The 57,671-nt window shown below is 67.2% G+C and carries 17 protein-coding genes (1 of these 17 running past the window's edge); 12 read left to right on the top strand and 5 right to left on the bottom strand.

Features of this window, described 5'->3' with window-relative positions; genetic code table 11:
* The 6 genes from mftG to ACFQZZ_RS26445 all read left to right on the top strand — a co-directional run.
* On the top strand, positions 1–714 hold the end of the coding sequence (mftG, locus tag ACFQZZ_RS26470; RefSeq protein WP_378686222.1) for a mycofactocin system GMC family oxidoreductase MftG. Its footprint begins 771 nt before the window's first position; the window shows 714 of its 1,485 coding nt (coding positions 772–1,485); its start codon lies off the left edge, out of view; it ends in the stop codon at positions 712–714.
* Positions 715–839: 125 nt separating this feature from the next.
* Positions 840–2,213, top strand: coding sequence for a GAF domain-containing protein (locus tag ACFQZZ_RS26465; RefSeq protein WP_378686220.1), 1,374 nt, complete (start codon positions 840–842; stop codon positions 2,211–2,213).
* A 489-nt stretch (positions 2,214–2,702) separates the two neighbouring features.
* Positions 2,703–20,717, top strand: a complete 18,015-nt coding sequence (locus tag ACFQZZ_RS26460; RefSeq protein WP_378686218.1) for a non-ribosomal peptide synthase/polyketide synthase — start codon at positions 2,703–2,705, stop codon at positions 20,715–20,717.
* Positions 20,717–45,997, top strand: coding sequence for a non-ribosomal peptide synthase/polyketide synthase (locus ACFQZZ_RS26455; protein ID WP_378686216.1), 25,281 nt, complete (start codon positions 20,717–20,719; stop codon positions 45,995–45,997). The genes ACFQZZ_RS26460 and ACFQZZ_RS26455 overlap by 1 nt, the downstream gene beginning before the upstream one ends.
* 47 nt (positions 45,998–46,044) lie before the next feature.
* Positions 46,045–46,263 carry an MbtH family protein gene (locus ACFQZZ_RS26450; RefSeq protein ID WP_378686214.1) on the top strand — a complete coding sequence of 73 codons (219 nt, stop codon included), beginning with the start codon at positions 46,045–46,047 and terminating at the stop codon, positions 46,261–46,263.
* Positions 46,264–46,378: 115 nt separating this feature from the next.
* A complete protein-coding gene (locus ACFQZZ_RS26445) occupies positions 46,379–46,621 on the top strand; it encodes a hypothetical protein (protein WP_378686213.1) in 243 nt (80 codons plus the stop codon).
* A 63-nt stretch (positions 46,622–46,684) separates the two neighbouring features.
* Here the strand turns inward: ACFQZZ_RS26445 and ACFQZZ_RS26440 are convergent, their stop codons facing one another.
* On the bottom strand, positions 46,685–48,031 hold the full coding sequence (locus ACFQZZ_RS26440) for a helix-turn-helix domain-containing protein (protein WP_378686211.1): 1,347 nt from the start codon (positions 48,029–48,031) through the stop codon (positions 46,685–46,687).
* Positions 48,032–48,289: 258 nt separating this feature from the next.
* Between ACFQZZ_RS26440 and ACFQZZ_RS26435 the strand changes: the two genes are divergently transcribed.
* Entirely contained in the window at positions 48,290–48,478 is a 189-nt protein-coding gene (locus ACFQZZ_RS26435; protein ID WP_378686209.1) for a hypothetical protein, read from the top strand.
* A gap of 131 nt (positions 48,479–48,609) precedes the next feature.
* Here ACFQZZ_RS26435 and ACFQZZ_RS26430 read toward each other — a convergent pair whose 3' ends face one another.
* A complete protein-coding gene (locus ACFQZZ_RS26430) occupies positions 48,610–48,783 on the bottom strand; it encodes a carboxymuconolactone decarboxylase family protein (RefSeq protein WP_378687095.1) in 174 nt (57 codons plus the stop codon).
* Between the two features lie 163 nt (positions 48,784–48,946).
* On the opposite strand from ACFQZZ_RS26430, the gene ACFQZZ_RS26425 reads away from it, so the two are divergent.
* Positions 48,947–50,071, top strand: a complete 1,125-nt coding sequence (locus tag ACFQZZ_RS26425) for a serine hydrolase domain-containing protein (protein WP_378686208.1) — start codon at positions 48,947–48,949, stop codon at positions 50,069–50,071.
* A gap of 225 nt (positions 50,072–50,296) precedes the next feature.
* Positions 50,297–52,078, top strand: a complete 1,782-nt coding sequence (locus tag ACFQZZ_RS26420) for an FAD-dependent oxidoreductase (protein WP_378686206.1) — start codon at positions 50,297–50,299, stop codon at positions 52,076–52,078.
* Between the two features lie 364 nt (positions 52,079–52,442).
* Here ACFQZZ_RS26420 and ACFQZZ_RS26415 read toward each other — a convergent pair whose 3' ends face one another.
* Positions 52,443–52,694: a hypothetical protein gene (locus ACFQZZ_RS26415; protein ID WP_378686204.1), complete on the bottom strand. Its 252-nt coding sequence runs from the start codon at positions 52,692–52,694 to the stop codon at positions 52,443–52,445.
* Positions 52,691–53,437 (bottom strand): TauD/TfdA family dioxygenase, encoded by a 747-nt coding sequence (locus ACFQZZ_RS26410; RefSeq protein WP_378686202.1) that lies wholly within the window; start codon positions 53,435–53,437, stop codon positions 52,691–52,693. The genes ACFQZZ_RS26415 and ACFQZZ_RS26410 overlap by 4 nt, the downstream gene beginning before the upstream one ends.
* A 98-nt stretch (positions 53,438–53,535) precedes the next feature.
* Here ACFQZZ_RS26410 and ACFQZZ_RS26405 point away from each other — a divergent pair, with 98 nt between their 5' ends.
* Both ACFQZZ_RS26405 and ACFQZZ_RS26400 read left to right on the top strand, forming a co-directional pair.
* Positions 53,536–53,964, top strand: a complete 429-nt coding sequence (locus tag ACFQZZ_RS26405; RefSeq protein WP_378686201.1) for an NUDIX domain-containing protein — start codon at positions 53,536–53,538, stop codon at positions 53,962–53,964.
* Between the two features lie 250 nt (positions 53,965–54,214).
* Positions 54,215–55,243: an XRE family transcriptional regulator gene (locus ACFQZZ_RS26400; RefSeq protein ID WP_378686199.1), complete on the top strand. Its 1,029-nt coding sequence runs from the start codon at positions 54,215–54,217 to the stop codon at positions 55,241–55,243.
* A gap of 84 nt (positions 55,244–55,327) precedes the next feature.
* On the opposite strand, the gene ACFQZZ_RS26395 is transcribed toward ACFQZZ_RS26400, so the two are convergent.
* Positions 55,328–56,572: a helix-turn-helix domain-containing protein gene (locus ACFQZZ_RS26395; RefSeq protein ID WP_378686197.1), complete on the bottom strand. Its 1,245-nt coding sequence runs from the start codon at positions 56,570–56,572 to the stop codon at positions 55,328–55,330.
* 580 nt (positions 56,573–57,152) lie between these two features.
* On the opposite strand from ACFQZZ_RS26395, the gene ACFQZZ_RS26390 reads away from it, so the two are divergent.
* Positions 57,153–57,362: a hypothetical protein gene (locus ACFQZZ_RS26390; RefSeq protein WP_378686196.1), complete on the top strand. Its 210-nt coding sequence runs from the start codon at positions 57,153–57,155 to the stop codon at positions 57,360–57,362.
* Positions 57,363–57,671: the final 309 nt, after the last annotated feature.

Below are 57,671 nucleotides of genomic sequence, written 5' to 3'. Positions count from 1 at the left end.
ATCGTGCTGTGCGCTGGGGCGATCGAATCGGCGGCACTGCTACTGCGTTCCGGCATCGGCGCCGCAGAACAGCTCCGAGCACTGGATATTCCGGTGCGGCATGCCGCACCGGTCGGAATCGGGTTCAGTGATCATCCCGAGATCGGCGTCGAATACCAGCTCGATTCCACGCTTCGGACGCCGGACACGGTGCCGCTGGAATATGTACTGAGTCTCGACGATATCGAAATCCGACCGTACACCGTCGCGTTCACTCCGGGGGTGCAGCGGCTCGGGGTGGCGTTGATGCGACCGCATGCCGAAGGCGTCTTGCGGCTGCGTTCGACCGATCCTGCCGTAGCGCCGCATATCGACCACCGTTATCTGTCGGCGGAACACGATCGAAACCGTTTGCGGGAGGCTGTTGTCACTGCGACCGAATTATTGCGCCGGATATCGGCGGCGCGAGTATCGAACCCGATGCCGGAATCATCCGGCGCTGCTGCCGATATGTGGCTGCGGGCGAATCTGGCTACCTCGCAACATCTGTCCGGTACCTGCCGGATGGGGCGTGCGGATGACGAGCGCGCGGTGGTGGATGAGCGATGCAGAGTGCACGGAGTAACCGGATTGTCGGTGGTTGATCTATCAATTGTTCCGGTGCCACTGAGTCGCGGTCCGCAGGCTACGACGGTGCTGATCGCCGAACACGCCGCCGATTACCTCAGTCGGTGATGTGAAAGATGAGTAGGTCACATTTGTACGAGGTCTAAACCGGGTGTGACCTGGCGGACAAACAAGAGCATCCGCCCTTCCACCGGAATACGCGCCGGTACAGTTTGGGGCGGAAAGAAAGGCAAATGGTCAGCAATCTTGCAGGTGGGCGGCCCCCACGGCATGGCGTCGAACCCGGCACTCAACTCGGCGCCCTTGAAGCCTATGCCGCACAAGCACACGGATATCTTAGCGCGGGCGGCGAGCAGCTGTCGCAGCTTGCCGGTCTGCTGCGTCCCGCCGTGCTCGAATCTTGGCTGCGCAGTGTGCGCGGCGGTGTCGATCCGATGGACACGTTGGACGGGCGCGGTCTGCGCGGCGCGGATTTGCAGCGTTATCGCGACGCGCATCCGATTGCCGCATTGATGCCATTGATCGACAAGCTACTCGTACAGGACACGGCCCGAACAGGTTTGATCGTCGCGGTTTCCGATCAATTCGGTCGCGTGCTCTCGATTCACGGTAGTCCCGAACATGTCACCGCGGCCGCCGAGATCGGTTTGCGAGCGGGCGACGATTTGAGCGAGCGGCGCATCGGCGCCAATGCGGTCGGTCTGGTGGTGCGCACCGGAAGGGCTGCGTGGATCCATGGCCCTGAGCATTACCTGCACCGCATGCACCAGCTCACCGGTGCGGCGGCGCCCGTGCACGATCCCGACGGCAGGCTGGTCGGGGTGCTGATGATCGCCGGTGGCGTCCGCGTGGCAAAGCCGGAGATTCTGGCCTTGGTCAAGGCGGCGTCGACTGCCGCGGAAATGGATCTGTTGCTCACCGCGATGCGGGCGGGACAGCATGGTTCGGCGCATCGGTCCGGGCATCAGGACGCGGACGATGCCGTCGCCGCAGGCCGGTTGGGTCTCGATGTGCTCGGGCTCGGGCAGCCGCTGCTGACCATCGCGGGCGATCGAGTTCCGTTGTCGCAGCGGCATGCCGAGATTCTGCTGCTGCTGGCCGAACACCAGGAAGGGCTCGGCGCCGACCACCTCGCGCTGCTGCTCGACGATACGGATCTGGACAACGGCACCATCCGCGCCGCCATGTCGCGGCTGCGCGCGGTGGTCGGTCCGACCGTATTCGGTTCGCGCCCATACCGGTTGCGCGTTCATGTCGCAACCGATATCGAAGCGCTGCGGGCCGCGCTCGACTCCGGTGATGTCGATGCCGCATTACGGCTTTACGCGGGGCCCGTGCTGCCGCGCTCGACCGCTCCCGGGATTGTCGACCTCCGCGACGAGCTCCGCGTCCGGCTGCGGACCGCGGTACTCAGTTCTGGCGACACCGCGGTATTGCGTCGGTGGACGGCAGCCGCCGAGGGGCGCGACGATGCCGCGGCGTGGGCCGCCTATCGTTCGACGGTCGATCGAGATTCGCCGCTGTACGCGCAGATCGAGGCCAAGATTCGGGTGCTCGACCGGCGCTTGGGCGCCGATGCAACGCGGATGCAACGTTCCGGCTCATAGTCTGCATATCTGAAAGTGTGACAGCTCACATTCGCGGCCTTAATGTAGTCGCGAACACAGCTCTGTCCAGGGTTTTCGACCCGCCAAACCCTGCTGGACGGTCGTCCAGAAGTTTTTAGGGGAAATAGTTCCTTTTTATTAACGAAGCGCCTAGTGTTCGCAATGCGTGGATCACATCCATGTGATGTAGCTGACATTGCCGCGGTGCTCGCCCGCATCGCGGCGGCGGGGTTGGAGGAACGATCAAAAGCTAGGCGCGACCGTGGCGATCTGCGTTCGCCACGGCGGTGACCCGGAGTCACCGATCTCGTTTTCACGCAATCTGTTCGGACCCCGCGCGAGCGACGCTGCCGCGTCCCGCGCTTCGTCGAATTGCCAAGGTGCAGGCATCCATGCCATGCGTCGGAGCCGAAAGCTCTGATGCAGAGGCTTATTCGCGCTGCCCAAAAGCACTCGGCTAGCTGTTGTTTCGCCAACGAGGAGGCTCTGGTGCACGGTACGGAGTTGGGTGAGTTCGGTGCGGGGCCGGATGAGACCGCCCATACCGGGGCGGTGCCTCCCGCGCCCGTGCCGTTTCCGCTGGCGCCCGCGCAGCTGGGGGTTTGGTATGCACAGCTGATCGATCCCGAGGTGCCGATCAATATCGCGCAGTACGTGGACGTGCGGGGCGAGCTGGATATCGAGATCCTGCAAGAGGAGTCGATCGAGGCGGCCTACGAATGCCAATCGATCCTGGTGCGGCTCGGCGAATCCGATGGTGTGCCCTATCAGTGCGTCGACCCGGAGCTTTCCAAAGACATCAAGGTGATCGACCTGCGCGAGCACGCCGATCCCATTGCCGCCGCACATGAATGGATGCGGTCGGATATGAGCGCACCGGTCGATCTGATCGCCGATCGCCTGGCCGAATGCGCTGTGTTGCGGGTGGCCGACCAGCGGTACTTCTGGTATCTGCGGGCACACCACCTCGTCTTCGACGGATACGGCGCGCTGACCAGTACCAACCGCGTAGCCGAGCGGTACACCGCGCGGGTGCTCGGCACCGAGCTCGCCGCGGCGACGCCGGGCAAGCTGGCTGCGCTGGTCGAGGGTGAGCTCGCTTACCGGGACAGCACGCGATACGCCACCGACCGTGCGCACTGGGCGCAGCGGGTTGCCGGGCTCGACGGCGCGACCAGTCTCGACGGCCGCACCGCGCCGCGCGCCGCGATGAATCTGATCGCAGGTCGGGCGCTGCCCGAGCACTTGGTCGAACAGCTGAATGTCCTGGCATCGAGCCAGGATTCGACCTTCGCGGTGGTCTTGCTCGCGGCCTTCGCCGGGTATCTCGGGCGGCTCACCGATCGGGACGAAGTGGTGCTCAGCCTGCCGGTGACCGCGCGCACGACGGCGGTGATGCGACGTTCGGCGGGGATGCTGTCGAATATCGTGCCGCTGCGGTTGCCGGTCGGCGCGCGGTCGGGCGACCCGGTCACCTGGGGTGAGCTGCTGCGCGCGACCAGGGTCGAGGTCGCGGGCGCGCTGCGCCATCAGCGTTACCGGCACGAGGATATCCGGCGCGACGCCGAGCACGATGGACAGCCCGCGCGCCGCGCGCTGTTCGGTCCGCTGGCCAACATCATGCTGTTCGGCAATGACCTGACCCTCGGCGACACCGTGGCCAGGTATCACGTGCTCTCGACCGGACCGGTGGAGGATCTCAGCTTCAACGTCTACTACGGCGAGCGCGATAGCGTGCACGTGGATTTCGAGGCGAACCCGAATCTGTACGGCGCCGACGAAATCGCGCGCCACCACGCGCGATTCCTGCGTTACCTGGAGCGATTGCTGACCACCTGTCTCGATACGCCGGTGGGCGCGGTGGCCGTCGCGACCGAATTGGAGCTCGAGGTCAGCACCAAGATGTGGAACGCGACAGCCTACGACGTCGACGCGGTACTGCCGGGTCGATCGGCAGGGCGCGCGCCGGTCGCGACGCTCGTTTCCCTGTTCGAGGCACAGGTCGCTCGCACGCCGGACGCAATGGCCGTGCGATACGCCGACGAGTCCGGGCAGACCATGACCTACCGCGAGTTGGCGGCGCGTAGCAACCGCCTGGCACGACAGCTGATCGGGCTCGGGGTCGGGCCCGAGACCTCGGTCGCGCTGAACATCCGGCGCTCGCCCGAACTGCTCGTCGCGATCTATGCCGTGCTCGCGGCGGGGGCGGCCTATATTCCGCTCGACCCCGACCATCCGGCCGAGCGCACCGCGCATATTGTGTCCACTGCTCGCCCGCTCTGTGTGCTGACCACCGAACACGATGGCGCACCGGAGGTTTCCGGTATTCCCGTCGTATATGTCGATCGATCGGATCCGGGCTGTTCCGATGGTCCGGTGTGGGATAGGGAACGCACCGCCGCGCTGCGACCCGAGCAGCCCGCGTATGTGATCTTCACCTCGGGGTCCACCGGGCTGCCGAAGGGCGTGGCTGTCACCCACGCGTCGATCGTCAATCGGCTGGTGTGGATGCAGTCGATGTACCGGCTGAGCGTCGACGATGTCGTGCTGCAGAAGACCCCCGCCACCTTCGATGTGTCGGTGTGGGAGTTCTTCTGGCCCTTGCAAATCGGTGCGACATTGGTGCTCGCACAGCACGACGGGCACCGCGATCCGGCCTACCTGCGCGCTGTCATCGCCGAGTATGGCGTGACAACAGCACATTTCGTGCCGTCGATGCTGGAAGCGTTTCTGGCCCATCAGGAATTCACGACGCGGACCACGCTGCGGATGGTGTTCGCCTCCGGGGAGGCGCTGCCCGCCGTACTGGCCCAGCGGCTGCGCGTGCTCACCGGCGCGCGGCTGCACAACCTGTACGGTCCGACCGAGGCTGCCGTCGATGTCACCTTCCACGAGGTGACCGACGCCGATACCGTCTCGGTACCGATCGGTGCGCCGGTGTTCAACACCCGGCTCTATGTACTCGATTCGCGGCTGCGGCCGGTACCGGTCGGGGCACCGGGTGAGCTGTATCTGTCGGGGGTACAGCTCGCCCGGGGTTACGTCGACCGACCTGGACTGTCGGCGGGGCGGTTCGTCGCCGATCCGTTCGGCGGGCCGGAGTGCCCGTCCGCACCGGGCGATCGGATGTACCGCACCGGTGACCTGGTGCGCTGGACCACCACCGGTGAGCTCGAATACCTGGGCCGCACCGACTTCCAGGTCAAGCTACGTGGTCTGCGCATCGAGCTCGGCGAAATCGAATCGGTACTCGGCACGGTCGACTCGGTGGTGCGTGCCGTGGTCGTGGTGCGTGACGACGCCGGGGTCGGCGAACAATTGGTCGCCTATGCCGTCGAGTCCGAGCCGGGATCGGTGCTGCCGAGGCAGCTGCGTGCGGCGGCGATCCGGGCGCTGCCCGGGTACATGGTGCCCGCGGCCTTCGTGGTGCTCGACGCGCTGCCGGTCAATGCCTCCGGCAAGCTGGATCGTTCCGCGCTGCCCGCGCCGGAGCGGACCACCCCGGTATACGCCGCCGCGGCGACACCGGTGGAGCGGGCCATCGCGCGGGTGTTCGGCGAGGTGCTCGGCCATGAGCGCGTCGGCCGCAATGACGACTTCTTCGCACTCGGCGGAAACAGCTTGGTGGCCACTCAGGTGGCTGCCCGGCTCGCCGCCGATTTGGGCTGCCGGCTCGGAGTTCGCGAATTGTTCACCGCCACAACGGTGTCCGAACTCGCCGAACTGATCGAGCGGGCGGGAGGAACCAGCGGCGCGTCTGCCGTTGCGCTGCTGCGGGCGCGGCCGCGACCGCCGCTGGTTCCACTTTCTCCCGCACAGCAGCGGATCTGGTTCCTGAACCGGTTCGAGACTTCCGGCGCGGGCTACAACATGCCGTTCGTGGTGCGGCTACGTGGCGAGGTCGATGTCGCCGCGCTGCGGTCGGCACTCGATGACGTCCTTGCCAGGCACGAGGTATTGCGTACCACCTTCCCCTCGGTGCTTTCGGACGGCGCCGAAGGCGTTGCGGCGCGGCAGGTTGTCCTTCCCGCCGCCGAGGCGATCGGCGCCGCCGAGGCGATCGGCGCACGCGAGCTCGATGCGGAACTGCTCCGCTTCGCCGCTCGCGGTTTCGATCTGGAACACGAGATTCCTTTTCGTGCCCGGGTTTTTACAGTGGACGACGGTAGTTACGCGGTAGCTCTGGTACTGCATCACATTGCCGCGGACGGCCTCTCGCTGCGGGTGCTGGCCCGCGATGTGATGACCGCCTACGGCGCCCGACGCGCCGGTGGTGCCCCGGGCTGGGCGCCGCTGACCGTGCAGTACGCGGACTACAGCCTGTGGCAGCGCGAGTTCGGTCTGCCGCCCGAGCAACTGGAATTCTGGACCGAGGCCCTTGCCGGTGCGCCCGACCAGCTCGAGCTGCCTGCCGACCGGCCGCGGCCCGCGGTCGCGTCAGGTGCCGGCGCGGTGTTCCGATTTGTGCTGCCGCGCGACCTGTACGCCGATATCGCAGATCTGGCTGGTGCCCAGGGTGTCTCGACCTTCATGGTGCTGCACGGTGCGCTGGCCGTGCTGCTGTCGCGACTGTCGGGCAGTGCCGACATCGTCATCGGCACGCCGATCGCAGGTCGTGGCGAGCGCGCCCTCGACGACCTCATCGGGATGTTCGTCAACACCCTGGTATTGCGCACCGAGATCGATGCCACCGCCTCCTTCTCGACGCTGCTCGATCGGGTGCGCGAAACCGACCTCGCCGCCTTCGGACACGCCGGGCTGCCGTTCGAGCAGCTAGTCGAGGCCATCAACCCGACACGCTCTCGAGCACGCCACCCGCTGTTCCAGGTCATGCTCGCCTTCGACAACGCTCAGGAAATCAACCTCGAACTGCCCGACTTGTCGGTTGCTACCAGTACTCTGGATACCGGAGTGACCAAGTTCGATCTCCAGCTCACGGTCACCGAAAGCTTCGTCGGTGCCGGACTCGAGGAAGGTTCGGCACCGACGGGGGTTCGTGCGGAATTCACGTACGCAACGGATCTTTTCGACGAAGCCACCATCGCGGACTATGCGCGGTGGCTGGTGCGGCTGCTGCGGGCGATCACGGCCGATGCCGATCTACCGGTGGGCGACCTGCCATTACTGGACGCCCCGGAGCGGCGTCGGGCGATCGAGCTGGGCCTGGCCCCGCGTCGGATAGATGGCCATGCGGTAGAACCCGCCGGTGCGGACACCGTCCTTGTCGCGTTCGAAGCCCAAGTGCGCCGGACGCCCGATGCTGTCGCGTTGCTCGATGGCGATCGCACATTCACGTATGCGGAGTTGGCGTCCCGGGTCAATCGGCTCGCTCGGGTGCTGATCGATGCCGGCGTCGGTCCCGAGTCGCTGGTGGTGCTCGGAATGCGGCGCTCGGCCGAGTTGGTCGTCGGCGCGTACGCGGCTTTGACTGCTGGTGGCGCGTACGTGCCCGTCGATCCCGACCAGCCTGCCGCTCGGATCGCACACGTTGTCGCCTCGGCACGGCCGGATTGCGTTCTGATCGGATCCGCCGACGGCTGGCAGACCGAATCCGATGTTCCGGTCATCGCGGTCGACGTGCTCGATGGTGCGCGGTACTCGGATGCGCCGGTCGGCGACGTGGAGCGGCTGCGGCCGTTGCGCCCGATGAACACCGCGTATGTCATCTTCACCTCCGGCTCCACCGGGCGGCCGAAAGGGGTTGCTGTTCAGCATGCCTCGATGGTCAACCAGGTCGAGTGGATTGCCGACGAATACGGCATCCGTGACGACGACGTGGTGCTGTTCAAGACGCCCGCCACCTTCGACGTGTCGGTGTGGGAGCTGTTCGCGCCGCTGGCCCGTGGTGCGCGAGTGGTGGTCGCCGAGCACGACGGGCATCGCGACAGCGGCTATCTCGCCGCCGTCATCGCCGCGCACTCGGTGACGATGACGTCCTTCGTGCCGTCGATGCTGACGGTGTTCGCCGATGCCGCCCCCGCGGCGTCGATCGTGTCGTTGCGCACCGTCTTCGTCGCGGGTGAGGCGATGACCGGCGAAGCCGCGGCGGCTTTCGCCGAGGTGAGCTCGGCCGAGTTGCACAACCTGTATGGGCCGACGGAATTCACGGTGCACGCCACCCATGCACCGGTCGCGGCGAGCGCCGGTCCGGTGCCGATCGGGCGTCCGGTGCGCGAGAGTCAGGCGCTCGTGCTCGACGCGCGGCTGCGGCCGGTACCGGAAACCGTGGTCGGCGAGCTGTATCTGTCCGGGGTACAGGTCGCCCGCGGGTACCACGGGCGCGCGGAGCTGAGTGCCGAACGGTTCGTGGCCAACCCCTATGGTCCGCGGGGAGCGCGGATGTACCGGACCGGCGACCTGGTGCGGCGCACGCGTGCGGGCGCGCTGGAATACCTGGGGCGCGGCGACTTCCAGGTGAAGCTGCGCGGGCAGCGGATCGAGCTCGGCGAGATTGAGGCGGCACTGGTCGCCGCGTCGGATGTGCGGGCGGCCGCGGTCCGGATATTTGCCCATCCCGCAGGGGAAATGCTCGTCGCGTACGTGGTCACCGCCATCCCGGAGCCGGAGCTTGCCAGGGTGCTCGAGCAGCGGCTGCGGGCGGCACTGCCCTCCTATATGGTGCCCACCGCCTACGTCGGACTGGCGGTGATGCCGCTGACCAGCTCAGGCAAGCTGGACCGCAAGGCACTGCCGGACCCGGTGCTGGCCGCCAAGGCATTTCGGACGCCTACCACCTTGGCCGAGCACGCGGTGGCCGAGGCGTTCGCCCAGGTGCTCGGCCTCGACCAGGTCGGCCTGGACGACGACTTCTTCGCGCTCGGCGGAAACTCGCTCGTGGCCACGCGGATCGCGGCCCGCATCGGGGCCGCCGTCGGCACCGAAATACCGGTGCGGCTGCTGTTCGAACATCCGACTGTCGGCGCCTTCGCTGCGAATCTGCCCGAGTCGACCGGGGTTGCGACCCGTCGGCCGCTCGTCGCCGGACCGCGCCCCGAACTGGTGCCGCTGTCCTACGCACAGCAGCGGATGTGGTTCCTCAATCAATTCGACGCGGGCTCGGTCGCCAACAATCTCACCGCGGCCGTCCGGCTCACCGGTGCACTCGACCGAGCCGCGCTGTCCGCAGCGGTCGGCGATGTGCTCGCCAGGCACGAGGCGCTGCGCACCATTTACCCGGCGGTGGACGGCATCGCGCGTCAGCAGGTGCTGCCGATCGACCAGACAGCCGCAGGACTGATCCCCGAACCGGTCGACACCGCGGACGTTCCCGATCGGATACGTGCCATCGCGGCACTGCCCTTCGCCGTGGAGAAGGCCGCGCCTGTTCGACTGATATTGCTGCGGACGGGCGGCACCGTTTGTGACTGTTTGCAGGTCGCTCGAAACAGCACCGCTTGTGACTGCTTGCAGGTCGATCCACATAGCACCGCCGACAGGGCAGAGCATGTGCTGGTCGTCTCGATGCACCACATCGCCGCGGACGGCTGGTCCATCGCGCCGCTCACCAGGGACATCATGCTCGCCTACGCCGCCAGACGCGCGGGCACGGCACCGGCATGGGCGCCGCTGCCGGTGCAGTACGCCGACTTCACCCTGTGGCAGCGGGAAACGCTCGGCGCGCAGGACGATCCGGGCTCACTGATCGCCGAGCAAATCGGCTATTGGTCCACCGAACTCGCAGGACTGCCCGATACCTCGACCTTTCCCGCGGATCGGCCACGCCCCGCGGTTGCCTCGGGTCGCGGGGCCCGGCACGCGTTCACCGTCGACGCCGCGACGCACCGTCGACTGCGTGAGCTCGCCGATGGGTCGCACGCGTCGCTGTTCATGGCTGTGCACGCCGCTTTCGCCATTCTGCTGGCCAAGCTCGGTGGGCAGCAGGACATCTCGATCGGCACGCCGGTCGCCGGTCGCGGCGATCAGGCGCTCGACGAGCTGGTCGGCATGTTCGTCAACACGCTGGTGCTGCGCACCGACGTGCGTCCGGAATTGTCTTTCGCCGAGCTCATGGCTGCCGTGCGTGACGGCGATCTGCGCGCCTTCGCCAATGCCGACGTCCCGTTCGAACGGCTGGTGGAGGTGCTGAACCCGGAGCGCTCCACCGCACGGCATCCGCTGTTCCAGGTCATGCTCGACTTCCAGAACACCGCGCAGACCTCTTTGGCGCTGGCCGGTCTGGAGGTGACAGCGCTCGATATCGACACGCGGACAGCGAAATTCGATCTGCAGCTGACACTCACCGAGTCCACCGACAGCGCAGGCGCTCCCTTGGGCATCGCCGCGGTCTTCGAGTATGCCACCGACCTGTTCGACGCGAGTACCGTCACCGCCTTCGCATCCCGCCTCGGCCGAGTGCTCGCCGCCGTCGTCGCCGATCCGCAGGTGCGGATCGGCGAGGTCGATCTGCTGTCCGCCACCGAGCGCGACCTGGTGCTGGACACCTGGAATGCGACCACACGCGAAATAGACGCCACCGCAACACTGGTGTCGTTGTTCGAGGCGCAGGTGGCGCGCACCCCGGACGCGATCGCCCTCTCGTTCGAGGGTGAATCGCTGTCGTACGCGGAATTCGCGAGCCGCGTGAATCGGCTGGCGCGCCTGCTGGTGTCCATCGGCGTCCGCCCCGGCGCGACCGTGGCATTGGGCATGGCCCGCTCGGTAGACCTCGTCGTCGCCATGTACGCCGTACTCACCGCTGGCGGGGCATATGTCCCGGTGGATCCCGATCATCCGGCCGAGCGGATCGAGCACGTGCTGCGCACCGCGCGTCCGGTGTGCGTACTCAGCCGCTCGGGCGACGGGCTCGATCTCACCGCCGCGGCAACCGGGACAGGCCGTCCGCGAGTGTGGGCGGTGCTGGACGTCGATGTCTTCGACGACACCGACTATTCCGATGCACCGCTGACGGACGCGGATCGGCTCGCCGCGCTGACACCGGGGAACGACGCGTACGTGATCTTCACGTCGGGTTCGACCGGACGGCCGAAGGGTGTCGCGATATCGCACGCCGCGATCGTGAACCGGCTGGTGTGGATGCAGGACGCCTACGAGTTGGACCGCGCGGATGTCGTACTGCAGAAGACGCCCGCCACGTTCGATGTGTCGGTGTGGGAGTTCTTCTGGCCCTTGCAGGTCGGTGCGCGGCTGGTTGTCGCCGAGCCGGACGGGCACCGGGATCCGCGCTATCTCGCCCGGGTCATCGAGCGCGAGCGAGTAACCGTCGCGCATTTCGTGCCGTCGATGCTCGTCGCCTTCGTGGCCGGTGCGGCGGCTCGGTGTGATTCGCTGCGCATGGTCTTCTCCTCGGGTGAGGCCCTGCCGCCCAAGCCCGCGCACCGACTGTGCGAACTGACCGGCGCCCGGCTGCACAACCTCTACGGCCCGACCGAGGCGGCAGTCGATGTCACCGCCCACGAGGTGACCGACTCGGACGTCTACACCGTGCCGATCGGTGTGCCGGTAGCCAACACCCAGGTGTACGTGCTGGATGGCCGACTGCGTCCGGTGCCGCCCGGCGTGCCCGGTGAGCTGTATCTGGCCGGTGCGCAGCTGGCGCGCGGGTATGTGGCGCGCCCGGATATGACGAGCGATCGGTTCGTGGCGAACCCGTTCGGCGTATGCGGTGCGCGCATGTACCGGACCGGTGATCTGGTGGCATGGACCAGCGACGGTGTACTCGAGTATTTGGGCCGCACCGACTTCCAGATCAAGCTGCGCGGTCTGCGGATCGAACTGGGGGAGATCGAATCCGCGCTCACCGCACTGGATTCGATCGCGCAGGCCGTTGTCGTTGTGCAAGCGGGCACACAGCTGGTCGGGTATCTCGTCGCGGTACCCGGTGCGACCATCGGCATCGACGCCGTGCGGTCCGCGCTGAGCAGGCGACTGCCGGACTACATGATGCCGTCGGCGTTCGTGGTACTCGACGAGTTCCCGTTGAACGCATCGGGCAAGCTGGAGCGAAAGGCATTGCCCGTTCACGTGTTCGAGTCCACGGTTTTCCGTGCGCCCACAACACCGGTGCAGGAGATCGTCGCACGCGTCTTCGCCGAGGTGCTCGGCGCGGAGCGGGTTGGGCTCGACGACGACTTCTTCGCACTCGGCGGAAACTCGCTGAACGCCACCCAGGTCGCCGCTCGGCTCGGCGGTGCGCTGGACACCGAACTGCCGGTGCGGATGCTGTTCGAGGCGCCGTCGGTTGCCGCGCTCGCCGCACGCGCGGAATCACACCAGGGGGAGGGCGGCCGAACCGAGTTGGTGCTACGCCCGCGTCCGGAACGGATTCCGCTGTCGCAGGCCCAGCAGCGCATGTGGTTCCTCAACCGCTTCTTGTCCGGCACGCAGGCCGGACCCGGCGGCGCCGTCGACAATATTCCCGTCGCTCTTCGGCTGACCGGAGAGCTGGATGTCGCGGCACTGGCCGCCGCATTGGCCGATGTCGTCGACCGTCACGAAACACTGCGGACGGTCTACCCGGACGGTCCGGACGGCGCCGAACAAGTTGTCCTTCCGACGGGACCAGCCGTTCCCGTGCCGCGACCGGAGCCGATCACCGAATCCGAACTCGCGCAACGGCTCGCCGCCCTCGCCACGGCGACATTCGATGTGACAAGCGAAATACCTTTGCGTGCCGGGCTGTTCGCAATCACCGGATCGAACTCCGTCGAGCATGTGCTCGCGCTGGTGCTGCACCATATTTCGGCCGACGGGTTCTCGCTCGGACCGCTGGCAGGCGATCTGATGACCGCTTACGCCGCCCGGTGCGCAGGCCAGGCGCCCGCCTGGGCGCCACTGCCCGTGCAGTACGCCGACTACACGTTGTGGCAGGCCGAAAACCTCGGCACCGAGGAAGATCCCGCATCGCGGGCACATTGCCAGCTCGAATACTGGCGGCAGACCCTTGCGGGCCTGCCCGAGCAGCTCGAACTGCCCACCGACCGCCCGCGCCCCGCCGCGTCGTCCTACCGGGGTGACACCCACCGGATGCGCATCGATTCCGATTTGCACAGCGAATTGAGCGAGCTGGCGCGCAAGCGCGAAGCCACCCTGTTCGCCACCATGCACGCGGCGCTGGCGGTCCTGCTCGCCAGGCTGTCGAGCGCCGAGGACATCGCGATCGGCACCCCGGTCGCCGGTCGCGGCGAGGCCGCGCTGGACGGCCTCGTCGGTATGTTCGTCAACACCCTGGTGCTGCGCACCCACATCGACACCAGAGCGCGGTTCGAGACCGTGCTCGACACCGTGCGCGCACAGGACATCGAGGCACTCTCGCACGCGGACATTGCGTTCGAACGTCTGGTAGAGCTGGTCGCGCCCGCGCGGGCGCGCAACCGCCATCCGCTGTTCCAGGTGGCGCTGACCTTCCAGAATTTCGCGCTACCACGGCTGGAAATGGACGGCCTGCTGGTGCGTCCGGTCGAGTTCGACGCGGCCGCCGCCAAGTTCGACCTGCAGTTCACGGTGGTCGAGTCGCACGACGCGGATGGCCGTGCGGACGGCATGAACATCGAAATCACTTACGCCACCGACCTTTTCGACACGAGCACGATCGAGGTGCTGGCCCGCCGCTACACGCAGGTGCTTGCCGCGATTGCCGCGGACGCCACCGTGGTCGTCGGCGACATTCAGCTGCTCAGCGCGGAGGAACAGCATCGGGCGCTGTACGAGTGGGCGGGCACGGCCGAACAGCCGACCGCCGAGTCCGACACCCTGGTCGGGCGGTTCGCGCGAGCCGCGGCGATCGACCCGGCGGCCATCGCCGTCCGTGCGGGCGATCGGTCACTGACCTACGCCGAACTCGCCGACCGGTCCAACCGGCTCGCCCGTCGGCTCATCGCCGCGGGCGTCGGACCGGAAGCACTGGTGGCGGTGGCGCTGCCGCGGTCGGTGGAACTGATTGTCGCGCTGCTGGCCGTGCTCGAGGCGGGCGGCGGATATCTGCCGATCGACCCCAACTATCCGGCGGACCGTATCGAGTACGTCCTCGACGACGCCAGGCCCATCTGCGCGATCACCAGCGCGGAAACCGGATTGGCACGCGGCTGGTTCGGTGGTCCGGTCATCGAGATCGATACGGCCGATCTGAAGTCGTTCGACGGTTCACCGGTGACCGATGCCGACCGGCGCGAGCCGGTGCGTCCGGCGCATACCGCCTACGTCATCTACACTTCCGGCTCCACCGGTCGGCCCAAGGGCGTCGTCATTCCGCACCGCAATGTGCTGCGGCTGTTGGACAACACCGAGGGCCGGTTCGAATTCGGGCCGTCGGATGTCTGGACGATGTTCCACTCCTACGCTTTCGACTTCTCGGTCTGGGAGTTGTGGGGCGCGCTGCTGTACGGCGGCCGACTGGTGGTTGTCGACTACTACACCACGCGCTCGCCGCAACAGTTCCTGGAACTGCTTGCCGCGGAACGGGTAACCGTCCTGAACCAGACCCCCTCCGCCTTCTATCAGCTGATCGCCGCCGACACTGCTGCCGAGTCGCGGCATGAATTGGCCTTGCGTTATGTGATTTTCGGCGGCGAGGCACTGGAGCCGCAGCGATTGAACGTGTGGTTCGCCCGGTATCCGGACGGGCCGCGACTGGTCAACATGTACGGCATCACCGAGACAACGGTGCACGTCTCCCACCGTTCGATCGAGGCGGGCACCGGATCGGCGAGCGTGATCGGCAGCGCGATACCGGGACTGGCGGTGCGGGTGCTCGATGCTCGGCTGCGCCCGGTGCCGGTCGGGGTGCCCGGCGAAATCTACGTCTCCGGTGGGCAATTGGCGCGCGGTTACCTCGGCCGCCCCGCGCTCACCGCAAGCCGTTTCGTTGCCGACCCCTACTCCGGTGCAGGCGCACTGGCCTATCGGTCCGGCGACCTCGCCCGCTGGAGGGCGGACGGCGATCTGGAGTACCTTGGCCGGGTCGACCAGCAGGTGAACCTGCGCGGATTCCGTATCGAGCTCGGCGAGATCGAGGCCGCGCTGCTGGACGAGGCCGCGCTGTCGGTCAGCGAGGTCGCGGTCATCGCGCGCACCGACCTCGTCGACGAGCCGCGCATCGTGGCCTATGTGGTCGGCGCGGGCCTCTCCGACACCGCGGGGCTGCGGCAGGCGCTCGCCCGCAGGCTGCCGGAGCACATGGTGCCCGCCGCGATCGTGATGGTGGATCGAATTCCATTGACCGTGAACGGAAAGCTCGACCGCGCCGCATTGCCCGCGCCGGTATTCGAGGCGAAGGCCTATCGCAAGCCCGCGACGTTCGCCGAGGAGATCGTGGCGGGGGTCTTCGCGGAGGTGCTCGGCCTGAGCGTCGACGCGGCCGAACCGCGACGGGTCGGTGCCGACGACGACTTCTTCGACCTCGGCGGCAGTTCCCTGCTGGCCGCCAAGGCGGTCGCCAGGATCGGCGCGGCGCTCGGTCGAAGCGTCACCGTCCGTGCTCTGTTCGAGGCACCGCGGGTCGCCGACTTCGCGGCCCTGGTGACCGCCGGTGACGCGGAGGCCGCCCGGCCCCCGCTGGTCGCAGGTGCGCGCCCCGATCGGCTCCCGTTGTCACCTGCCCAGCAGCGCATGTGGTTCTTGAACCGCTTCGACCAGACGTCGATCGCCTACAACATTCCGCTGGCCCTACGGCTCTCCGGTCTGCTGGACATCGCGGCTCTGCAGGCTGCCGTCGGTGATGTCATCGGCAGGCACGAATCATTGCGGACCCGATACCCGGAGCTCGACGGCACCCCGATGCAGCTGATCATGCCTGCCACCCAGGCGGTTCCGTCGCTCTATCCGGTCGAGGTGACCGAGGCCGACCTGCCGGAGCGGATCAGGGAACTGGCCGCGACCACATTCGATGTGACCGTGGATGTGCCGGTCCGGATGCGGTTGTTCGCGGTCGGGTCGGAATTCGTGCTCGCGGCCGTCCTGCACCACATTGCCGCGGACGGGTCGTCGATCACCCCGTTCATTCGCGATCTGATGGTGGCCTATACCGCGCGATGCGAAGGCCGCGCGCCGAGTTGGCCGCCGCAGGCCGTGCAGTACGCGGACTATGCGCTGTGGCAGCGGGAATTGCTCGGTGCCGAGGACGATTCCGCGTCGCTGTCCGCGCAGCAGATCGCCTACTGGACCGAGGCGCTGACGGGTCTGCCCGATCAGCTGGCCCTGCCGACCGATCACCCGCGGCCCGCTCGCCAGAGCCTGCGCGGCGGCAAGGTCGGTCTCACCGTCGACGCGCGGCTGCACGCGGCGCTGGTCGCACTCGGCAGGCGCGCAGGCGCGACGGTGTTCATGGTGGTGCACGCCGCATTCGCCGCATTGCTCGCGCGGTTGTCGGGCACCTCGGATATCGCCGTCGGCACGCCGATCGCGGGTCGAGGCGCTGCCGAACTCGACGACGTCATAGGCATGTTCGTCAATACGCTGGTGCTGCGGACCGAGGTCGACGCCGGCGAGACCTTCGAGCAATTGCTCGGCCGCACACGGGCGGCGGACATCGCGGCGTTCTCCCACTCCGATGTGCCGTTCGAGCGACTTGTCGAGGTGCTGAACCCGGAGCGCTCCACCGCGAGGCACCCGCTCTTCCAGGTCGGCTACTCCTTCCAGAACCACGATCGAGGCACCCTCCGGTTGCCGGGACTCGAAGTTCAAGAAATCGAATTCGACAGTGACGTAGCGCAATTCGATCTGCACCTGTTCGCGGTGGACAACTATGGCGCCGACGGCGCACCCGATGGCATCGATCTGGCTCTCGGCTTCGCGACCGACCTGTTCGAGGCCGCGAGTGCGCAGCGGTTCGCGGCAGCACTGCACCGAGTGCTCGAATCAGTTGCCGCGCAGCCCGATACCGTCGTCGGCGACCTCGATCTGCTCGGTGGAGTCGATCGGGCACGGCTACTCGACGAGTGGAACCGCACCGCACGTCACGTCGAGCCGATGACGCTCGCGGACCTGATCGACGCCCAGGTGGCGGCGACACCGCAGTCGGTGGCACTGATCGATGCCTCGGCCGAAACTGCGTTTACCTACGCCGAATTCGACGCCAGGGTGAACCGGCTCGCGCGCAAACTGATCACCGAAGGCGTGGGTCCGGAGTCGACCGTGGTGCTCGCGATGCGTCGCTCGGTGGAGCTGATCGTCGCCATGTACGCGGTGGTGCGGGCGGGCGGCGCGTACGTCCCCATCGACCCCGACCATCCGGCCGACCGGATCGCGCACATCATCGACACCGCCGCGCCCACGTGTGTGCTCACCACCTCCGCCGAGGGCATACCGATCGAGACGGGCTCGACGGCAATGGAAGTCGATCGAATCGACCTCACCACGTTCGCGTCGACGCCGATCCGGGACGCGGACCGGATCCGGCCGCTGCGGCAGGCGCACCCGGCCTACCTCATCTTCACCTCCGGGTCGACAGGTCTGCCCAAAGGCGTCGCCGTCCCGCACTCGGCGATCGTCAACCAGTTGGCTTGGCTGCGAGACAGTTTCGCGCTCGGCCCGCAGGACTGCGTGTTGCTCAAGACACCCGCGACCTTCGACCTGTCGGTCTGGGAGTTCTGGTCGCCGCTGGTGACCGGTGGCCGCCTGGTGGTGACGGCGCCCGGTACCGAACGCGATCCCGACCGGTTGCGTGCGCTGATCGAACGACACGGTGTCACGGTGCTGTACGCGGTGCCGTCACTGATCGGCATGATGCTCGCCGCTGTTCCGCACACGCCGATGCCGCTCTCACTGCGGCAGGTGCTCGCCATCGGCGAGGCACTGCCGCAGGCTACCGCGGTCGAGTTCCGGCGTCGTGCGGCCCGCACCAGGCTGTACAACCTGTACGGCCCCACCGAGGCTGCGGTGTCGATCACAGCGTTCGAAGTGCGAGAAGACCCGTCGCAGGTGGTGCCGATCGGTGCGCCCGCATGGAACAGCCGGGTCTATGTCCTCGACGCCCGACTCCAGCCGGTGCTGGTTGGCGTGCCTGGCGAGCTGTATTTGGCCGGTGCGCAATTGGCGCGCGGTTACCACCGCAGGCCCGCACTGACGGCGGACCGCTTCGTCGCCGATCCCTTCGCGGTCGAGGCAGCCGCGATGTACCGGACCGGCGACATAGTCCGCTGGCGTCCGGACGGCACCTTGGAATATCTCGAGCGCTCGGACTTCCAGGTCAAAATCGGCGGGTTCCGCATCGAGCTGGGTGAAGTGGAGACCGCGCTGCGACGACTGCCCGGGGTGCGGGCGGCTGTCGCGGTTGCGCGTGACGACGAGCGGGCAGGTGTCCGACTCATCGCCTATGTCACTGTGCCGGAATCGGATTCGTCCGCCCGTGTAGAGCTGGCCGCTGAACTGCGGGCTGCGGTGGCTGTCGAGCTGCCGGCATACATGGTGCCCGCCGCCATTGTCGTGCTGGAATCGTTGCCCCTCAACGCGAATGGCAAGGTCGATCGAGCACTGCTGCCCGAGCCGGTGTTCACCGAGGTCGCCTTCCGTGCGCCGAGCACCGCGGTGGAGCAGCTGGTTGCCGCCACCTTCGCCGAGGTGATCGGCACCGCGACGGCAGGTCTGGACGATCACTTCTTCGCCATGGGCGGCAACTCGCTGATGGCGACCCGGCTGGCCGCACAACTCGGTGCCGCCCTCGGCGTCCGGGTGCCGGTCGCCGCGGTTTTCGAGGCACCGACGGTGGGTGCCCTCGCCGTCCACGTCGCGGAGTTGGACGGCTCCGACGGGCGGCCCGCGTTGCGCCGCCGGTCCGATGCCGCGCCCGCCCCGCTCGCACTTGCACAGCAGCGGATGTGGGTGGTCAACCGACTGGCACCGGATTCCTCCGCCTACAACATCCCCGCCGCCCTGCGCCTGACCGGAACCCTGGATCTACAGGCACTCACCGCGGCCGTTCGCGATGTGCTGAGCAGGCATGAGGCACTGCGCACGAGGTACCCCGACACCGAGCACGGGCCGGTGCAGGAGGTCCTCGACAGCACCGCCATCGTCGTCGACCTGACCCCGATTCCGGCGCCGCCGTCGGAGATCGGCGCGCGACTCGACGAATTCGTCGCGACCGGCTTCGATGTCACCACCGCGGCGCCGGTGCGGATCGCGCTGTTCGAAATAGGCGCTGCCGCTTGCGACTGCTTGCAGGTCGCTGGAAATGGCACCGCTTGCGACTGCTTGCAGGTCGCTCGAAATAGCACAGAGCATGTTCTCGTCGTGGTCGCACACCACATCAGCGCCGATGGCTATTCGGTCGCGCCGATGACTCGCGATCTTGTGCGCGCCTATCTCAGCCGGGTCGCCGGGCAGCAGCCGGACTGGCCACCGCTCGATATCCAGTATTCCGATTACAGCGAGTGGCAGCGCGAAATCCTCGGCTCCGACCGCGATCCGGCGAGCTTGCTGTCTCGGCAACTCGCGTACTGGACCACCGAATTGGCCGGACTGCCGGAAGTGCTCGCACTTCCGACCGATCGACCACGGCCCGCACGTCGCGAAATGCATGACGCTGCGGTCGATTTCGCGGTCGATGCCGACCTCGCCACCAGATTGGACGGCATCGCTCGCGAACACGGCACTACTTTGTTCACGCTGATCCACAGCGCATTCGCGGTGCTGCTCACCAAACTGTCGGGCACCGGGGACATCGCCATCGGCGCACCGGTCGCAGGCCGTGGCGAACGCGAACTCGACGACCTGATCGGCATGTTCGTCAACACAGTTGTACTGCGCACCGAGATCGACCCGCGCGCCGGTTTCGCCGATCTGCTCCGGCAAGCCAGGGATCGGGACGTGGCGGCACTCTCGCATGCCGATGTGCCGTTCGAGCGGGTGGTCGACGCGCTGGCGCGGACCCGCTCCAGCGCCTACACCCCGCTGTTCCAGGTGATGTTCACCTTCCAGAACATGCCGGCCGGCCGTGTGGCGCTACCCGGGCTGGAGGTCGAGGTCCTCGATCTGGAGCTGGCCGAGGCGAAGTTCGACTTGCTGCTCACCGGCATCGAGAAGTTCGATGCCGCAGGCGAACTGGCCGGGCTGCGGATGCGGTTCGGTTACGCGACGGACATTTTCGACGCCGCAACGGTGCGGCTTTTCGCCGATCGGCTACTGCGGGTGTTCTCGATTGTCGCGGCACAGCCATCGATCGCGATCCGCGCCATCGACATCCGCACCGCCGCCGAACAGGCGCGGCGCACACCGAGCAGCACGGCGATCGCGCCCGCCACAGTGGCCGAGCTTCCTGCGCTCATCCAGGCCGTGGCGGGCATCGCACCCGCCACTGTCGCCTTCGAACATGATGCGCACACGGTGACCTACGGCGATCTCGCCGCCAAACTCGCGGCGGTCGCCAGGGCGATGGGCGCGGCGGCGAAACCGGAAGCGCTGATCAATGTCTCCCTCGCCGGGCTGGTGCCCGGTGTCTTGGCCGCGCTCGGCGGCAGTGGTCTCGCCGCGGTGCTGCGGACGCTACTCACCGACGCGCAGGCCGTCGTCTCCAACTCTGGGTTGGAAATCGATTCGGAAGGAAATAGCTGATGTCCCATGCAGAATCGGTCGCATCCAGCGAGCTCGGCAACCGTGTTGCCGCGCATCCTCATTCGGCGCTGCGCCGCGCCTACGGAATCGACGATCTACCCGGATTGATCGTGACGGTCGCGGAGTTGGATCCGGATCGAATCGCGTTGCGCCACAGTGACACCACCATCACCTACGGCGCGTTGGCTACCGAGCTCGGGGTGCTCGACGAGGCCATGGGCGGTGCACTCGGCCAGGACGCACTGGTGCCGGTGGTGGTATCCGGTCAGCTGCCCGCACTGATGGATTCGGCCGATGGCGCGCTCGGCGCGGTACTCGAGCAGTTGCTCGACGACGCACTCGACGCGGCGGTGGGTGTACTGCCCACCAACTTCGCGCCGACCGAGACGCTGATCAGCGAGTTCGAGGCCCAGGTCCGGTCAACGCCGAATGCGGTGGCGCTGGAGTACGCGGGTGCCACCCTCACCTACGCCGAGTTCGATACCAAGGTCAACGCGCTGGCCTACCACCTGGTCGAGCAGGGTGTCGGCCCGGACGCGCTGGTCGGCCTCGCCGTGCGCCGTTCGTTCGAACTGCTCATCGGCATGTACGCGATCCTCAAGGCCGGCGGCGCGTATATGCCGATCGACCCGGAACACCCTGCCGAGCGCATTGCCTATGTGCTCGAAGTCGCCGCACCGGTACTGGTGCTCACGACGACCCGTGACGAGCCGGAGTTGCCCGCCGGTGTCGGCGTGCTCCGGATCGATCAGTTCGACGCGGTGGCGCCGGAATCGTTCGACGCTTGGCCGCGGCCGTTGGGTGACAATATCGCCTACGTCATCTTCACCTCGGGCTCGACCGGTCGGCCCAAAGGCGTTGCCGTTTCGCACCGGTCGATCGTCGCCAATCTGCGGTGGCGCGAGCGGCTGCACCGGCTGAACGCGACCGACGTTGTGCTGCAGAAGACGCCGTTCACCTTCGATGTCTCGGTGTGGGAGTTCTTCTGGCCACTGCAGGTCGGCGCCCGCCTGGTGATCGCCGCGCCGGACGGCCACCGTGATCCGGCCTACCTGGTGCGCACCATCGCCGAATGCGGCGTCACCGTGGCGCATTTCGTGCCATCGATGCTTGCGGTATTCGTCGCCGAGGTCGATCCGGCGCACGCCGCCGCGGTGGAGACACTGCGGCTGGTGATCGCTTCGGGTGAGGCGCTGCCCGCGGCGACTTGTGCCGCCTTCCGCGAGATCAGCGGCGCGTGCCTGTACAACACCTACGGCCCGACCGAGGCCGCCGTCGATATCACCTCGCATGAGGTGACCGCCGCGGACGTCACGACCGTGCCGATCGGCGCACCCGCCGACGACTCCGAACTGCTGGTGCTCGACGACAATCTGCGGCCGGTGCCGAGTGGAGTGGTCGGCGAGTTGTACCTCGCAGGCGTGCAGCTGGCCCGCGGCTATGTGGCGCGGCCCGGGCTGACCGCCGACCGGTTCGTGGCCAACCCGGAAGGCCCGCCCGGCGAGCGGATGTACCGCACCGGCGATCTGGCCCGTTGGCTGCCCGCCGTCGACGGCGGCCCCGCCGAGCTCGAATACCTCGGCCGCACCGACTTCCAGGTGAAGCTGCGCGGTCTGCGCATCGAGCTGGGCGAGGTCGAGGCGGCACTGCTGCGCAACCAGCAGGTGGCGCAGGCCGCGGTGATCCTGCATCAGCATGTGGGCGCCGACCACCTGGTCGGCTACGTCGTCCCGAACGGCGCTGCCGCGCTCGATCCCGCGGCGGTGCTGGCATCCACCCGGACGCACCTGCCGGAGTACATGGTGCCCTCGCTGGTCCTGGTGCTCGACGAGATGCCGGTGAACGCCAACGGCAAACTCGACCGTCGCGCCCTGCCGGAGCCGGTATTCGGCTCCGGCGCTGTCGAATACCGCGAGCCGGCCACCGACGCGGAGCGCGCGGTCGCGGCGATCTTCGGTGAGCTGCTCGAGGCGGACCGGGTCGGAGCGGACGATGATTTCTTCACCCTCGGCGGCAATTCGCTCATGGCGACGCGGGCCATTGCCAGGGTCGCTGCCGCGCTCGGGATCTCCGTCGACGTTCGCGACTTCTTCGACCGTCCGACGGTGGCGGCGCTCGCGGCCCTGTCCTCGACCGCGGCCGCCGCCGACGTGCCCGCACGTCCGGCCCTTGCGGTCCGGCCACGGCCGGAGCGTATTCCGCTGTCTCCGGCACAGCGGCGAATGTGGTTCCTCAACCGATTCGGCACCGACGCGGAGACCGCCTACGTCTTCGATACCGCGGCGGTGGACAACATCCCGGTCGCCTTGCGGCTGCGCGGTGGCCTCGACGTTCCTGCGCTCTCGGTAGCGATCACCGATATCGTCGCGCGGCACGAGATCCTGCGGACCGTCTATCCGCAGACCGGCACCGGACCGGTACAGCTGGTACGTCCGGTGCACGCGGTGTTCGACCTGTCGCCCTCGGATGTGCCCGAGGCGGAGCTGGCCGGTGCCGTCATGGCGGTCGCCGGGCAGGGATTCGATGTCACCGAGGAGATTCCGGTCCGGGTGCGGTTGCTGCGCAGCGGGCCGGATGATCACACGCTGGTCCTGGTAGTGCACCACATCGCCGCCGACGGTGTCTCGATGGGTCCGTTGATGCGCGACCTGATTACCGCCTACACCGCCCGCCGCGCCGGGCGCAGGCCGGATTGGGCTCCGCTCGCGGTGCAGTACGCGGATTACGCGCTGTGGCAGCAGCAGGTGCTCGGCGACGAAGCCGATCCGGATTCCACGGCCGCGCGCCAGCTCGACTTCTGGGCCGCCGAACTAGCCGAGCTACCGGGCCAATTGGAGCTACCCAGCGATCGTCCGCGCCCGGTGACCGCGTCTCGCCGCGGCGCCACTCACGAGTTCGTCGTCGACGCCGCACTGCGGGCCGAGGTCGGTAAGATCGCCGCGCGGTGCCGGGCCACGCCGTTCATGGTGCTGCATGCCGCGCTGGCCGCGTTGCTCGCCAGGCTCTCCGGCACCTCCGACATCGCGGTCGGCACCCCTGTCGCCGGTCGCGGTGATCGGGCGCTCGACGACCTCGTCGGCATGTTCGTCAACACCCTGGTGCTGCGCACCGAGGTGCGTGGCGCGGCGTCCTTCGTCGACCTCGTCGCCCACGCGCGCGAACGCGACCTGCGCGCCTTCGCGCACAGCGATATCCCCTTCGAGCGTCTGGTGGAGGTGGTCAACCCGGCCCGATCCCAGGCCAGACACCCGCTGTTCCAAGTCGCGCTGTTCATGCAGAACATCGGTCCGATCGCGCTGAGCATGCCGGGCCTGAACGCCGACGTCATCGACTTCGATCCCGGATTCGCCAAATTCGACCTCCAGCTGACCATTTCGGATACCGGTCCCGCCGACAACGGCTACCGCGCCGAATTCACCTACGCCACCGACTTGTTCGACCCGGCCACGGTGCGCGAGTTCGGTGTGAAATTCCTCAGGTTGCTGCGCGCTGTCGTCGCGACGCCGGATGCCGCCATCGGCGATATCGACCTGATGGATGCGGGCGAACTCGACTATGTCACCGCAAGCTGGAATGCCAGCGGGCACAGGGTAGCCGACCGGTTCCTGCACGAGGGCTTCGACAACCAAGTTCAACGCACCCCGAATGCGGTCGCGCTGGTGAGCGATACGGCGGAGGCGACTTACACAGAGCTATCCGAGCGAGCCAATCGACTGGCACGGATGCTGATCGAGACCGGCGTCGGCCCGGAAACGCTGGTGGTGCTGGCACTCCCACGGTCGATCGAGCTAGTCATCGCCATGTACGCGGTGCTGCGAGCGGGTGGCGCCTACGTCCCGGTGGACACCGGTCATCCCGCCGAGCGGATCCGGCACATTCTCGACACAGCGCGGCCGCACACCGTACTCACCACGCGCGCCACCGGGTTCACGCTTCCCGACGCCGTCCCGGCCGCCGTGCGGCTGCATCACCTCGACGAGCTAGAGCTGTCCGACTACTCGGTCGCCAAGATCGTTGACCGCGAACGGCTCGCCACCCTGCGCCCCGAACACCCCGCCTACGTCATCTTCACCTCCGGATCGACCGGGAGGCCGAAGGGCGTCGCGATCGAGCACCGCGCCATCGCCAACCAGCTGGCTTGGATGCACGACGAGTACCGCGTCCGCACCGGCGACGTGTACCTGCAGAAGACCGCGACCACCTTCGACGTATCGCTGTGGGGTTATTTCCTGCCGCTGCGCGCGGGCGCGACGCTGCTGCTCGCCGCCGCGGACGGCCACCGCGATCCGCGCTATCTCGCGGAAACGATTGCCCGCCACGGTGTCACGCTGACCGACTTCGTTCCCTCCATGCTTTCGGTGTTCGCCACCCATGCCCAGCTCGGCGAACTCGATGCGCTGCGCGATGTTTTCGTCATCGGCGAGGCGCTGGCCCCGGAGACCATCGCCGCATTCCACGCGGTGAGCGCCGCCGCGCTGCACAACCTGTACGGCCCGACCGAGGCCGCCGTGTCGATCACCTCGCGCGAGGTCAGCGCGGACGACACCCCTGTGGTGCCGATCGGTGAACCGGAGTGGAATTCTCAGGTCTACGTGCTGGATTCGCGGCTGCATCCGGTGCCGATCGGGGTGCCCGGTGAGCTGTATCTGGCCGGTGCCCAGCTGGCGCGCGGCTATTACGGACGGGTGGACCTGACCGCGGATCGCTTTGTCGCGAACCCGTTCGGCATGTCCGGTCAACGGATGTACCGCACCGGTGATCTGGTGCGTTGGAGCCAGGACGGCGAACTCGTCTACCTCGGCCGGGTCGACTTCCAGGTGAAGTTCCGCGGCCAGCGCGTCGAGCTCGCCGAGATCGAGACCGCGCTGCTCGCCGCGCCAGGAGTGGGTCAGGCCGCGGCGCGCTTGATCACCGCCGACACCGGTGACTACCTCGCGGGCTATGTGATTCGCACGTCGGGCGGCGACCTGGACCTGGATGCGGTGAAAGAGGGGCTGGCGCGGCACCTGCCCGGTTACCTGGTGCCCACCGTGCTCGTCGAACTCACCGAGTTCCCGCTCAACACCAGCGGCAAGCTGGATCGCACCGCGCTACCGCTTCCAGTTTTGCGGCCCAAGCGATTTCGAGCCCCCATCGATGCGGCACAGCGCCTGGTGGCGTCGGTGTTCGCCGAGGTGCTCCAGGTCGAGCGGGTCGGCTTGGACGACGACTTCTTCGCACTCGGCGGCAGCTCGCTGGATGCCACACAGGTCACCGCGAGGGCCGGGGACGCCGTCGGCACCCGGATCCCGGTGCGTGCGCTCTTCGAAGCGTCCACGGTGGAGGGTTTCGCCGCAACGGTGCGCGAATCGAGCAGTAACGGCACGCCGCGCCGCAAACTCGTGCCCCAGGACCGACCCGAGCTGATCCCGCTGTCGCTGGCGCAGCAGCGGATGTGGTTCCTCAACCGCTTCGACACCGCGTCGGCCGTGCACAACATTCCGGTCGCGGTCCGGTTGACCGGTGACCTGGATATCACCGCGCTGCAACAGGCCGTCACCGATGTGATCGGCAGGCACGAAGCACTACGCACGGTATACCCGGAGCAGGACGGCGTCGCATACCAGCTGGTGCTGTCCCTCGACGAGATGGTCGTCGACCTGACCCCGATTCCGGTGGACACCGAGTCACTCGGTGCGCGCATCGCCGAGGAGGTTTCCGGCGGATTCGATGTGACCAACGAGGTCCCGTTGCGGGCCGAGCTTTTCCGGGTCGTCGGCGCCGGCATCGGTGCCGATCCCGAGTACGTCCTGGTGCTCGTCGCACACCACATCAGCGCGGACGGATGGTCCATGGGGCCGCTCACCCGGGACGTGATGGCGGCCTACGCTGCTCGTGCCGCGGGAGTGCCGCCGATGTGGTCGCCACTGCCGGTGCAGTACGCGGACTTCAGCATCTGGCAGCGCGAAGTGCTTGGTGCGGAGTCCGATCCGGAGAGCCTGATCTCGGCACAGGCCGAATACTGGCGCGGCACACTCGACGGCTTGCCGGACGAGATGAATCTGCCAGCGGATCGGCCCCGGCCTGCGGTGCCGTCGTATGTCGGTGGACGCGTGCCCTTTTCGATCGACGCCGAGCTGCAACAAGGTCTGCGGCGGATCGCGAGCGAGCAGCACGCGACGTTGTTCATGGTTGTGCACACCGCGCTCGCGGTATTTCTCGCGCGCTTGTCGGGCACCGACGACATTGCGATCGGCACCCCGATCGCCGGTCGTGGTGACACCGAACTCGGCGACCTGATCGGCATGTTCGTGAACACTCTGGTGCTGCGCACCGAGGTGTCGGGGCAGTCGACATTCGGCGAACTGCTCGAGCGGACCAGAGACGCCGACCTGCAGGCGTTCGCGCACGCCGAGCTGCCGTTCGAGCGGCTGGTCGAGTTGTTGAATCCGGAGCGTTCGACGGCCAGGCACCCGCTGTTCCAGGTGGCGTTGACGTCGGAGGACCTGCCGGAGAGCCGGTTCGAGCTGCCGGGGTTGCGTGTCGAGGCCGTGGATATCGAGTTCGATGCTTCGAAGTTCGATCTGTCGCTGGCCATCGGCCACGCCGAGTCCGGTATGCGGGCGGAGTTCTCCTTTGCCCGGGATCTGTTCGACGAAGCAACGGTGCGGATGTTCGCGCAGCGATTCACCCGCCTGCTCGCCGAGATCGTCGCCCGACCCGACGCCGCTGTCGGCGATCTGTCATTGCTTGCCGAGCCCGAGTACGCCGCGTTGACCCGCGTACCAGGTGAGGAGGTGATGGCGACCGCGCTGCTTCCGGACCTGCTCACCCGGGGCGTGCGATTCGGACGGGACCGTATCGCGGTGCGATACGAGGGCAGGTCGGTCACCTATGGCGAGCTCGACGACTATTCCTCGCGACTGGCACGCGTCCTGATCGATCGCGGTGTCGGCCCGGAAAGCCTTGTCGCGGTATCTTTCCCCCGGTCCTACCACATGGTGGCGGCGGTCCTCGCGGTCGCGAAGGCGGGTGGTGCGCACGTACCGGTCGATCCGACCTATCCGGCGGATCGGGTGCGGCACATGGTGACCGACTCCGCCGCGGTACTCGGCATCACCGGCGGTGATCATGTCGGGCGCCTACCCGACGACGTGGACTGGCTGGTGCTGGACGCTCCTTCGACGGTTGCGGTGTGCGCGGCGAAATCCGCCGCCGCGGTGACCGATGCCGACCGCTCGGCACCGCTGCGTATGGGGCATCCGGCATATGTGATCTACACGTCGGGGTCGACGGGTATGCCAAAGGGCGTCACGGTCACTCATGCGGGTCTCGGTGGTCTCGCCGACCACGCGACCCGCCTCTACCAGCTGGGATCCCAGCACCGATTCCTGCACATCTGCTCGCCCAGTTTCGATCCGTCGGTGCTCGAATGGGTGTGCGCCTTCTCCGTGGGCGCGACCCTGGTGATAGTGCCGCCGAGCATTATCGGCGGCGACGAGCTCGGCACATTGATGCGCGATGAGGGTGTCACCCACACGATCGTCACGCCCGCGGTGCTCGGCACCGTCGACCCCGCCGACCAGCGGCAGCTGCTGATGGCCTCGGTCGGCGGCGACGTCACGACGCCGGAATTGCTGGCCAAATGGCAGCCGGGACGGCGGTATTTCAACGGCTACGGCCCCACCGAGACCACGATCATCTCCTCCTACGCGCAGTTGTCCGCGGGGCGGCACATCACCATCGGCACACCGGTGCACGGCATGGCAGCACTGGTGCTCGACGGTCGACTCAACCCGGTGCCGCCGGGTGTGGCGGGCGAATTGTATTTGGCCGGGGGTGCTTTGGCGCGTGGCTATCGGAATCGCCCCGGGCTGTCGGCGGATCGGTTCGTGGCAAACCCCTGGGGCGCGCCGGGAACTCGGATGTACCGCACCGGCGACATGGTGCGCTGGTTGGACGGGGAGCTCGACTATGTCGGCCGCTCGGATTTCCAGGTGAAGATTCGCGGGTTCCGTATCGAACTCGGCGAGATCGACGCGGTGCTCACCGGTCACCGCGATGTCGAGTTCGCGACCACGATGGGGCGCGAACACGCGTCCGGCGCGACGATTCTCGTTTCCTACGTGCTGCCGTCACCGGGCCGGTCGCCGGATCCGGTCGAACTCACCGCCTTCGCCGCACGTGCGCTGCCATCGCACATGGTGCCTGCGGCCATTGTGGTGCTCACGGAGATCCCGCTGACCCCCGTCGGCAAGCTGGACCGCAAGGCATTGCCCGAGCCGGTCCTGGCCTCCGTCGAGTTCCGTGCGCCGAGTAGCGACATCGAGTCGGTCGTGGCCGAGACCTTCGCCGCATTGCTCGCGGCCGAGCGGGTCGGCGCGGACGACGATTTCTTCGCCCTCGGTGGAAACTCCCTTATCGCAACACAACTCGCGGCGCGGCTGACGAAGGCAATCGGCACACAGGTGCCGGTGCGCGCGGTCTTCGACGCACCGACCGTGCGCGATCTCGCCCGTCTGATCACAGCGGCGGAGGTCGAGCAGCGGCCGCTGCCGCCGCTGGTCGCGCAGGATCGCGACGAGGCGATTCCGCTGTCGATCGCGCAGCAGCGCATGTGGTTCCTCAACCGATTCGATGCCCGCGGCGGCTACAACATCCCGTTCGCGCTGCGGCTGACCGGCATGCTGAACGTGCCAGCGCTGCAGGCCTCGATCGCCGATGTGATCGGCAGGCACGAGACGCTGCGCACCCTCTACCCGGAGCGCGACGGCGTGGCAACCCAACTGATCTTGCCCGCGGGTACCCGCCTGGTCGAGCTGGTGCCGGAGCCGGTCGCCGCTGCTGAGCTGGCACGGATCGTCACCGCGGTGGCGCAGACCGGATTCGACGTCACCACCGAAGTGCCGCTGCGGGTGCGGTTGCTGCGTTTGGACGAGGAGCCGGGCGCGACCCCGGTACGCGCCGACCAGCAGGTGCACATCCTGCTGTTCGTGGTGCACCACATCGCCGCCGACGGCTGGTCGGCCGCGCCGCTGACCCGCGACCTCGCCGCCGCCTATGTCGCGCGCTGCGCCGGTCTCGCGCCCGCGTGGGGCCCGCTCCCGGTGCAGTACGCGGACTTCGCGATCTGGCAGCGTGCCGCCCTCGGCGGCAGCGACGACAAGACCTCGGTGCTGGCCCGCCAATTGCGTTACTGGACGCGGTGTTTGGAGGGTGTGCCCGAGGTACTGACGCTGCCGTCGGATCGTCCGCGCGCGGCGGTGTCCACCAACCGAGGCGCCGCGATCACCTCTCGGTTGGATCGCGGACTGCACCAGGCGATCCAGGATGTCGCGACGATGCATCGCGTCTCCCCGTTCATGGTTCTGCACACCGCGCTCGCGGTGCTGCTCGCCCGCCTCGCCGGGACCGCCGACGTCGTGATCGGCACCCCCGTCGCGGGCCGCGGCGACGAGGCGCTCGACGAACTCGTCGGCATGTTCGTCAATACACTCGTGCTGCGCACCGACGTGCGGCCGGACGCGCGCCTCGCGGAGTTGCTCGCCCACGTCCGTGATACCGATCTCGCCGCGTTCGATCATGCCGCGGTGCCGTTCGAGCAGCTGGTCGAGGTGCTGAACCCGGTTCGTTCCCAGGCGCACGCACCGCTGTACCAGGTGTCGTTGACGCTGCAGAACCAGGCCAAGCCGGACTTCCGGCTGAACCGGCTCGCCATCGCCGCGATCGATGCGGGCCCGGGTCCGATTCAGCTGGACCTGGATTGGACCCTGACCGACCGCTACGACGCCGACGGCGCGGCGAGCGGCATCGACGTGCACCTGCACTATGCGCTCGACCTGTTCGACGAACAGACCGCCGCCGGATTCCTCGCGGGTTTCGAACGCGTACTGCGCGCGATCGTGCGTGACACCCGGACGATGGTCGGCGATGTCGAACTGATGTCGGTGGCCGAGCGCGGTCTGCTGCTCTCCGACCGCAACGCCACCACACACCGGCTGCCCCGCGAGACACTCGGCCAGCTGCTCGACCGCCGGGCCGCCGCGAGCCCCGACCAGGCCGCGCTGCTCTTCGAGGGCACGTGCGTGACCTACGGCGAACTCGCGGCCAGGGCGAATCGACTTGCCCGCTGGCTGATTTCGGAAGGGATCGGCCCGGACGCGATCGTCGGGCTGGCAGCGCGGAAGTCCGTCGACATGGTCGTGGCGATGTTTGCGATCGTGCAGGCGGGCGGCGCGTATTTGCCGGTCGACCCGGACCATCCGGTCGAACGCATCGAACACATCCTGGGCACGGCGGGCGCGCGACTGGTGCTGTCCGCGGGCGCGGCGACTCTGCCCGCACTGGACGGTGTGCGCGTGACGGCGGTCGAGCAGCTGGAACTCGCGGAACTCGCCGCCGGACCGATCCTCAGCGGCGATCGGATCGCGCCGCTGCGGCCGGACAACGCCGCCTACATACTCTTCACCTCGGGATCGACCGGTCTGCCCAAGGGCGTGACCACCAGCCACCGCGCCATCATGAACCAATTGCGCTGGCTGGAAAGTCGTTACGAGGTCACGGCCGCCGATCGGATCATGCAGCGGGCGCCGATCACCTTCGACGTCTCGGTATGGGAATGCTTCCTGCCCGCGGCGGTCGGTGCGCCGCTGGTGATTCCGCGTCCAAACGGGCATCTCGACCTGGATTACCTGGCCGGGCTGATGCGTGAACACGCCGTCACGATCGCCGAGCATGTGCCCTCGGTACTGGCCGCGCTGATCGCCGAGGGGCACGGGGACGCACTGCGCTCGTTCCGGCACCTGCACTGCGGCGGCGAGGCATTGCCGTCGGACCTGCTCGCGGCGCTGCGCGAGCACGTCGGCGGCGTCGTGCACAACGCCTACGGACCGACCGAAGCAGCGATCTCGACGATCTACCACGAATTCACCGATGCCGATCGCGGTCCCGATCTGGCCATCGGCCGACCCAACTGGAACACCCGCGCTTACGTGCTCGACGCCCGGCTGCGTCCGGTACCGACGGGCGTGACCGGTGAGCTGTACCTGGCGGGCGATCAGTTGGCGCGCGGATACGAGGGCCGCACCGGTCTCACGGCCGAGCGGTTCCTCGCCGATCCGTTCGGTGTCCCCGGCGCCCGCATGTACCGCACCGGCGACCTGGTGCGCTGGAACCGTGACGGCGATCTGGTCTACTTGGGCCGCAACGATTTCCAGGTGAAGCTGCGCGGCCAGCGGATCGAACTCGGCGAGATCGAATCGGCGTTGCTCGCGGCCACCGGTGTCACGAACGCCGCAGTGCTGCTGGCACGCGACACCGCGGGCACCGAATGTCTGGTCGGCTATGTGTCCGGCACCGGGCTATCGGCCGAGGCGGTGCGCACGGCTGTACGCGCCCAGTTGCCCGGCTATATGGTTCCTGCCCACCTGGTCGTGCTCGACGAAATGCCGCTCACCACGGTGGGCAAGCTCGATCGCGCGGCGCTGCCGGCTGTCGAGTTCACCGGTCCGGTAACGGCATTCCGCGCGCCACGTGAGGGGAGCGAATCCGTTCTCGCCGCCCTGATCGGTGACCTGCTCGGGGTAGCCGCCGACGCGCCGCTCGGCGCGGACGACGACTTCTTCGCGCGTGGCGGCAATTCCCTGCTCGCCATGCGCCTGGTTGCTCGCGCGAATGCGGCGCTGGGATGCGATCTGAATGTGCGTGCGGTGTTCGAGGCGCCGACCGTCGCGGAACTGGCGGTCCGTGTGACGCGGACACCGCACCGGATGCTGCCCGCGCTGGTCGCCGCGGCGCGTCCGGCGCGGATCCCGTTGTCGCTGGCGCAGACCCGGATGTGGCTGCTCAACCGACTCGATCCGGAGTCGACCGTTTACCACATCCCGATCACCATCCGGCTCACGGGCGCACTCGATATCGCCGCACTGCGCGCCGCACTGTTCGATGTCGTCGGCAGGCACGAGTCGCTGCGGACGGTCTTCCCGGAAGACGGCGCGGGGCCGGTCCAGGTGGTCACGCCCATGGCGGAGGTCCGCCTGCGGCTGAGCCGGTCGGATGTCGCATCGGACGAGCTGCCCGGGGCGGTGGTCGCGGCCGTCGGCCTCGGATTCGATCTGCGTACGGGCCTGCCGGTGCGGGCCACTCTGCTGCGTGCCGGGCCGCACGACCATGTGCTGGTCGTCGTTGTGCACCACATTGCCGCGGACGGCGTCTCCACCGGCCCGCTGGCCCGCGACCTGATGGTCGCCTACGCCGCGCGCACGGCGGGCACGGAGCCGCAGTGGCGGCCGCTGCCGATCCAGTACGCGGACTTCACCCTCTGGCAGCGCGCGGCATTGGGTGACGCCGCCGATCCGGAATCGGTGCTGGCTCGCCAGATCGCGTACTGGCGGACCGAACTCGACGGGCTCGCACCGGTTCTCGAACTACCGACCGACCGGCCACGCCCGCCGGTGGCCTCCGGTCGCGGCGCGGCGGTCGGTTTCGAAGTTTCCGCTGAAGTGACCGCGGCGATCGCCGATCTCGCACGCAGGCACGGTGTGTCGACCTTCATGGTCGTGCATGCCGCTTTCGCCACCGTCCTCGCGCGGCTGACAGGCGCCGATGATGTCGCGATCGGCACACCCATCGCCGGACGGGCCGAGGAAGCCCTCGACGATCTGGTCGGCATGTTCGTCAACACCCTGGTGTTGCGCACCGCGGTGCGGTCCGGCGCATCGTTCGGCGAGCTGCTCGCGCAGGTACGCGACACCGACGTGCGTGCCTTCGCCAACGCCGATCTGCCCTTCGAGCGGCTGGTCGACGAACTGAATCCGGTGCGCTCGCAGTCACATTCACCGATCATCCAAACGCTGCTGACCTTCGAGCACCGCGACGACACGATGCTGCGGCTGCCCGGGCTGGAGGTTTCGGCGTTCGAACTGGACAATCCGATCGCACAGTTCGAGTTGTCGCTGGCACTGACCGAGGTCGCCGCGGCGGACGGCACCGCGCTGCGTGCGCAGCTGCGCTATACGACGGATCTGTTCGATGAGTCGACGGTCCGGTCGTTCGCGGCGCGGTTCGTGCGGGTGCTCGAGGCCGCGGTGGCGGATTCGGCGGTACGGGTCGGTGACATCGAACTGCTGGAGCACGCCGAGCGGGTCCGCGTCCTGGAATCCTGGAACGCGACGACCGCCGATTTCGACTCTACGGCGACGCTGGTGTCGCTGTTCGAGGCCCAGGTGGCGCGGACACCGTTCGCGCCTGCGGTGACCCTGGCGGGGACGAGTCTGTCCTACTCCGAGTTCGCGGCGCGTGTGCATCGGCTGGCGCGGTTCCTCGTCACGCAGGGCGTCGGCCCGGATTCGCTGGTGGCGCTGGGCATGCGGCGGTCGATCGACCTGATCATCGGCATGTACGCGGTGACGGTCGCGGGCGGCGCGTACGTTCCGCTCGACCCGGATCATCCGGCCGAGCGCACCGAATACGTGCTCGGCACCGCGCGGCCGGTGTGCGCGCTGACCTCGGGGCTGGACCTGGAAGTCGGGGGCGCGCGGCAGATCAGGATCGACCGACTCGACCTGGACGCCTATTCGGCGGCGCCGCTCACCGATGCCGATCGGGTGGGCGTGCTGGCCGCTGGCCACCCCGCGTACGTGATCTTCACGTCGGGTTCGACCGGTCGGCCGAAGGGCGTCACGGTATCGCACGCGGCGATAGTCAACCGGCTCCGGTGGATGCAGGCCGAATACCGGCTGTCCGACGACGACGTGGTGCTGCAGAAGACTCCGGCGACCTTCGATGTGTCGGTGTGGGAGTTCTTCTGGCCGTTGCAGGTCGGGGCGAGGCTGATCGTCGCGCGCCCGGACGGGCATCGCGATCCGGTCTACCTCGCCCGCCTCATGTCCGCCGAGCGGGTGACCGTCGTCCACTTCGTGCCATCGATGCTCGCGGTGTTCGTCGCCGATGATCTGGCCGGGCAATGTGATTCGCTGCGGCAGGTGTTCGCCTCCGGTGAAGCGTTGCCCGCCGGGACGGCACAGCGGTTGCGCGAACTGACCGGTGCCCGCCTGCACAACCTCTACGGGCCGACCGAAGCCGCCGTCGATGTGACCTACCACGAGGTCACCGACGTCGACGTCGTGTCGGTGCCGATCGGGCGACCGGTGTTCAACACCAGGGTGTATGTGCTGGATTCGCGGTTGCGCCCGGTGCCCGCGGGCGTCGCGGGTGAGTTGTACCTGGCGGGTAGGCAATTGGCGGACGGGTACGTAGCCCGTGCGGAGCTGACCGCGGATCGGTTTGTGGCCAGCCCGTTCGGCGCGGGCGAGCGGATGTACCGGACCGGTGACCTGGTGAAGTGGACCACCAGCGGCGAACTGGAGTATTTGGGCCGCACCGATTTCCAGGTGAAGCTGCGTGGCCTGCGCATCGAACTCGGCGAGATCGAGGCCGCGCTCACCGCCATGGTCTCGATCGGGCAGGCCGTCGTGGTGGTGCGCACCGATGATCGGCTCGGCGACCAGCTGGTGGCGTATCTGATCGCGGCCGAGGACTCGGTCGACATAGCGGGCGTGCGTGCCGAACTGACTGCCGCACTGCCCGCCTATATGGTGCCGTCGGCATTCGTCGTGCTTGGCACCTTCCCACTCAACGCCTCCGGAAAACTCGACCGCACGGCGCTGCCCGCGCCGGTCTTCGAGGCAGTGGCCTATCGCGCACCGGAGACCGACACCGAGCACACGGTCGCGGGCATCATCGGCGAGCTGCTCGGCATCGAACAGCTCGGTGCCGACGACGATTTCTTCGCACTCGGCGGCAACTCGCTCATCGCCACCCAGGTGGCGGCTCGGCTCGGCGTCGCGGTGAACGCCGACATCCCGGTGCGACTGCTGTTCGAGACACCGACCGTGACCGGGCTCGCCGCACGGGCGGCGCGACTAGCGGGCACCGGCAGCCGTCCGAAGCTGACCGCGCGACCGCGGCCAGAGCTGGTCCCGCTCTCACCCGCGCAGCAGCGGATGTGGTTCCTCAACCGCTTCGACCCGGACGAGACGGTCAACAACATCCCCGTCGCCATCCGGCTGACCGGCGACGTCGACACCGGGGCGCTGGCCGCCGCGATCGCGGACGTGGTCGGCAGGCACGAAACCTTGCGCACCATCTATCCGGATATCGACGGCACCGGCTTCCAGCGGATTCTGGACCACGCCCACCTCCCGCCGATCGTGGCGCTGGATCCGGCGAACGCGACTGCCGCACTGGTGGCATTGGTGGCCGCACCCTTCGACGTGACCGCCGAGGTGCCGCTGCGCGTCGGCCTGGCTCGGCTGTCCGATCGCGAACACCTCCTCGCGCTCGTGGTGCATCACATTGCCGCCGACGGCTTCTCGATGGGTCCGCTCGCTCGCGATATCGCCACCGCCTACGCGGCACGCGCCACCGGCGCCGCGCCGAGCTGGACCGAACTCGGTGTGCAGTACGCCGACTACGCGCTCTGGCAGCGCGACGTGCTCGGGGCCGAGGACGATCCGGAATCGCTCGCCGCCGCGCAACTCCGATACTGGCAGCAGACCCTGCGCGGGCTGCCAGCACAGTTGGACCTGCCCGCCGACCGGCCGCGCCCCGCGATCGCCACGCATGCCGCCGCGAGCACCACACTCGCGCTCGACGCCACGATTCGAGACGGAATCGCCACCGTCGCACGGCGATACGACGCAAGCCCGTTCATGGTGGTGCATGCCGCACTGGCCACGCTGCTTGCCAGGTTGTCGGGCGCCGAAGACATCGCCATCGGCGCGCCGATCGCGGGCCGGGGCGATGCCGCACTCGACGATCTGGTCGGCATGTTCGTCAATACGCTGGTGCTGCGCGCCGAGGTGCCCGGCTCGGACACCTTTGCGGCCGTGCTGCGGCGGGTACGCGAGGGTGACCTGGATGCCTTCGCGCACGCCGAGGTGCCGTTCGAGCGGCTGGTCGAGGTGCTCGACCCGCCCCGCTCCGAAGCCCGCCATCCGCTGTTCCAGATCGCGCTGTTCTTCCAGAACCTCGCGCCTGTCGCGGTCGAGCTGGCGGGGGTGACCGTCGCCGAGCACGATTTCGACTACGAGACGACCCGATTCGATCTGCAGCTGACGGTCGCGGACGACGCGCTCCGATTCAGTTACGCCACGGATCTTTTCGATGAGTCGACCATCGTCGCCTTCGGCGCCCGGTTCACGCGGCTGCTCGCCGCGGTGACCGCCGACCCGGAACAAGTGGTCGGCGATATCGACCTGTTCGGGTCCGGTGAACTGGACCGGGTGGTCAACCAGTGGAACGACTCCGCGCACACCGCGTTCGTCGCGGAGATGCTGCTGGACGAGTTCGAGGCGCAGGCCGCGGCAACCCCGGACGCCACGGCGCTGGTGTTCGCATCCGAAAACGGCACCACCGGTGTGACTTCGACGTATGGCGAGTTGGACCGGCGGAGCAACCAACTGGCCCGGCACCTGATCGCCGGGGGAGTCGGCCCGGAATCACTGGTGGCGCTGGCTATTCGGCGCTCGACCGACCTGGTGGTCGCGATGTACGCGGTGCTCAAGGCCGGTGGCGCTTACGTCCCCGTCGACCCGGATCATCCGGCCCGACGCATCGCTCACATTCTCGACACCGCGCAGCCCGCCGCGCTGCTCACCACCGAGACCGATCGGGCGGACTTCGGTTACTCCGGTCCGACGATCCGCGTCGACACGGTCGCCATCGACGGATACCAGGACGACCCGATCGCGGTCGATGAGCGGACCGCCCCGGTCCACCCGAACAACCCCGCCTACGTCGTCTTCACCTCCGGCTCGACCGGAAAGCCCAAGGGCGTCAGCGTCTCGCACGCCGCGATCGTCAACCAGATGACCTGGATGCAGTCGGAGTACCTGCTGACCTCGCAGGACGTGTACTTGCAGAAGACGGCGACCACCTTCGACGTATCGCTGTGGGGGTACTTCCTGCCGCTGCGGATCGGTGCGACCCTGGTGCTCGCCACCCCGGACGGCCATCGCGATCCCGGCTATCTGACCGAGGTCGTCGCCGAGCACGGCGTCACCGTCACCGATTTCGTCCCGTCGATGCTGAGCGTGTTCGCCGGGCACACCGAATCCGCCGCGCTCGCAACGCTGCGCACGGTGTTCGTCATCGGTGAGGCGCTGCCCGCCGAAACGGTCCGTGCCTTCGGCGCGGTCAGCCAGGCTCGACTGCACAATCTGTATGGCCCGACCGAGGCGGCGGTGAGCATCACCTATCGCGACGTCACCGGTGAAATCGACCGCACCATCATGCCGATCGGCAATCCGGAATGGAACAGCCGGGTCTACGTGCTGGATTCGCGCCTGCGCCCGACACTGCCCGGTGTCGCGGGCGAGCTCTACCTGGCGGGCACCCAGCTCGCGCGCGGCTACCACGGCCGACCCGATCTGACCGCGGACCGCTTCGTCGCCAACCCCTTCGGCGTCCCCGGCGAGCGCATGTACCGCACCGGCGATCTGGTCCGCTGGGATACCGGCGCCACCACCGCCGAACTGGTTTACCTGGGTCGCACCGATTTCCAGGTGAAGTTCCGCGGACAGCGCATCGAGCTCGGTGAAATCGAATCCGTTCTGGCCGCGGTGCCCGGAGTCGCGCAGGCCGCCGCCCGAGTCGTCGGCACCGGCGACCAGTTGGTTGCGTATGTGACTCCGCTCGGTGGAAGCCCGGATGTCGTCGGTGATCTCGACACCGAGGTATTGCGCGCCGCGTCCGCCGCCTTGCCGTCCTACATGGTTCCGTCGGCGATCGTGGTGCTGGACGCGTTTCCGCTCAACGCCTCCGGCAAGCTCGATCGAAATGCTTTGCCGGAGCCGGTGTTCGACCGCACCGCCTATCGCGCACCGGTCACCCCGGCCGAGCGTTTGGTCGCATCGGCATTCGAGGCGGTGCTGGACGCGGCGCCCGTCGGCGCCGACGACAGCTTCTTCGACCTCGGCGGCAACTCGCTGATAGCTACCCGCGTGCTGGCTCGGCTCAGCGAGCGACTCGGCCGACGAGTCCCGGTACGCCTGCTGTTCGAGACACCGATTGTGCGGGAGCTGGCTGCCAGGCTCGCCGCCGAAGCGGATGCGGCGGAGCAGGTATTGCCACTGATCGCGGGCCCGCGTCCCGAACTGGTTCCGCTCGCGCCGGTGCAGCGTGGCATGTGGTTCCTCAATCGCCTCGACCCGGCGTCGGCCGCGCACAATATTCCGGTCGCCGTCCGCATCCGCGGCGAACTGGACGAAGTCGCCCTGTGCGCCGCGTTCGCGGATGTGGTTGCGCGGCACGAGGTGCTGCGCACGATGTATCCGGTGGACGCCACCGGCTCCGGCCACCAGGTGATCCTGCCCGCCGAACCCGCACCGGTCCGGCTGGCCGTCGACACCGACGAGCGACGGCCCGTCGACGAGCGTATCGCCGAATTCATCAGCGCCGGATTCGATGTCACCACCGAGGTGCCGGTGCGCGCGGTGCTGCTGCGCGAGGACGAGTCCAGTCACGTGCTCGTCGCCGTGCTGCACCACATCGCCGCCGACGGATATTCGATGAACCCCCTGCTGCGGGACCTGTTGTCGGCGTACCTGTCCCGACTGCTCGCCACTGCCCCGATCTGGCCGGAACTCGCCGCCCAGTACGCCGACTACGCGCTGTGGCAGACGCAGTCGCTGGAATCGGTTGCCGCGCAGCAGCTCGCGTACTGGCGTGAAACCCTGCGTGAGTTGCCGGAGGAACTCGCGCTGCCCACCGACCGGCCGCGGCCCGCCGTCGCGTCCAAGTGCGGCGGAAACATCCGCGCGCGGATCGGTGGCGGTGTCGGCGCTCGCGTGCACGAGCTGGCGACGGGGCACAACGCGACCTCGTTCATGGTCGTGCACGCCGCCCTCGCGGTGCTGCTGGCCCGACTGTCCGGTGCCGGCGATATCGCCATCGGCACGCCGGTCGCCGGTCGTGGCGCCGCCGCGCTCGACGATCTGGTCGGCATGTTCGTCAACACCCTGGTACTGCGCACCCGCCCGGACCACGATCGGTCGTTCACCGAACTACTTGCGCAGACGAGGGCTGTCGATCTGGCGGCCTTCGCGAATGCGACCGTCCCATTCGAGCGGGTCGCCGACGAACTCGGCGTCGAGCGCTCGCAGTCCAGGCATCCGCTGTTCACCGTCGCACTGAGTTACGCCGACACCGGGACGAGCACCGTTTCGGTGCCGGGACTCGACCTGACATCGGTCGAATTCGACGAGCCGGTGGCGCGATTCGATCTGCAGTTCACCGTCGCCGCCGAGCCGGATGCCGACGGCCACCTCGCGGTCGAGCTCAATTACGCGACCGACCTGTTCGACGCGGCCACCGCCGCCACCCTGCTGCGGCGATTCGGCCGCATCCTCGGCGCGCTCACCGCGAATCCCGAAACGGCGATCGGCGCGATCGACCTGCTTGCCCCGGCCGAACGTGCCGAATTGCTCGGCAGGCGGGGCGCGGACCCGGTGCCGGCGCGCACGCTCGCCGAGCTGATGGCCGCGGCAGTCGCCATGAATCCCGAAGCGACCGCGCTGATAGCGACCGACAGGGAGCTGACCTACCTGGCCTTGGACGAGCAGTCGTCGCGGCTGGCAAGAATGCTCATCGGTCACGGCATCGGCGCCGAAGACTTCGTCGCGGTGGCCATCCCGCGGTCGGCCGAGTCGGTGCTCGCGGTGTGGGCGGTGGCCAAGACCGGTGCCGCCTTCGTCCCGGTCGACCCGACCTACCCGGCCGATCGGATCGCGCACATGCTGTCGGACTCCGGCGCCACTGTCGGACTGACGACTATCGCGTGCCGACCGGGACTGCCGGACAGCGTCGAATGGCTGGCGCTGGACGCGGCCGCCGTCGCGGCGCGGATGCGGCACACGAGCGCCGCGCCGATCGGCGCGGGCGAGCTGGTCCGCCCGGTGCGGATCGACAACCCCGCGTGGATGATCTACACCTCCGGCTCGACCGGCATCCCGAAGGGCGTGCTCGCCACACACGCCGGTCTCGCCGGAATCGCACTGGCCCAACGCGATCGGTACTCGATCACCGCGGCATCCAGGACACTGCACGTCACCTCACCCAGCTTCGACGCCTGCATGCTCGAACTGCTGCTCGCGCTGCCGGCGGGTGCCGCGATGGTGGTCGCGCCGTCCGGGGTCTACGGGGGCGCCGAATTGACCGCGCTCATCCGCGACCAACGGGTGAGCCATGCGTTCATCACTCCGGCGGTATTGCAAACCCTCGACGCCGCAGAACTGCCCGAACTCACACACCTGACCGTCGGCGGTGAGTCCTACAGCCCGGATGTGGTGCGGCGCTGGGGAACCACCCGGGCTTTCTTCAACACCTACGGCCCGACCGAAACCACGGTCATCACCAATATCAGCGATCGGATACGCCCCGGCGATTCGTTCGACATCGGCACCCCGATCCACGGCATGTCGGCGGTAGTGCTCGATACCTGGCTGCGGCCGGTCCCCGTCGGGGTCACCGGTGAGCTGTACCTGCGTGGCCCCGGCTTGGCGCGCGGATACCATGCGCGGCAGGGGCTTTCGGCAGACCGCTTCATCGCCGACCCCTACGGCCCTGCGGGCGGACGACTGTACCGAACGGGCGATCTGGTCCGCTGGACGGCGGCGGGCGCAATCCAGTACGTGGGACGCGCCGACCACCAGGTCAAGGTGCGTGGCCTGCGCATCGAGCTCGGTGAGATCGACGCCGCGCTCTCGGCCGACGAAGCCGTCGAATACACGGTCACCATCGGCCACACCGACAACGCAGGGAACGTGTCGTTGGTCGCGTATGTGATCGCGGCCGCGGGCGCAACGATCGATACCGCGGAACTCGCCGTCTTCGCAGGGCGCTCGCTCGCCGCCTACATGGTGCCGGCCGCCATTATGGTGCTCGACGAAATGCCGCTGACGCCCACCGGCAAGCTCGATCGAAGGGCACTGCCGGAGCCTGATTTCCGGACCGTGCAGGCGCGCACCGCAGGCTATCGCGCACCGGAGACGGCCTTCGAGCTGGCAGTCGCCGAGACCATTGCCGATGTGCTCGGCCTCGACCGGACCGATGCCGTCGGTGTCGACGACGATTTCTTCGCCCTCGGCGGGAACTCGCTGATCGCCACGCAACTGGCCGCTCGACTCGGCAGCCGGCTCGACCTGACAGTCGGTGTCCGGATGGTCTTCGAGCACCCGACAGTCCACGCCATGGCCGCCGCCCTCGCCGCCACTGATCCGGCCGCGGCACCGGCACGTCCGGCGCTGACCCGGCGTACCGGATCGGACCCGGTCCCGCTGTCGCTCGCGCAGCAGCGCATGTGGTTCCTCAACCGTCTCGACCGCCAGTCCACCGCCTACAACATCCCGCTGGCGGTACGGCTGACCGGCGATCTCGATGTCACCGCGCTGAACGCGGCGATCACGGACGTGGTGGCACGCCACGAGGTGCTGCGCACCGTCTATCCGCAGCGGGATTCCGGTCCCGTGCAGGTGGTGCTTCCGATCGAACAGGCGGGTGTGCCGCCGCTCGCGGCGATCCGGGTTCCCCTCGACGACCTCGTCGCCGCGGTAACGGATTTCATCGGCGGCGGCTTCGACGTCACCGAATCGGTGCCGGTGCGGGCGCGACTGTTCGTTCCGGTCGATGTCGAGGCGGCAACGGCGGCCGAGCATGTGCTCGTCGTGGTCGTGCACCATATCGCCGCCGACGGTTCGTCACTGGTGCCGCTGGCCCGCGACGTCATGGTCGCCTACGCCGCGCGCAAACAGGGCAGCGTCCCCGCGTGGGCGCCGCTGCCGGTGCAGTACGCGGATTACAGCCTGTGGCAGCGGGATCTGCTCGGCTCCGAGGACGATCCCGGGTCGCTGGTCTCCCGGCAGCTCCGGTTCTGGACCGACACACTGGCCGAATTGCCCGCGCAGCTGGCCCTGCCGACCGACCGACCGCGTCCGGCGATCGTCTCCACACGCGGCAGGCACGTCGATTTCGCGATCGACGCGCAGGCGCACGCGCGTCTGGCAGAGCTCGGACGCGCATCCGGCGCGACACTGTTCATGGTGCTGCACGCGGCGTTCGCGGTCCTGCTCGCTCGTCTGTCGGGAACGCGGGACATCGCGCTCGGCACCCCGATCGCGGGCCGCGGCGAGGCCGCACTGGACGATGTCGTCGGAATGTTCGTGAACACCCTGGTGCTGCGCACGCAGGTGGACGCCGCCGACGGATTCACCGAGCTGCTCGACCGGGTTCGCACCGAGGACGTTGCGGCCTTCTCCCACGCGGACGTGCCGTTCGAGCGCCTGGTCGAGGTGCTGAACCCGGAGCGCTCGACTGCGCGGCACCCGCTGTTCCAGGTCGGCTTCTCCTTCCATAACCAGACCGAGGCGGATTTCGCGCTGGACGGATTGACCGCAACCGCGGCCGATTTCGACTACGAGATCTCCCAGTTCGACCTGCACCTGGTGGTGACCGATCGATACGACGCGGACGGCAACCCCGCGGGCATGTCGGCATCGATCACCTACGCCACCGCCTTGTTCGACGAATCCACCGTCGCGGGCTTCGCCGGCCGCCTGCAACGGCTGCTGGCCGCGGTGTGCGCCACGCCGCAGGTGCCGGTCGGTGATCTCGCGCTGCTGGACACCGCCGAACGCGAGCGCATGCTCGTGACCTGGAACCAGGCCCAATGCGAATTCGCACCGGCCACCCTGGTTACCGCGTTCGAAGCGCAAGTGGCACGGACGCCGGACGCGGTTGCTGTCGTCGACGACGAGACCACTCTGACCTACGCGGAGTTCGGCGCTCGGGTACACCGGCTGGCGCGCGTCCTCATCGGGCGTGGCATCGGCCCGGAAGCGCTGGTGGCCCTCGCCATCCCGCGCAGCGTCGATCTGATGGTCGCGATGTACGCGGTTGTGGTCGCGGGCGGTGCTTACGTGCCGCTGGACCCGGCGCACCCGCTGGAACGCACCGCGAGCGTGCTTGCCGCCGCCAACCCGGCGCTCGTGCTGACCTCGACCGGGCAGCCGATGCTGCCGGAAACGGTGACAGGTCACGATGTGGTGCTGGATATCTCGATCGCCGACGCGATGCCGGATGCCGGTCCGGTGCGTGCCGACGAGCGCCCGGCCGCACTCGCGGCGTCGAACACCGCCTATGTCATCTTCACCTCGGGATCGACCGGTACACCCAAGGGCGTCGCCGTCCCGCACGCGGCCGTCGCGCACCAGCTGGAATGGATGCAGTCGGAGTACCAGCTGGGCGCCGACGACGCGAGCTTGCTGATGACCTCGGCGGCCTTCGACCTTTCGGTGTGGGAATTCTGGTGGGCATTGCGCACCGGAGCCCGGGTCGTGCTCGCACCGCACGGTGTTCAGCGTGATCCCGCGGCGGTGGTTGATCTGATCCGCCGCGCTTCGGTGACCACCGTGACGTTGGTGCCGTCGCTACTGGCCATGGTGGCCGAGGTGTCGGGTACTCGGCATCTGCCACGATCCCTGCGCAGGCTGCTCGTCATCGGCGAGGCCTTGCCGACCGCGACCGTCGAGCGCGTTCGCCAGCTCACCACCGCCCGCATCGACAACCTGTACGGTCCCACCGAAGCGGCGGTCTCGGTCACTCGGTTCCCGACCGGCACCGGCACCGGGCACGCGGTGGTGCCGATCGGCACACCTGAATCGGGCAACCAGGTCTACGTCCTCGACGACCGGATGCATCCGGTTCCCGCCGGTGTCACCGGCGAGCTGTACCTCGGTGGCGCACAGTTGGCCAGGGGTTATCACGGCAGGCCGGAGCTGACCGCGGAACGATTCGTGGCCGATCCGTTCGGTGCACCGGGGACTCGCCTGTATCGCACCGGCGACATCGTGCGCTGGGGCGCGGACGGCAATCTCGAGTACGTCGAACGTCGCGACTTCCAGGTGAAGGTGCGCGGCTACCGGATCGAGCTCGCCGAGATCGAACATGCGCTGCGCTCGCGGCCTTTGGTGTCCGGGGCCATCGTCCTCGCCCATCACACGGGCGGTGCGAACGCGATGCTGGCCGGGTATTTCACCGCGACAGAGCAGATCGACCCGGACGTGCTGCGCTCCGAGCTGACCGACGTCCTGCCCAGCTACATGGTTCCTGCGGTGCTTCGGCAACTGGAAGCCGTGCCGCTGAACGCGAACGGCAAGGTCGACCGGGCGGCGCTGCCGCGACCGGAGTCGATTGCCCGCGAATTCCGGGCACCGACGACAGCACTGGAGCAGACCGTCTGCTCGGTCTTCGCCGACGTGCTCGACGCCGAGCGAATCGGGCTCGACGACAATTTCTTCGAACGCGGCGGCAACTCGCTGCTGGCCACCAGGCTCGCCACCCAACTGAGTGCGGCGCTGGTCGAAGAGATCCCGGTGGTCTGGCTGTTCGCGGCACCGACACCGGCGGGATTGGCCGCTCAGCTGACATCGCATCGGTCCGGGCGCGGCAGGGTCGACGCGCACGCGGCGTTCGACGTGCTGTTGCCACTGCGGTCCGGGGGCGCCCGCGAACCGCTGTTCTGTCTGCACCCGGTCGGCGGTGTCGCCTGGTCCTTCGCGGGCCTGGCCGCCCACATCGATCCCGAGCGGGGCATCTACGGCCTCCAGTCGCCGGTGCTGAGTTCGGACGCCGCCCTGCCGGACTCGATCGAGGACTGGGCAAGGCATTACGTGCGGGAGATCCGCGCTGTGCAACCGGAAGGCCCCTACCATCTGCTCGGCTGGTCGCTCGGCGGTGTGCTCGCGCACGCGGTCGCGATCCAATTGCAAGATCAGGGACAGCATGTCGCGTTGCTCGCGATGATGGACAGCTCGCTGAACATCGCGGTGGACGAGACGGCAACAGTGCCGGTAGCGGACCTGCTCGGTGGCCTGCTCGGCGAACAGGCCGATGACGCGGACACCGAACTCGATCTCACCCGGCTCGCGCAACGCATCGCCGAATTGCCGGAGCCATTCGCCTCCTTCGGCGCCGACCGCCTCGGCCGGGTGCTCGACGCGGGCACCCGCTCGCTGCGGCTCATCACCCGCTACCGCCCGCGCCCCTACAAGGGCAACCTCGTCTACTTCACCGCCTCCCTCGACGACCCGACCGGCGCCACCGGTGCCGCGAGCTGGTCCGACGCCATCGACGGCACTGTGCACAACCACGCCGTCGAGTCCTCGCACTGGCGCATGACCTCCGGGTCCGCGCTCGCCCGTATCGGCCACGTGCTGACCACGGTCTGGGCCAACCAAGCCCGCTAGCGACCGCATTGCCGCCCCATTCCCCGTTTCCATCAGGAAGGTCCACCATGAACAACCCGTTCGACGACGATGACGCCCAGTTCTACGTCCTGATCAACGAGGAAGGCGAACACTCCATGTGGCCGATCTTCGCCGCCGTCCCCGGCGGCTGGACCATCGCCTACGGCGCCGCCCCCCGTGCCGCCTGCCTCGAATACGTCGAATCCCACTGGCTGGACATGCGTCCCAACTCCCTGATCGCGGCCATGCGCCCCGAGACCAACTGAATACGCGGGGCGCGCCGGCCACATCCCCTTGCCGGCTGGCGCGCCCCGCCTACATCACCACGCCGATCGGTAGATCACGCGTGCATAGTCATCCCAAGCGAGGATGATAGAAGACATGACAACCCGCCGAATCACCTTGACACTCCCCGAGGAACTGGTCGCCACCGCCGAATATGCTGTGGCGGCGGGCCATGCCAGTTCGGTATCCGCGTACATCGCCGATGCCGCCGAAGTCGGCAGAGCACGTGCGCCTTTCGCCGAGATGATGCCGAACACGAAGTCGACGAGGCCGGTCGGCGCCTGGCTGGCCGGCGTCATGCAGGGCAAGCGGCAGCGCGACGCTCGCAGCGTCGTGTGACGCTCAGCGCCGCAGCGTGGTGATGCTCAACGACCTGAGCGCCGTGTGACGCTCAGCGACCCGTCACGCTCTCGTCCGCGCGGAATCGCAGACCAGCCGAGCCTGTTCGCGCCATTCGGACACCGCCCGGCCGTGCTGGCCGGTCAGCGATGAGTCGAACTGCTTGGCGCGCTTGGTGACCGTGAGGCCGACGTAGGTGTGGCCGTTCGTGATCGCGCTGGTGGCAATCGCACACGCCTCGTCGACCTCACCGGAACTGAGCAGTGCCGTCGCGTGTTCGAACTGGACCAGGGCGGGCTCCATCGTCTCCTGCGGGTCATACAGCGAAATGGCGCGGGCCGCGGCGCTCGCGGTTTCCTCGGCACGGCCGAGCCGGGAATATCCGATGGCCTGATAAAAGGCGAGTTTTTCCGGGCGAAAGGAAAAAATTCCGACCGGCAGGTCTGCGGGAGCGACGCCGTCGAGCGCGGCGGAGGATTTGTTTATGCAATAGGCGAATTGGCCGGCGTCGCCGAGACTGGCATGTGCGCGTGCCGCCATTCCCCACAGCCAGGCGACGGCCGGACCATGTCCAGGATTTTCTGCGAGACGCGGGGCGAGTAGATGTAAAACTTCCTTCGGTTTATCGCTATAGGTAGGTAAATATGTCAAGCCCGCCAATGCGATGTCTTCCGAATAGCGGTCGCCGATGTCCTGCGCGGCATGGATGGCCGTCGTGTACCACAGTCGTGCCTGGCCGAAATGTCCCTCGTTGAAGAGGATCTCGCCGACAACGTTGGCCAGTCTGCCTGCCGTGCGGACCAGCCGAATCTGGTGGTGGGTCGCCTGCCGTTCGGCGAGACAGCCACGCACGGTGCGGAATTGGTCGAGGCTGGTGTGCAGCAACTCGTACGGCGGCACCTGGACCACCCGGGTGCCGAGTGTCTCGGCCGACTCCTCCAGTAGCCCGAGCCTGCGCTCGCTGATCGACCCGGCATCGAGTGTGGCCAGCATCTTCTCGGGCTCGTTCGCCACGAGGTCCGCCGCACGTCCCGCCAAGCCCGCGCCCATGCAGGCTAATAGTTCCCGCCGTCTCACGTCCTCATCCTCGACTTCCTTGTCGAGCCCAGTTTCCCTACCGAGCTTGATGTTCCGAACGAGCGCCGCGCTCGTATCTTCGGTCTCGTCGGCCACCGTGCGGCCCGCGGTGATCGCACGCTCGAATCGCGCGACGACAACTGAATCGGCTTCCGACAGCACCCCGTCGAGCAGGCGCCTGCTTGCGTCGTGCATCCGGGTTGTCCGGCCGTTTTCCCACAAGACCACGGTGCGCGGGGTGACGCCCACCAGGCGCGCGAACTCATAGCGGCTTCGCTTCATCGCCGCACGAAGGGCACGTACATCGTCGCCCGTCCAGTCGACTTCAACCATAGGTCCCGCTCCCTTGTACCAGGTTGATTCAATCGGAAATTACTCGCATTTACCTCTTTCGGGACTGTTATACGCCGAATCGCAACGCGCACGCTTAGTCGGCACCCGGCACCGGGGGTTATGCCCAAACCCCTTTCGGTGCGCCCGCTTTCCGGAACCCGGCGCACGGTCCCGACTCGGTCCGATCCAGCCGAGTCGAGCGCGGTTCCGGCGGCGCTCCTCGGTGTCGGGTGCATTTACTTTTCACGGAGGTGAACGATGGACGTACTGCGCTCGGATATCAAGGAATTGTGGCTCGTGCAGAGCCGCGATTGCGCACAGGAACCGGTAGGCCTCACCTACGACAGAGCCCGTTTCATCCTCACTGTCCACGCGGGCCACGGCGCCCGCTGCCGCCAGTACCTGGCCTCATCGGCCTACTGCTTCCGGCGCGCCGCCGAGAAGTAGGACGCCGAACAACACCGTTCCTGCGGCTCGATTATCAGCTCGTGGCGCGGTCGGCGAAGACCTTGCGAGCCACGGCGATTGCGTTGAGGGCGGCGGTATGTGCGGGAATGTCGGTGCGGGCATCGAAAACTTCACGAGCCGCGAACAATCCGTTGAGCGGCCGGGAAACCCGCGTAGACGCTGACGTGGATGAGGGTCTCCACGATCTCCTCGCGCGTGCAGCCGACATTCAGCGCGCCGTCGATGTGGAAGCGCAGTTGCGGCGCGGCATTGCCCATGGCAGCGAGCGCGGAGACGGTGGCCAGCTGTCGTTGCGGCAGCGTCAGGCCGGGACGGGACAGGATGTCGCCGTAGCCGAAGCTGGAGTGCGCTCCAATGCAAGCTCATCCTCGAGGCTGACGTGAAGTCAGGTGAATCTCGGGGTTCGGCCCGGATGTGCCGTGGGGCCGCGAATCTTAGCGTTGAGGTATGCGTCTTGTTCCGATCGTTGTGGCTACGTCCGCGGTTGCTCTGCTCGTCGGATGCTCATCGGACCCGAAGCCGACCGCGCCGGGAGTGTCCGACAGTCGGAAGCGGGCCGTACAGGCCGATATCGACCGCGTGGTGGAATCCGGTATCGCGGGTGCGATCGCCACTGTCACCGAGAACGGCACCTCAGTAGTGCTGACCAGTGGGGTCGCCGACCGCGATACCCGCGCGCCGATACCCGCCGACCCGCCACAACAGGTGCGGGTCGGCAGCATCAGCAAATCCTTCATCGGCGCGGTGGCGATGCAATTGGTGGCGGAGGGCAAGATTCGGCTCGACGAGCCGATCGACACCTATCTACCCGGCCTGCTGGTCGGCGACGGGATCGACGGCAAGGTCATTACCGTGCGTCACATCCTGCGGCACCAGAGCGGTTTGCCGGAATTGACCGCCGACCCGGGGATCGATGAGTATCAGATCGCGTTGCAGAACCGCACCGTGACTCCCGAGCAGGAAATCGCGAGCGTGCTGACCAGGCCCGCGGTGTTCGCGCCCGGCACGCAGTGGCAGTACAGCAACTCCAACTACATCGTCGCGGGCATGCTGGTCGAACGCGTCACCGGCGCACCGTATGCCGATGAGCTGAATCGGCGCATCCTGCAGCCGCTCGCGCTGAAGGACACCTATCTCCCCGGCGCCGGTGAGCGGGATATCCGAGGGCCGCATCCGAAGGGTTACGCCACCGTCGACGGTGTGATGACCGATGTGACGCGGATCGAGCCCTCGGTGCCGTGGGCCGCTGGCGCGATGGTGTCCACTGGCGCGGATCTGAATCGTTTCTACTCGGAGTTGCTGGCGGGACGGGTGGTGCCCGCGGCCCAGTTGGCCGAGATGCGTGCCGGTGTACCCATGGGCTCTGAACTGGGCATGGAGTACGGGCTCGGCATCGGGTCGACGCGCTTGCCGTGTGGTGCGGAGTATGTCGGGCACACCGGCGGAATATACGGATTCCTCACGATCTCCGGTGCGACGCCGGAGGGGCGGGCGGTGACGCTCGCGTTCACCGGTTCGCCGGAGTCCGAGCCCGACACGGTCGGGATGCTGACTCATGCGCTGTGCCCGTGATCCAGCAAGGAATTGTCATAAACATATGACTACCTTCGTCGACACTTGGATCTCTTGATCTTGGTCTATCTGCACTGTATTGCGCGCGTCTGACGCATCCGGGAATTCGACCGTCTCCTACGAGAATCACTGTTAACATTTCGCTCCATCGAGGCAGAGGCGCCCGGAGCGTGCGGCGCAACGTCGACGTTGTGGGCCGAGGTCGGGAGATTCACAGTGCGAGGCATGCAGTTCCCGTCGCAGTCGCGACGAACATTCATCAAGGCCGCCGGGTTCGCCGGTGGCGTCGCGGCGGCAATGACGTTGGCGCCCACCGGTCGCCGCGCGAGCGCCGTGCCGGGCCGATCGGTCGCGATATTCGGCGCGGGCCCCGCGGGTCTCACCGCCGCGCACGAACTCGCCGAACGTGGTTTCGCGGTCACCGTGTACGAGAAGCTGGACGCCGTCGGCGGCAAGACCCGCAGCATCTACGCCGACCCGAGCGGACTCCCCGGCGAACACGGATTCCGCAGCTTCTTCGGCTTCTATCACAACCTGCCGGACACGATGCGCCGAATTCCATTCCCCGGCAACGCAAACGGTACTTTCGACAATCTGGTCCGATTGAACGCGGCGATGGTCGCCGGGATGAATCGACACAACCTCACCGTCCCGCTGCCCTTCCCACTGCCGTTCTCGCAGTTCCCGATGACACCCAAGGGTTTCATCGACTCGGTGGCCTCGGTATTCGAGACGTTGTTCCGGTTACCGCCGCACGAGGCGGTCTTCGCGGCGGAGCGGCTGGCCGTCTACGTCTCCAGCAGCACCGAACGCAAACTCGGCCAATGGGAATGGATGACCTGGACCGACTTCGCACGGCTGGACAACTCCTCACCCGAGTACAACCGCTTCCTGGGCGACGGCTTCATCCGCGAACTCGTCGCGACGAAATCGGCCAACTGCAGCGCACATTCGATCGGGCTGGTCGGCGAGGAGTACGTGTGGTCGCTGTTGAATCTCAACAACAACAATGACGGCAGGGGCAACGACCGGGTGCTCAACGGTCCGACGACCGAAACCTGGATCAACCCGTGGATCGACTACTTACGCTCGATCGGGGTGACTTTCCAACTGGGGCAGCAACTTTCGAGTTTCGACACCGACGGCGCGCACATCGTTTCGGCCATCGTGACCGATCGGGGCGGCAGCAGGCATCCGGTCGAGGCCGACTACTACCTGTCGGCGATCCCGCTCGACAAGTTCCCGAATGTGTTGTCGGAGGACATGCTCGCGGCCGATCCCAGCCTGGGCCGCATTCGCGAACTCCAGGCCGCCTGGATGGTCGGCATCCAGTTCTTCCTGCGCAAGCGCGTCGATCTTGCCAACGGTCACGTCGGCTACAACGACGCACCATGGGGCCTCACCTCTATCAGCGAGGCCCAGTTCTGGCGCAAGCCACTGACGGCCTACAGCGACGGCACTGTCCACGACGTGCTGTCCGCGATCATTTCCGAATGGGACGAACCCGGCACCTTCAACCGCAAGACCGCCAAACAGTGCTCACCCGAGGAAATCGCCAGGGAGACCTGGGCGCAGATCAAAGCCCACGTGAACGACGACGGCGAAACGCAATTGACCGACGACATGCTGCACTCCTGGATGATCGACCCCGCGCTCACCGCCGCGGGCACCGCGGACGTCGACTACGACGACTCGATCTTCATCCAGAACGCCGGCTCCTGGGTAGACCGTCCCGAGGCATACACCGCCATCGACAACCTGTTCCTCGCCGGCGACTGGATCAAAACGCAAATAAACGTGGCCTGCATGGAGGGCGCCAACGAGGGCGGCCGACTCGCCGCCAACGCCATCTTGCACGCCTCGGATTCGGTGCAGACGCCCACACACATCCAGCCCCGGTTCACCATGCCGCTGTGGGAACCACTGAAGCTGATCGACCGTGAGCTCTACAAAGCGGGCCAGCCCAACATGTTCGATGTGATCGACCGCCGCTACCCGGCGCGCTAGAAGAGGTAGGTTTGCCTCCCTCCCGCGCCTCCGGTCGAACTCTCCGCCGATGCAAGCGTCAGCCTTATCGTTAGTCCTCCTCAGTGGCCGCGTGGTCGCCCTCGCGTCCGGGACCGGCGTCCGGTCCCTGCGGTCCGTCACGTATGGCACTCGCACCCCCTCTCACAGTCTCTGGGTGCGCGGCCCTATACCGAGCGATCACGCCGTCTATCTCGGCCTGCTGACGGGGCAAACCGGCCTCTGTCCGCAGCTCAGCCGCGATGCGCGCCATGGTTTCCAGGTCGGCCCGGCTTGCCTCCTTCGACCCGCGCGAACTCCGCTGGCTCGAGTCGGCCGCGCCACGGGAGTCGTCCGAGCGGCCCGTTCATGACCACACACATGATCGTGAGGCGCGGTGCAGCAGCCCGGCCGTTTCTAATGCAGACAGCGCGGCTTGCTTCTGCCTGCACTGCACAGAATCGCTATGCAAGTGAATCTGCGAAAGCCGGTGCGCCTGCTCGACGCTGAGCGGGCCGGGGTCGAAACCACAGTGGTCGTAGTACGGGTAAGCGTTCGGGTCGTCGGAGCCGTTCTCGAAGCGCACGGTCACGCGGACCGTGTCGAAGTCGACGTTCATCCGGTAACCACCACCGGCACGTCCGGCCTCGCGAATCCGGACGGAATCGCGAACTCAGGGTGGGGGTCCAAGCTCAGCCGGTACATGACTCGATTACCGGTAAACGCCGTCCGGCCATGCAGCCAACGATGGTTGTGCAGCACGTACCCCTGTCCCGGTTCGAGGGCGAAGCGCATGATGTGTCGTTTGATCGCGACAGTGAGCACGGGCAAGAAGCGGGTGATCTCCGGCGAGTACTTGACTAGTCCGTTATTGCGGTATCGGACCCGTATCCGGCCTCCCTGGGCATGCTCGAAGATCGAGCCTGGATATCCGGCGGCGCCACCGAAAAGCGCTGTGCGAGGCATAGCTAGCGCGTGTGCGGCTTCCGGGTCGTTCATCGCGAGATCGGCGTATACGCCGCATCCGTCGATCGCGACGCACTCACCGCCCGAACTGCTCTTGCGCCCGCAGACGACAAGCAGTAGCGCAGGTGGTTCTGTCACCCCCGATCGGTCGGTGTGGGGCGGGAGGGCACCCGTGCTGAATCCCTCGTAGCCGATCTTCTTGGCGAGGCCACCCCGGTCTTGGAGCGTTGTCACGCCGTCATCGTCGCTGTCGCGGTGCGCGACTATGCGACCCAGCGACGCTCCGAGCGTCACGAGCTGGGCTCGGGTGCTAATTCTGTCGAAGCGGGCAAACCCGTCTGCAGCGAGCCTTGCCGCCACCCCTGCCGCCCAATCCTGCTGCAAGTCAAACAACATGGGCTCAACCGTGCGCTGTGGGTTGCTGGCGCGTCCACTGACAGACTGTCAACGTCAACCACCGGCCTCTAGGCGATGGCCGATGCTAGCGTCGCGGTATGACTGCCTCCGGTTACGTGCCGCACATGTACTCGATATCAGTTAAAGGCGTGGTTGTTCGTGACGGTCGGGTATTGCTGCTGAAGAACGAGCGCGAAGAGTGGGAACTGCCGGGCGGCAGAATCGAAACCGACGAGACGCCCGAAGAATGTGTAGCTCGCGAGATCACCGAAGAGACGCAGTGGCCGGTTACCACCGGGCCGATTCTCGACTCATGGATTTACTACATCAACTCGGTCGAGAAGCATGTGTTCATCGTGACGTACGGCTGCTATCCGGACACCGACGCCGAACCGGTTTTGTCACACGAGCACAAAGAGGTCGGGCTGTTTCGTGCAGACGAGATAGCTGGCTTGAACATGCCAGACGGCTACAAGCGATCCATCATGACTTGGTTCGCTCAACTCCGGGCAGCGGAGAACGTCTAAAGGGGGACACGATTAGCGGCGACAGGTGCCAGGCATGCGGCGTCACCATCAGCCGCTACGCGAGCGAGCCCGTGTGTCCCACCTGTGCCGAAAACACCAGTGCTACGAGCCGGACCGTCGTCCGCGCTGCCCCATCGCGTCCGCCATTTGGTTATGGGCCGCACCCGAGGCAGCGACCGCGATAGCGACCCGCGACCTACCGACGATCCTTCGCACCTACCGACGCATCAACGGACTCAACCAAATCGCATTGGCCGAACTACTCGGCTACGACAAGTCATATGTATCGATGCTCGAAACCGGCCGCCGCGCAATTACCGACTTGGCTTCACGCCGACACATCGCGGCGCGGTTGGGGCTGCCCGCCCACGTACTCGGTGTGACCGGCACAGACGACGCAGAATACCGGGCCATGCTCCAATTCGGCGACAGCACAGTGCGACTCGCTGAGATCGCCCGCAAATCCGGCCACGCCGTCGAAGCCGTCAACGAGCTGTGGCCCCTGGTCGCTCGGTTAGAAGCCAGGGCAGCAGAGGGTCGGATGGAACGAGATAGCCTCATCCTGCTCGCACAAGCTCGGGTTGCACTCGGCGTCTCACTCGGGACGGTCCTGCCCGAAGAACGCCTATCATCGGCCGCCCGCTGGACCGGTCAGGCGGTCAAGGTGGCCGCTCACCTCGAAGACCCAGCGTTCTACGCTCACACCCTCCGCATGCACGGCAACGAGCTACGCAAAGCAGGCCACGTCAGCGCCGCAGTCGCCCGACTGACGCAGTCACTAGAGCTATCGATGGAGCCCGCAGACCAGGGCTCGACCCTTGCGTTCCTGTGTCGTGCGACCGGTGAACTCGGCGACAGTGTACGTTTTGACGCTTCCCTGCAACATTATCGGCAATTGTTAGAGCGAAATACAGGTAGCGGCTTGCTGTTCCAGCCGTTCACCTTGCGTGAAATCGAACTCCGCGGCCTGCTTGGAACGGGACGTGTCGTCGAAGCCGGTCGACTCCTGGACACCACGGTAGGAACACCTTCCGCCCCGCAGTGGCGCATCATCGAACGAGTGACGACAGGCGAGGTGCTTGTTGCGATCAGTGAGCCCAGTGCCGCTGCCGACGCCTTTGCAGAAGCTATCGCGGCAGCAGAGCGGCACCGTTTGCCGCATCAGATTCAGCGGACTATCCGGGCTGCGATCAAGACCGGCATGCGCGAATTGGCCGCTGGGGCTGAAGCAGTGCTGCAACGAACCCGCTCGCTACTTGTTCCGCACCGCTGCCCGTAGCGGGTCGCCGTAGTTCTGGCGCGAAAACAACGGATAGGCCGTACCCCATTGTATTGCTTGGCACGCCATGACAGCTGCTTGCGCTCAGCTGAGGCCCATTGCGCGTTCGAGGCTGGCCAGCCCGGCGTCGAACGCGGTGGGTTGGGCGCGGTGCAGCAGGTGTTCGACAAGGCCGCGGGCTATGGGGTGGTTATAGACGTAGTGCGGAGCGATCTCGGCGGCCTGGTGCAGCGTCGCTACCGCGGTGGCGTCCTGCCGGAGTTGGCTGTAGGCGCGGGCCAGATCTATGCGGTGGCTGGTATGGCGCTCCTTGGACGGCACGGCCTCCAGGTCGAAATGGCCTTCGCGGTCCAGCGCGACGTCTGGTCGGTCGAGTTCGACAGCGATCTCGGCCGCGTGGATGGCGACATTGCCGGGACCGAAAACGGTCTGGAAATCGTTGCGGTCCATACCCAATCGGGCGGCGACGCGCTCGGCCTCGCCCAGATGCTGGGCTGCGGTGCCGGCGTCGTGGCGGCGTGAAGCGGCGACCGCGCAACGCAGGTTGAGCGCACCGTAGAGCGACAAGACCTGTGGGGTAGGCGCTTTGAGCTGATCGGCCAGGTCGTTCATCGCGGCTTCGGCGACGGTGAAGACTTCCGATGGTGACCCGGTGTGCAGCAGCACGCCACATCTGTCCCATGCCGAGCACGCCTTGAGGAGCGGGTCATCGACTATGGCGGCTCCGATGGCCGCGTTCTCGACGGCGGTCCATGCCAGGTCGTGGTAGCCGAGCTGGTTGAGCGCCATGCGCGCGATGTGGCCGGTTTCGACGATGAGCCCATACACCACGTCCCGGTGGGGACTGCCTGCGGTGTCGAGGGCTCGGGTGTTGAGGGCTTCGACGAGTTCTGGCAGCGCCAGCATCACTTCGAGGAGGTTGGCGGCCTGGCGGCGACGGGTCACTCGGTCCACACTGTCGCGCAACGCGGACAGCGGTTGGGGTACACCGACGGCGTGTATGCGTGGGTGCCCGGACAGGATCAAACTGGTGCGGCGCAACGCCGTTCGCAGCTCGGGGACGGCGCTGTGCCCGGCGTTGTGCGCGGGCTCGCCCGGTTGGTACGGCTGCCCGAGCAGCCAGGCGACATCAATGTTGAGGACTTCGGCGAGTCTGTCGATCAGCGAGAACTTCTCGAGGGTCAGCCGACTGTTCTCGATCTTCTCGATCCATGACTCCGACCGGCCAACCAGTGCGCCTAGCTCGGCCTGGCTGAGGTTCTTCGCCTTGCGCGACCGGCGTATCCGGGCGCCCACGCTGTCGTTACTATCCCCACGACCGCTAGCCATGCCAATAGTCTATGGGTTCTGCTGACCTGAGCCCGTGACAACAAGCAGAAGGTTGTTTTCTTCGTGACCTGAACCCGTAACAAATTACGGGTCTCGACGCGCCGGAGTTGGCAGGCTGGGCAACCGAAGCAGGGCTTTATCGGCGGTGAGGATCGCAGCCCATACGGTCCATACCTCTCGACTTTCTAGAGAATACGTCAAGGGCCCTGCGCTCCATGATCGAATTCAGGAAATCGGAAGGGGTCGCTCGTGGCCACACCCCTGACCCGAAGTACTGGCCGGTCGCTTATTGTGGACCTGGCCTGCAGGGTTCTCGCGTCAGTGGGGGGCGGGGGTTGTGGAACTTTCCTGCGTGGAGATTCTTTTCGAAGTTTGCAAATGGATTGCTTTCAGAAATTCTCGCGCGGCCCTCCTGGATGATCTCGTGCTCTGACGAAAAAGTTCCCGGGCGCGCCATTGTGCTTCAGGTAGTTCTGAGTACTCGCGGGTTCGGAAACAAGTGCGCCCCCGCCTGCTAGGACAGGCGAGGGCGACTGAGCATCCGAATGTCCATGTCGCGAAACCTGAACAACGGAACACAATGAGAGTAACCAAACGACCCGCCGAAATCATCCCCGGAAAATCGGAGCGGCGGACCGGGCACTGGGCCATCGACCTGATCGCGCTGACCCTGATCGCGGCCACCGCGATCATTCTCGTGACCGTCGGCAATGCTGGTGTAGCAGTCCTTGCGGGGGCCAGCGGCTTCGTCGTGGCTGTCTACGAGGTCTGGCGCCGGAACAGGCCATAACCGACCCGCCATGGCCTGACCTCCAGGACGTCTGCCATGCACCCTTGGATGCCGGTCAACTCCGTTGCGGTGCAGGCTCTTCCGGTCGTATGACCAGCGGTTTGACGGTATCGTGTTGTCGCGCTGACCTTTCGGGCCATCGGGCACAGATGTGCCTGACGGAAGCTCCAGCTCATGCCGGGCGCGAGCTGCGATCGCGGGATGGCACATCGCAGCCCGTCGATACGGTCGGGTTGCCCGCGTGGTGCCGGTGTCCGATCTCAGGCGGCCGTGGTCTCCCACACGAATCCGTCCGGGTCGGTGAAGGAA

The sequence above is a fragment of the Nocardia sp. GCM10030253 genome (assembly GCF_042675075.1).
In the GTDB taxonomy this organism is placed as follows: Bacteria; Actinomycetota; Actinomycetes; order Mycobacteriales; family Mycobacteriaceae; genus Nocardia.
The sequence above is the reverse complement of the archived record's forward strand: the minus strand, read 5'-3'. Positions and strand labels throughout refer to the sequence as shown.

What these genes read in the sequence shown, in the direction of transcription:
- ACFQZZ_RS26465 (WP_378686220.1), top strand. Translation starts at nt 840, where the DNA reads ATGGTCAGCAATCTTGCAGGTGGGCGGCCCCCACGGCATGGCGTCGAA.
- ACFQZZ_RS26455 (WP_378686216.1), top strand. Translation starts at nt 20,717, where the DNA reads ATGTCCCATGCAGAATCGGTCGCATCCAGCGAGCTCGGCAACCGTGTT.
- ACFQZZ_RS26450 (WP_378686214.1), top strand. Translation starts at nt 46,045, where the DNA reads ATGAACAACCCGTTCGACGACGATGACGCCCAGTTCTACGTCCTGATC.
- ACFQZZ_RS26445 (WP_378686213.1), top strand. Translation starts at nt 46,379, where the DNA reads ATGACAACCCGCCGAATCACCTTGACACTCCCCGAGGAACTGGTCGCC.
- ACFQZZ_RS26440 (WP_378686211.1), bottom strand. Translation starts at nt 48,031, where the DNA reads ATGGTTGAAGTCGACTGGACGGGCGACGATGTACGTGCCCTTCGTGCG.
- ACFQZZ_RS26435 (WP_378686209.1), top strand. Translation starts at nt 48,290, where the DNA reads ATGGACGTACTGCGCTCGGATATCAAGGAATTGTGGCTCGTGCAGAGC.
- ACFQZZ_RS26425 (WP_378686208.1), top strand. Translation starts at nt 48,947, where the DNA reads ATGCGTCTTGTTCCGATCGTTGTGGCTACGTCCGCGGTTGCTCTGCTC.
- ACFQZZ_RS26420 (WP_378686206.1), top strand. Translation starts at nt 50,297, where the DNA reads ATGCAGTTCCCGTCGCAGTCGCGACGAACATTCATCAAGGCCGCCGGG.
- ACFQZZ_RS26415 (WP_378686204.1), bottom strand. Translation starts at nt 52,694, where the DNA reads ATGAACGTCGACTTCGACACGGTCCGCGTGACCGTGCGCTTCGAGAAC.
- ACFQZZ_RS26410 (WP_378686202.1), bottom strand. Translation starts at nt 53,437, where the DNA reads ATGTTGTTTGACTTGCAGCAGGATTGGGCGGCAGGGGTGGCGGCAAGG.
- ACFQZZ_RS26405 (WP_378686201.1), top strand. Translation starts at nt 53,536, where the DNA reads ATGACTGCCTCCGGTTACGTGCCGCACATGTACTCGATATCAGTTAAA.
- ACFQZZ_RS26395 (WP_378686197.1), bottom strand. Translation starts at nt 56,572, where the DNA reads ATGGCTAGCGGTCGTGGGGATAGTAACGACAGCGTGGGCGCCCGGATA.
- ACFQZZ_RS26390 (WP_378686196.1), top strand. Translation starts at nt 57,153, where the DNA reads ATGAGAGTAACCAAACGACCCGCCGAAATCATCCCCGGAAAATCGGAG.